This window comes from Rhodanobacter sp. A1T4 (assembly GCF_014207185.1).
GTDB lineage: Bacteria > Pseudomonadota > Gammaproteobacteria > Xanthomonadales > Rhodanobacteraceae > Rhodanobacter.
Window position 1 is genome coordinate 1 of the sequence record NZ_JACHCP010000001.1, and the last position, 55,103, is coordinate 55,103.

General features: G+C 59.9%; 58 protein-coding genes (1 of these 58 running past the window's edge). 26 read left to right on the forward strand and 32 right to left on the reverse strand.

All coding sequences use genetic code 11. The features are described from left to right. The first annotated feature begins 277 nt into the window (after nt 1-277). On the forward strand, nt 278-1,162 hold the full coding sequence (locus tag HDE80_RS00005; RefSeq protein ID WP_184666705.1) for a LysR family transcriptional regulator: 885 nt from the start codon (nt 278-280) through the stop codon (nt 1,160-1,162). Nucleotides 1,163-1,268: 106 nt separating this feature from the next. Here the strand turns inward: HDE80_RS00005 and HDE80_RS00010 are convergent, their stop codons facing one another. Then, nucleotides 1,269-1,571, reverse strand: a complete 303-nt coding sequence (locus tag HDE80_RS00010) for an antibiotic biosynthesis monooxygenase (protein WP_184605139.1) — start codon at nt 1,569-1,571, stop codon at nt 1,269-1,271. A gap of 245 nt (nt 1,572-1,816) precedes the next feature. Here HDE80_RS00010 and HDE80_RS00015 point away from each other — a divergent pair, with 245 nt between their 5' ends. Further along, nucleotides 1,817-2,566 (forward strand): glucose 1-dehydrogenase, encoded by a 750-nt coding sequence (locus tag HDE80_RS00015; RefSeq protein WP_184666707.1) that lies wholly within the window; start codon nt 1,817-1,819, stop codon nt 2,564-2,566. A gap of 211 nt (nt 2,567-2,777) precedes the next feature. Here HDE80_RS00015 and HDE80_RS00020 read toward each other — a convergent pair whose 3' ends face one another. After that, nucleotides 2,778-4,310, reverse strand: coding sequence for a GGDEF domain-containing protein (locus HDE80_RS00020; RefSeq protein ID WP_184666709.1), 1,533 nt, complete (start codon nt 4,308-4,310; stop codon nt 2,778-2,780). Between the two features lie 40 nt (nt 4,311-4,350). Here HDE80_RS00020 and HDE80_RS22075 point away from each other — a divergent pair, with 40 nt between their 5' ends. Further along, on the forward strand, nt 4,351-4,476 hold the full coding sequence (locus HDE80_RS22075; RefSeq protein WP_255483501.1) for a hypothetical protein: 126 nt from the start codon (nt 4,351-4,353) through the stop codon (nt 4,474-4,476). Between the two features lie 34 nt (nt 4,477-4,510). Here the strand turns inward: HDE80_RS22075 and HDE80_RS00025 are convergent, their stop codons facing one another. The 4 genes from HDE80_RS00025 to HDE80_RS00040 all read right to left on the reverse strand — a co-directional run bounded on the left by HDE80_RS00025 (nt 4,511) and on the right by HDE80_RS00040 (nt 7,951). After that, a complete protein-coding gene (locus HDE80_RS00025; RefSeq protein WP_184666711.1) occupies nt 4,511-6,238 on the reverse strand; it encodes a lasso peptide isopeptide bond-forming cyclase in 1,728 nt (575 codons plus the stop codon). After that, nucleotides 6,238-6,915, reverse strand: a complete 678-nt coding sequence (locus tag HDE80_RS00030) for a lasso peptide biosynthesis B2 protein (RefSeq protein WP_184666713.1) — start codon at nt 6,913-6,915, stop codon at nt 6,238-6,240. The genes HDE80_RS00025 and HDE80_RS00030 overlap by 1 nt, the downstream gene beginning before the upstream one ends. Before the next feature lie 51 nt (nt 6,916-6,966). Continuing rightward, complete coding sequence (locus tag HDE80_RS00035) at nt 6,967-7,104, reverse strand: benenodin family lasso peptide (RefSeq protein WP_184666715.1); 138 nt, start codon at nt 7,102-7,104, stop codon at nt 6,967-6,969. Between the two features lie 217 nt (nt 7,105-7,321). After that, nucleotides 7,322-7,951, reverse strand: coding sequence for a GntR family transcriptional regulator (locus HDE80_RS00040; RefSeq protein ID WP_184666717.1), 630 nt, complete (start codon nt 7,949-7,951; stop codon nt 7,322-7,324). A gap of 379 nt (nt 7,952-8,330) precedes the next feature. Here HDE80_RS00040 and bla point away from each other — a divergent pair, with 379 nt between their 5' ends. Then, a complete protein-coding gene (gene bla / locus HDE80_RS00045) occupies nt 8,331-9,338 on the forward strand; it encodes a class A beta-lactamase (protein ID WP_184666719.1) in 1,008 nt (335 codons plus the stop codon). 173 nt (nt 9,339-9,511) lie between these two features. Here bla and HDE80_RS00050 read toward each other — a convergent pair whose 3' ends face one another. Both HDE80_RS00050 and HDE80_RS00055 read right to left on the reverse strand, forming a co-directional pair. After that, entirely contained in the window at nt 9,512-9,886 is a 375-nt protein-coding gene (locus HDE80_RS00050) for a histone (protein WP_184666721.1), read from the reverse strand. 258 nt (nt 9,887-10,144) lie between these two features. Beyond that, complete coding sequence (locus HDE80_RS00055; RefSeq protein WP_184666723.1) at nt 10,145-11,560, reverse strand: PQQ-binding-like beta-propeller repeat protein; 1,416 nt, start codon at nt 11,558-11,560, stop codon at nt 10,145-10,147. Nucleotides 11,561-11,964: 404 nt separating this feature from the next. On the opposite strand from HDE80_RS00055, the gene HDE80_RS00060 reads away from it, so the two are divergent. After that, nucleotides 11,965-13,050, forward strand: coding sequence for a hypothetical protein (locus HDE80_RS00060; protein WP_184666725.1), 1,086 nt, complete (start codon nt 11,965-11,967; stop codon nt 13,048-13,050). 240 nt (nt 13,051-13,290) lie between these two features. Here the strand turns inward: HDE80_RS00060 and HDE80_RS00065 are convergent, their stop codons facing one another. Then, on the reverse strand, nt 13,291-13,932 hold the full coding sequence (locus HDE80_RS00065) for a TetR/AcrR family transcriptional regulator (RefSeq protein WP_184666727.1): 642 nt from the start codon (nt 13,930-13,932) through the stop codon (nt 13,291-13,293). An 80-nt stretch (nt 13,933-14,012) separates the two neighbouring features. Between HDE80_RS00065 and HDE80_RS00070 the strand changes: the two genes are divergently transcribed. Then, complete coding sequence (locus HDE80_RS00070; protein WP_184666729.1) at nt 14,013-14,747, forward strand: SDR family oxidoreductase; 735 nt, start codon at nt 14,013-14,015, stop codon at nt 14,745-14,747. 166 nt (nt 14,748-14,913) lie between these two features. Here HDE80_RS00070 and HDE80_RS00075 read toward each other — a convergent pair whose 3' ends face one another. Both HDE80_RS00075 and HDE80_RS00080 read right to left on the reverse strand, forming a co-directional pair. Continuing rightward, nucleotides 14,914-15,702 (reverse strand): hypothetical protein, encoded by a 789-nt coding sequence (locus HDE80_RS00075; protein ID WP_184666731.1) that lies wholly within the window; start codon nt 15,700-15,702, stop codon nt 14,914-14,916. 282 nt (nt 15,703-15,984) lie between these two features. After that, entirely contained in the window at nt 15,985-16,932 is a 948-nt protein-coding gene (locus HDE80_RS00080; RefSeq protein ID WP_184666733.1) for an AraC family transcriptional regulator, read from the reverse strand. A 105-nt stretch (nt 16,933-17,037) separates the two neighbouring features. Between HDE80_RS00080 and HDE80_RS00085 the strand changes: the two genes are divergently transcribed. Beyond that, nucleotides 17,038-17,784, forward strand: coding sequence for an SDR family oxidoreductase (locus HDE80_RS00085; protein WP_184666735.1), 747 nt, complete (start codon nt 17,038-17,040; stop codon nt 17,782-17,784). A 115-nt stretch (nt 17,785-17,899) separates the two neighbouring features. On the opposite strand, the gene HDE80_RS00090 is transcribed toward HDE80_RS00085, so the two are convergent. Further along, nucleotides 17,900-18,673: a TIGR00266 family protein gene (locus HDE80_RS00090; protein ID WP_184601712.1), complete on the reverse strand. Its 774-nt coding sequence runs from the start codon at nt 18,671-18,673 to the stop codon at nt 17,900-17,902. Between the two features lie 180 nt (nt 18,674-18,853). On the opposite strand from HDE80_RS00090, the gene HDE80_RS00095 reads away from it, so the two are divergent. Then, nucleotides 18,854-19,591, forward strand: a complete 738-nt coding sequence (locus tag HDE80_RS00095) for a hypothetical protein (protein ID WP_255483502.1) — start codon at nt 18,854-18,856, stop codon at nt 19,589-19,591. Nucleotides 19,592-19,731: 140 nt separating this feature from the next. Continuing rightward, nucleotides 19,732-20,841: a hypothetical protein gene (locus tag HDE80_RS00100; protein WP_184601714.1), complete on the forward strand. Its 1,110-nt coding sequence runs from the start codon at nt 19,732-19,734 to the stop codon at nt 20,839-20,841. Here HDE80_RS00100 and HDE80_RS00105 read toward each other — a convergent pair. From HDE80_RS00105 to HDE80_RS00125, 5 genes are all read right to left on the reverse strand, one after another. Continuing rightward, entirely contained in the window at nt 20,827-22,647 is a 1,821-nt protein-coding gene (locus HDE80_RS00105) for an XVIPCD domain-containing protein (protein ID WP_184666737.1), read from the reverse strand. The two genes, HDE80_RS00100 and HDE80_RS00105, sit on opposite strands and share 15 nt — an antisense overlap. A gap of 193 nt (nt 22,648-22,840) precedes the next feature. Beyond that, complete coding sequence (locus HDE80_RS00110; protein WP_184601716.1) at nt 22,841-23,185, reverse strand: hypothetical protein; 345 nt, start codon at nt 23,183-23,185, stop codon at nt 22,841-22,843. A 336-nt stretch (nt 23,186-23,521) separates the two neighbouring features. Beyond that, nucleotides 23,522-23,839: a putative quinol monooxygenase gene (locus HDE80_RS00115; protein WP_184601717.1), complete on the reverse strand. Its 318-nt coding sequence runs from the start codon at nt 23,837-23,839 to the stop codon at nt 23,522-23,524. A 235-nt stretch (nt 23,840-24,074) separates the two neighbouring features. Further along, on the reverse strand, nt 24,075-24,476 hold the full coding sequence (locus HDE80_RS00120; protein ID WP_221437368.1) for a VOC family protein: 402 nt from the start codon (nt 24,474-24,476) through the stop codon (nt 24,075-24,077). A gap of 161 nt (nt 24,477-24,637) precedes the next feature. Continuing rightward, nucleotides 24,638-25,249, reverse strand: coding sequence for a TetR/AcrR family transcriptional regulator (locus HDE80_RS00125; RefSeq protein WP_184666739.1), 612 nt, complete (start codon nt 25,247-25,249; stop codon nt 24,638-24,640). Between the two features lie 187 nt (nt 25,250-25,436). Here HDE80_RS00125 and HDE80_RS00130 point away from each other — a divergent pair, with 187 nt between their 5' ends. Then, nucleotides 25,437-26,375 (forward strand): M14 family metallocarboxypeptidase, encoded by a 939-nt coding sequence (locus tag HDE80_RS00130; protein WP_184666740.1) that lies wholly within the window; start codon nt 25,437-25,439, stop codon nt 26,373-26,375. A gap of 429 nt (nt 26,376-26,804) precedes the next feature. On the opposite strand, the gene HDE80_RS00135 is transcribed toward HDE80_RS00130, so the two are convergent. The 5 genes from HDE80_RS00135 to HDE80_RS00155 all read right to left on the reverse strand — a co-directional run bounded on the left by HDE80_RS00135 (nt 26,805) and on the right by HDE80_RS00155 (nt 31,175). Next, nucleotides 26,805-27,734, reverse strand: a complete 930-nt coding sequence (locus tag HDE80_RS00135) for a patatin-like phospholipase family protein (RefSeq protein WP_255483503.1) — start codon at nt 27,732-27,734, stop codon at nt 26,805-26,807. Between the two features lie 140 nt (nt 27,735-27,874). After that, nucleotides 27,875-28,720 carry a lysophospholipid acyltransferase family protein gene (locus HDE80_RS00140; RefSeq protein ID WP_184666742.1) on the reverse strand — a complete coding sequence of 282 codons (846 nt, stop codon included), beginning with the start codon at nt 28,718-28,720 and terminating at the stop codon, nt 27,875-27,877. Between the two features lie 175 nt (nt 28,721-28,895). After that, complete coding sequence (locus HDE80_RS00145) at nt 28,896-29,303, reverse strand: cupin domain-containing protein (protein ID WP_184666744.1); 408 nt, start codon at nt 29,301-29,303, stop codon at nt 28,896-28,898. 88 nt (nt 29,304-29,391) lie between these two features. Continuing rightward, a complete protein-coding gene (locus HDE80_RS00150) occupies nt 29,392-30,153 on the reverse strand; it encodes a carboxymuconolactone decarboxylase family protein (protein WP_184666746.1) in 762 nt (253 codons plus the stop codon). Between the two features lie 38 nt (nt 30,154-30,191). Beyond that, nucleotides 30,192-31,175, reverse strand: a complete 984-nt coding sequence (locus HDE80_RS00155) for an aldo/keto reductase (RefSeq protein ID WP_184666748.1) — start codon at nt 31,173-31,175, stop codon at nt 30,192-30,194. A gap of 117 nt (nt 31,176-31,292) precedes the next feature. Between HDE80_RS00155 and HDE80_RS00160 the strand changes: the two genes are divergently transcribed. From HDE80_RS00160 to HDE80_RS00170, 3 genes are all read left to right on the forward strand, one after another. Next, complete coding sequence (locus HDE80_RS00160; RefSeq protein WP_184666750.1) at nt 31,293-32,186, forward strand: LysR family transcriptional regulator; 894 nt, start codon at nt 31,293-31,295, stop codon at nt 32,184-32,186. Nucleotides 32,187-32,357: 171 nt separating this feature from the next. Next, nucleotides 32,358-32,579, forward strand: a complete 222-nt coding sequence (locus tag HDE80_RS00165; RefSeq protein ID WP_184666752.1) for a TonB-dependent receptor — start codon at nt 32,358-32,360, stop codon at nt 32,577-32,579. 266 nt (nt 32,580-32,845) lie between these two features. Then, on the forward strand, nt 32,846-33,052 hold the full coding sequence (locus HDE80_RS00170) for a hypothetical protein (protein ID WP_184601727.1): 207 nt from the start codon (nt 32,846-32,848) through the stop codon (nt 33,050-33,052). Nucleotides 33,053-33,150: 98 nt separating this feature from the next. On the opposite strand, the gene HDE80_RS00175 is transcribed toward HDE80_RS00170, so the two are convergent. Continuing rightward, nucleotides 33,151-34,050 (reverse strand): LysR family transcriptional regulator, encoded by a 900-nt coding sequence (locus HDE80_RS00175; RefSeq protein WP_184666754.1) that lies wholly within the window; start codon nt 34,048-34,050, stop codon nt 33,151-33,153. A 124-nt stretch (nt 34,051-34,174) separates the two neighbouring features. On the opposite strand from HDE80_RS00175, the gene HDE80_RS00180 reads away from it, so the two are divergent. The 5 genes from HDE80_RS00180 (at nt 34,175) to HDE80_RS00200 (ending at nt 37,752) form a co-directional block, all read left to right on the forward strand. Further along, nucleotides 34,175-34,360: a 4-oxalocrotonate tautomerase gene (locus HDE80_RS00180; protein WP_184601729.1), complete on the forward strand. Its 186-nt coding sequence runs from the start codon at nt 34,175-34,177 to the stop codon at nt 34,358-34,360. A gap of 735 nt (nt 34,361-35,095) precedes the next feature. Next, a complete protein-coding gene (locus HDE80_RS00185) occupies nt 35,096-35,932 on the forward strand; it encodes a DUF2167 domain-containing protein (RefSeq protein ID WP_184666756.1) in 837 nt (278 codons plus the stop codon). A gap of 3 nt (nt 35,933-35,935) precedes the next feature. After that, on the forward strand, nt 35,936-36,652 hold the full coding sequence (locus HDE80_RS00190; protein WP_184666758.1) for a hypothetical protein: 717 nt from the start codon (nt 35,936-35,938) through the stop codon (nt 36,650-36,652). Further along, a complete protein-coding gene (locus HDE80_RS00195; RefSeq protein WP_184601732.1) occupies nt 36,649-37,041 on the forward strand; it encodes a DnaJ domain-containing protein in 393 nt (130 codons plus the stop codon). Before HDE80_RS00190 ends, HDE80_RS00195 begins: the two co-directional genes overlap by 4 nt. A 270-nt stretch (nt 37,042-37,311) precedes the next feature. Next, nucleotides 37,312-37,752 (forward strand): BLUF domain-containing protein, encoded by a 441-nt coding sequence (locus HDE80_RS00200; protein WP_184666760.1) that lies wholly within the window; start codon nt 37,312-37,314, stop codon nt 37,750-37,752. Between the two features lie 60 nt (nt 37,753-37,812). Here HDE80_RS00200 and HDE80_RS00205 read toward each other — a convergent pair whose 3' ends face one another. From HDE80_RS00205 to HDE80_RS00220, 4 genes are all read right to left on the reverse strand, one after another. Beyond that, nucleotides 37,813-38,655 (reverse strand): helix-turn-helix transcriptional regulator, encoded by an 843-nt coding sequence (locus HDE80_RS00205; protein ID WP_184666762.1) that lies wholly within the window; start codon nt 38,653-38,655, stop codon nt 37,813-37,815. Nucleotides 38,656-38,883: 228 nt separating this feature from the next. Further along, nucleotides 38,884-39,435 (reverse strand): carboxymuconolactone decarboxylase family protein, encoded by a 552-nt coding sequence (locus HDE80_RS00210; protein WP_184666764.1) that lies wholly within the window; start codon nt 39,433-39,435, stop codon nt 38,884-38,886. Nucleotides 39,436-39,591: 156 nt separating this feature from the next. Continuing rightward, nucleotides 39,592-40,455, reverse strand: a complete 864-nt coding sequence (locus tag HDE80_RS00215) for an NmrA family NAD(P)-binding protein (protein ID WP_184666766.1) — start codon at nt 40,453-40,455, stop codon at nt 39,592-39,594. Between the two features lie 71 nt (nt 40,456-40,526). Beyond that, complete coding sequence (locus HDE80_RS00220) at nt 40,527-41,231, reverse strand: SDR family NAD(P)-dependent oxidoreductase (protein ID WP_184666768.1); 705 nt, start codon at nt 41,229-41,231, stop codon at nt 40,527-40,529. Between the two features lie 150 nt (nt 41,232-41,381). Here HDE80_RS00220 and HDE80_RS00225 point away from each other — a divergent pair, with 150 nt between their 5' ends. From HDE80_RS00225 to HDE80_RS00240, 4 genes are all read left to right on the forward strand, one after another. Beyond that, nucleotides 41,382-42,284 carry a LysR family transcriptional regulator gene (locus HDE80_RS00225; RefSeq protein ID WP_184666769.1) on the forward strand — a complete coding sequence of 301 codons (903 nt, stop codon included), beginning with the start codon at nt 41,382-41,384 and terminating at the stop codon, nt 42,282-42,284. A gap of 144 nt (nt 42,285-42,428) precedes the next feature. Beyond that, a complete protein-coding gene (locus HDE80_RS00230) occupies nt 42,429-43,775 on the forward strand; it encodes a peptide MFS transporter (RefSeq protein ID WP_184666771.1) in 1,347 nt (448 codons plus the stop codon). Nucleotides 43,776-44,024: 249 nt separating this feature from the next. Continuing rightward, entirely contained in the window at nt 44,025-44,543 is a 519-nt protein-coding gene (locus HDE80_RS00235; RefSeq protein WP_221437369.1) for a MarR family transcriptional regulator, read from the forward strand. A gap of 8 nt (nt 44,544-44,551) precedes the next feature. Then, complete coding sequence (locus tag HDE80_RS00240) at nt 44,552-46,054, forward strand: DHA2 family efflux MFS transporter permease subunit (protein WP_184666773.1); 1,503 nt, start codon at nt 44,552-44,554, stop codon at nt 46,052-46,054. A gap of 471 nt (nt 46,055-46,525) precedes the next feature. Here the strand turns inward: HDE80_RS00240 and HDE80_RS00245 are convergent, their stop codons facing one another. Continuing rightward, nucleotides 46,526-47,920: an Hsp70 family protein gene (locus HDE80_RS00245; RefSeq protein WP_184667721.1), complete on the reverse strand. Its 1,395-nt coding sequence runs from the start codon at nt 47,918-47,920 to the stop codon at nt 46,526-46,528. Nucleotides 47,921-47,980: 60 nt separating this feature from the next. Next, on the reverse strand, nt 47,981-48,889 hold the full coding sequence (locus HDE80_RS00250) for a LysR family transcriptional regulator (protein WP_184666775.1): 909 nt from the start codon (nt 48,887-48,889) through the stop codon (nt 47,981-47,983). Between the two features lie 139 nt (nt 48,890-49,028). On the opposite strand from HDE80_RS00250, the gene HDE80_RS00255 reads away from it, so the two are divergent. Further along, nucleotides 49,029-49,790: an SDR family oxidoreductase gene (locus HDE80_RS00255; protein WP_184666777.1), complete on the forward strand. Its 762-nt coding sequence runs from the start codon at nt 49,029-49,031 to the stop codon at nt 49,788-49,790. 441 nt (nt 49,791-50,231) lie between these two features. On the opposite strand, the gene HDE80_RS00260 is transcribed toward HDE80_RS00255, so the two are convergent. Next, nucleotides 50,232-51,308 carry a DUF6765 family protein gene (locus HDE80_RS00260; RefSeq protein ID WP_184666780.1) on the reverse strand — a complete coding sequence of 359 codons (1,077 nt, stop codon included), beginning with the start codon at nt 51,306-51,308 and terminating at the stop codon, nt 50,232-50,234. A 279-nt stretch (nt 51,309-51,587) separates the two neighbouring features. Here HDE80_RS00260 and HDE80_RS00265 point away from each other — a divergent pair, with 279 nt between their 5' ends. Both HDE80_RS00265 and HDE80_RS00270 read left to right on the forward strand, forming a co-directional pair. Further along, a complete protein-coding gene (locus HDE80_RS00265) occupies nt 51,588-51,809 on the forward strand; it encodes a hypothetical protein (protein WP_184666782.1) in 222 nt (73 codons plus the stop codon). A 45-nt stretch (nt 51,810-51,854) separates the two neighbouring features. Further along, nucleotides 51,855-52,067: a hypothetical protein gene (locus HDE80_RS00270; protein ID WP_184601747.1), complete on the forward strand. Its 213-nt coding sequence runs from the start codon at nt 51,855-51,857 to the stop codon at nt 52,065-52,067. Between the two features lie 15 nt (nt 52,068-52,082). On the opposite strand, the gene HDE80_RS00275 is transcribed toward HDE80_RS00270, so the two are convergent. Both HDE80_RS00275 and HDE80_RS00280 read right to left on the reverse strand, forming a co-directional pair. After that, a complete protein-coding gene (locus HDE80_RS00275) occupies nt 52,083-52,982 on the reverse strand; it encodes an endonuclease/exonuclease/phosphatase family protein (RefSeq protein WP_184666784.1) in 900 nt (299 codons plus the stop codon). 271 nt (nt 52,983-53,253) lie between these two features. Continuing rightward, nucleotides 53,254-53,997, reverse strand: coding sequence for a DUF1223 domain-containing protein (locus HDE80_RS00280; protein WP_184666786.1), 744 nt, complete (start codon nt 53,995-53,997; stop codon nt 53,254-53,256). Nucleotides 53,998-54,259: 262 nt separating this feature from the next. Between HDE80_RS00280 and HDE80_RS00285 the strand changes: the two genes are divergently transcribed. Further along, nucleotides 54,260-55,103, forward strand: partial view of a M48 family metallopeptidase gene (locus tag HDE80_RS00285; protein WP_221437370.1) — the 5' portion only. Its footprint extends 500 nt past the window's final position; only the first 844 of its 1,344 coding nucleotides appear in the window; the start codon lies at nt 54,260-54,262; its stop codon lies beyond the right edge, outside the window.

The window sequence follows — 55,103 nt, forward strand, 5'->3', positions numbered from 1 at the left end:
AACACCTTCGACGAATCGCTTCATGCCCGAATCCACTCACCAAGTCAGGTTAGGATAGCGACACCATGTGGCTAGTTGTTTTCACACAGCCTCGGTCGAAAGCGGACCTTACACTCTATGGATATCGTTTACCCCAAACGACCTCTCGCCTCCGTCGTAGTTCGCGTTATCGAGCTGCACAGCCTCATCCCAGACAGATGAGGAGCCAGGAATGGGCCTGTCCATTTACTGTGCGGCCCACTTGCTGCCGCCGCTCGGTCTAAGACACACTTCGTGAATGAACGACAAGCTGCTGGCGCTCCGACTTTTCGTGCGCGTTGCGCGCACGGGAAGCTTCTCTGCTGCGGCGCGAGAACTTGACCTTTCACAGCCGTCAGTATCGCGGATCATTGCGGCGTTGGAGGAAGACGTTGGCGCGGCCTTGGTTACCCGCACGACGCGCGCTGTCGCGCTGACTGACGTGGGCAACGACTACCTGACTCGTGTCGAAGCGATCCTGTCGTCGCTTGAAGAAGCTGATCACACTGCTCGTGGATCGCAGGAACTTCGCGGGTCATTACGTGTTGCCATGCCTGCAAGCTTTGGCGTGCGCGAAATCATCCCCCTGATGCCGGGCTTTCTTGCGCGCCATCCTTCGCTAAACGTCAGCTTATTGATGAGCGATCAACGGCAAGACACCATCAAGGAAGGTGCCGATGTCGCACTTCGACTCGGTGACTTGGACGATTCGAGTGCCACCGCACGCGTCATCGGTCGGACGCAGCGGTTAATTGCGGCGTCGCCGCGTTATCTAGAGGAGAAGGGCACGCCCGAGGCGCCCGAAAACTTGGCCGTCCATACGGCTATCGTCGGGCCTGCCGGGACGAGCTCCGGAACATGGTCCTTTCAGAAGGATGGTCAAAGCGTATCGACCCGCATCAATTGTCGCCTGACTGTTTCCTACAACGAGGCCGCAGTAGCCGCCGCTGTCGCGGGAATCGGCGTCGTGAATACATCTCTGTGGGGCTGTCGCGCCGAACTCGCCAGCGGCGCGCTGATTCGGCTGCTTCCCGACTGGAAGATCGGTGAGGTCGAAGCCCACGGCCTGTTCACCCCAGGCCGACGACCTAAGCCCTCGGCACGCGCGCTGGTCGAGTATCTGATCGCGGAGCTTGGTCGCTAGGCTTGGAGCTTACGCCGCGCACCTGTGGCGCCTCGATCGAAGCATGCCGCGAATGCGTCCATGCATCGGTTGAATGTTCGCATCGACGCGGCTCGCCGTCGGTCTGTCAGCCAGGCAATTTCGCCGCGAGCAGATCGATCTTCTCAATGTTCGGTGGGGTGCTGAGCAAGGCAGCTGCGTTGGCCATCAATGCAGCCGCGATCGGGCCTCGCAGGTGGGCTTGACGACCTTCCTCGTCCGCAAAGGCGTCGAAAACGCCAAACGTCGAAGGGCCAAACTGCAACGCAAACCAAGCGACGGTGCCCAACTCGGCATTGGCGAGCGGCAGCGCGCTGGCCAGGAAGGCGGCGACGGCGGCCTCTTGGCCTGGCTTGGCTTCGAGGCGGACAAACAGGGCAAATTTGGTCATGGAATGCTTCTCTTGAAGTGAAGGTCACGGCTCTGCGCATCCGTGGTCGTAGGGCTTGCTCCGATGTGGACGATTCGTCCCTCTATCGACGGCCCAATGTTTGACATGTTCGCTCAGTTTGAGAGCGGGGAGCCATTCATTTGACGAATAAGTCTTAGTTGTCGACGCAGCTACTCACGCGTCCATCGATCGACGACAGTCCATCCAGACGCCACTGCGGCGCCGTCAATTCAGGACACAAATCCATGACTTCACTTACTGGCAAAGTCGCCATTGTTACAGGCGCATCCAAAGGCATCGGTGCTGGAATCGCAAAGCTATTCGCCAAGTCCGGCGCCTCGGTCGTCGTGAACTACTCGACCAGCAAGGAAGCAGCGAATGCCCTGGTTGCCGAGATCAAGAGTTCCGGTGGCAAGGCTGTGGCCATCCACGCCGACTTCTCGAAGACCGCCGATATCCAGCGACTGTTTGAAGAGTCGAAGCACGCTTTTGGCGCACTCGACATCCTGGTGAACAACGCGGGCGTCTTCGCCTTCGCCCCCCTTCAGGACTCTACAGAGCAGGAATTCCACCGTGAGTTCAGCACGAACGTGCTCGGCTTAATCACCGCGACACAAGAGGCGGCGAAGTACTTCGGCCCGAACGGCGGCAGCATCATCAATATCAGTTCCATCGCCAGCGTCGGCTACATGCCCAACTCGGTGATCTACGCGGCATCCAAGAGCGCTGTCGACTCCGTCACGCGCGTGACCTCGGTCGAACTGGCGCCGAAGAAGATCCGCGTCAACAGCATCGCGCCGGGGGCCACCATCACCGAAGGCATTGCGGCTCTGGGTTGGCCGCAGGAGGTCGTCGAAGCCGTCGTTGCAACGATCCCGTTCGGTCGGCCGGGCACGCCGGAAGACATCGCTCGCGTGGCGCTGTTCCTGGCATCCGATGATTCGGCCTGGGTGACCGGCGAACGGATCACGGCTTCTGGTGGTCAGCGCGCTTGATCGGCCTCCGTTCCAACGGTTGCTGTAGGTAATCGCTGGGACGCGTCCTTTTATCGCCGCCGTTTGATCTGCCGCCAAAGACACGCTCCCGGAGGTCACGGCACGCACGCGTTAGCGAAGTAGCAGAGTAGCCATCTATATGGTCACGTCCGCTTCGTCGATAGCGGACATTCCCAACTTGCTGGGTCGGCTTCGCTGCGGCGACGGCCTCTTAGCGTTTTGTACTGATCTTCTTCGCGTGCTTTTGCTCATACATCATCGCGTCAGCGCGCGCGACAAGCTCAGCGAAAGACTCACTACCGAACACGTCGCTGCTCGCTTCGCCAACACTGAAACTGATCAAATATCGCTTACCTTCACCAGAGGAATTGATGGTCTCAGCAGCTTCGAAAATACGCGCCAACGCAATTTGCGTGCTTGCACTATCACTCGCCGTGATCACTGCAAATTCATCGCCGCCGACTCGCGCCACGATGTCGGCCCCACGAAAATTCGCGCTAAGAAGTGCCGCCACATCTCGAACAAACTGCGAGCCAACATCATGCCCCAAGCTATCATTGACGTGTTTCAGGCCGTCCAGATCGAAGAACAGCACCGTCAGTGCACTGCGGGACCGTCGCGACTCGCGGAGCGCTTGCTCGCCGAGCAGGCTGAATCCACGTTGGTTAAGAACGCCGGTAAGCTCGTCGGTGAGCGACATCTCACGAAGATCGCGCTCCAAATCATTGATGCGCCAGGCCATCACCGCCACCGTCGCAAACAGAACTATCGAAGTAACAGCTGCGATGAGGGCCGCAGCATAGGGCTCAGAGAGCCATCCTACCAAGGTTGTGTACGCACCACCGAGCACCAACAGAAACGGAAGCAGAAGCGCAAAAAGCAATACAGCCCGAGCGATCCGGCTACCGATTCCCATACCAACAAATACAGAAAAGTAGCCGTACTCAGCACGACGCCCGACCGCTACGAAGGCCAGCATGACCATGGACAGCAGCGTCTGCGGTGATGTAAGCGTGTGTGTTGACTGACCGAATAACCGCGCTGCGCCGAAGCAATAGCCAGCGAGGATGACCAATGTTAAGGCCACAAACCCCATAGTCAGGGCATCAACGACAGTAGACAACGCACTCTTGCGTGCGCGAGCAAAGACCAACGACAGGCCAAGTAGCGAGAGATACGCCGCCGTTTGCAGTGACATGCGGCCAGGCATATCTGACGCTGCATCTGATGCAAGTAACGTGTCCAGACCCGTGATTCGTCCAGTCACATGCTCGAAAAGGGCTGAGCCAGCTAAGACCACCAACACTATCGCGAGTACACGACTAAGCCACAATTGCCACTCGCTTCGTTTAGTGCGAGACAGGGCGAGGCTCCCACATCCCAAGAGCATGCAAGATGCCGTATTCACCTTCATCAAAGACCAGCCATCCGGCAACCACGCGCCTAAGCCCCTGACCAGCCAGCCACAGAATATCGTTGCAGCGATGATCGCCACTACGCCTAGGCAAATCGCTTGTATAGCGGACAGCCGCTCAATCAACTCCAAGTCTGGCTGACTCGATGAAAGCTTCAGTTGACTGTTAGCGGGCATGCCCATAGGGTGCTGTAGAAGCGCCCGTTCCAGCAAGATAAATACATAGCTGCGCTGCGTGAAACCAATTGGATGAATGCTTTGCTTTGGTTGTAACCAACCGTGATGTACCGTGATGCTGGCACGTCGTCGCCTCCGCGCCAGAACGCGCATAGCGTCGGCAACGTGCTAAACGTAGAGACTGATCGCTGAAATGTCCGTTGTGGGTCGGCTGCTGCCGGTCAGCGGCGACATACGACTGATCATGCTGGTTGGCGAGGTGATCATCGATCATCGGCCGTGTGATGCGTTCGGTGCGGCACACCCAAAGTGGGCATGACGGCGCGCGCTCCGTGATGTGGGCAATGCGCCCTTCAGGACTGATGGCGGATCCAGTTCTCGATGGCGCACAGGTCGAATATGCGCATGAACCTGTCGTCTCTGGCGGCCAGGTCGCGGTCGAAGAACTGCCGCAACGCGTTGCAGTCGAGTAGCCCGTGCGCTTCGAGGTGACCCGTCAGCAGATAATCCCGGAGTCGACTCTTGTTCCGGCGATAGAACGCGCCGGCGTAGTTCATGAAGGTTCCTTTGCTGCGGCGGTGCAGGATGTCGGGAGGCAGAATGTCCGCAAACGCGTCGCGCGCGACAGCGCGATTTCGACCCTCCGCGATCCACATCCAGCTGGGCACCTTCAGGCAGGCTTCCATCACGGGCTGGGACAGCAGCGGCATGCGCATTTGCCACTTCGCACCGCGCGCCAGTCCATCCCGGAAGACCTGGGTGCCGGCGAGATCGACGATGCGTTCACGGTCGCCACACAGCGCGTTGTCGGGCGCATCGAACCACGGGTGGGGTTCCAGCGTGGCCTGCGCGCAGGCGGCAGACAGAAACGACGTATCCGGCTTGCGCGGTGGCTTGGCTAAGGCGAGCCGTTTCCGCAGAGCCAACCTTCCGGCTTTCCAGAACGTGCATTGGTGGAGTTCGGCGAGATCGCGAATGGCATGGATGCCCGCGATCGTTCCGCACTCGCGGAAGGCGTCCGCAGCCGGTGCCGCGGTTCGGGTGTAGCAGAAGACGGTATCGCCGCCACCGCCGGAGAAGAAGCTGTTGATGCCAAGCGGCGTGCCGATCGCCTCGTTCAGTTCATTGGCTGCGTGTTGCAGAAACCAGGTGCTGGGCGCGACCGCGTGCGGCGGCGGCTGAAAATCGAGATGCGTTTCATCGAAGCCGAGTTTTTCGATGTGAAGCTCAACACCGAGCAGATCCGCCATCGACGATGCGTACCGCCGCTCGTCGGCGCCGGGCACGGGCGTGACCAGATTGCAGCACGCCACGCGCGCTTTCGCATCGCGCAGGCAAGCGGCCACGATGGAGGAGTCCAATCCGCCGGACAATTCGAGCAGAAGGGATCGATCCGTCTCTGCCCAGCGCTTCACCGTGGACGACACGGCACGCCGAACGTCGGCCTGCGCTTCGCGCCGATCGCGGTGTCTATGCGGTGGAGCGACGAAGGACCATGGCGACCATGCTTGTTCTATCGAATATTTGCTTCCGTGTATATGCAGTTCGCAACCCGGTAGCAGTTCGCGCAACCCGGAAAGACCGGTAGCACCGGCCTTATAGTGCGGGTAAACCACGTTGTTCCGGATGAAGTCCCAGTCGATCTCCCTGCGGTAAAGGCCCGATCGCGCCGCGATCGAAATGTCGGCGGTGATGAAGCGCTCGCGCAGCGAGTAGACGCAGTCGACACCACCGGACGGGTCGCGCATAGCTGTCGCAGCATCCGAATCGTGTTCCGGCGGAAGCAGCAGCAGGTATTCGCCCCAGAACCGGTCGATGAGGTACTCGACGAGATTGTGTCGGGAGCGAAGGCTGGCGAGATCCATGGTTCCACATGCAGCGCTTTGCTCGCGCGGGAAGACGTGGCCGATAAGCGCGCCGCCGGATGCCAGAGGGAGAACGGGCGTGTCCTCGGCGGTATAGAGGTCGATGTTTCCTAAAGTCAGCCGGTGCGGAAGGCCGAGCTGGCGAAGCGTTTCATCGATTTGGCCATCGCGACCGTTGCGGCCGTGTCCGTCGAGCAAGGCGATGTATCGGTACATCACACGACTCGTATCGGCGTGTGCGAGGCGACATTGCCGACGGTGTCGTTCAACACGAGGTCGTCCACCTGCACCCAGCAGTGGGCGGAGAACGAATCGAGGGCGATGCCGAAGACGATATGCGCGTGGATGCGTCGTCTAAGCAGAAATCGTGTCATCGCGATGGCGTCGAGCAGGCAGCGCATCTCGATCGGCACGTAGAGTCGCGCACGGCGAAATACGGCGGCTGCGTCGGCGCGGCGCGGCTCCGACATGTCTGCATGTGGTTCGATTTGCGCTGTTTGGAGATGTCTTTCGGCGGTAAGACTATCGAGTATGTGCTTGAGCGTAGAGAGCTTCATAGCGACGCGCGTGCGCAGCACGATGGCAAAGACCTCCATCAGTTCGACGACGCGAAGATGCCGCAGCGGCTGCGGTGCTTCCACCGCACTGCGAGCAGCGGGTTCGATGTTTGGACGGCTACGGATTGCCGTATCCGTTCGTTCGACCAATAGGGCGCGTTCGACCAATGCGTTTATCTCCGACTGCGCGCATTCGACCCCATCGAGGTAGGCGGTCAAGGCTTGCTCCAGCGAGCGGGGAAGTTGGAAGTACCGATCGCTGCCGATATCCAGAAAAACCAGTCGTTGATCGATACGGCAGTACGAGAGATCGTCACGCAGTACATAGCGGGTCATGTCCGTATTCCCATAGAAAAGGGACGCGCCCGTTGGACGCGTCCCTACGACTTAGTCTTGCGAAATGCCCGCGGTGGTGAAGCCACCGATCACCTCGTTCATCAGCGGGCCGCCTTGGGTCTCGACGCTGGCGACGCCGAGCTCGACGTCTTCCGGCGTGTCGGTGCGGATGTTCTCGTTCGTGTTCATGTCAGTCTCCTACGTTCACATCATGGCAGTTCCATGACGCGCGCAGCGTAGGTGTCGGCAATTTTCATTTGCCAATGATTATTGCGTTGTCATCCGGTGATTAACCCCGGAGTGTGACGGCGGTCGTGCTATGCCGCCTGCGCGGGCATCTTATCGGTCGACGGATGTTGCCGTTGCGCACGCAATGCGGATCGATGGCGCGTAGCCAGCGTGCGATCTAGTGGAGGTAATCGATGCGGTCGTTCAGTAAAGCCACGATGGTCGGCACGAGTTGCTTGCGGCGCTCGTGATAGTCGCGCAGTGCAGACTTCAAACTGGGGATATCGCGTGTCCGCCAATGCCGGTCCAGCTGCGAAAGCTCTTCGTCGGCGTGCTCGATCAATCCCTTTTTCGCCCGTCGTATCGGTGCCAGTCGGTCGTTGGCTCGTTTCACGGCATGGTGCAGCGACCAGTGAGTTGTCGCGCGGGCGATCGCATCGAACAGCTGCCACGTCAGCTTCACCAGATCGTCGTCGGCGGACGCGATCTCCAGCTTGGCGCTTGGCTGAAATGTCCGCGCCACACCGATATCGCAGGCCATCAACAACAGGCGCTCCATCCAGTCGTAGAGGTCGCGCAGCGCGACTTCGGTGAGCAGCGGTACATGCAATCCGCTGCGTGCGTGATCGGCAATCAGGCCTTCACCGACGAGTCGATACAGCGCGAGCCGAACCGGCGTGGGGCTGGTGTTGAACTCTGCTGCAAGCCCCGACGGATCGATCCGCTGCCCAGGTGTATAGCGTCCCGATTGCAGAGCGCGTCTGACCTCTCCATACACAAATGCGCTCTTGGAATGGATTGCATCCATAGCTGAACTCCCTGTCTGCTGATGATTGCTTCCCTGGGCCGGACAGTACGAAAGATCGTCAGGCAAGGGACCGGGTTTCCGCTGCATGCGGCGTCAGGAAAAAACGCTCGAATAGGGCGACGAAGGGCGGAACCCTGGCATACGTAAAATCTTACGGCGAAAGAATGCACTAAAACTGGTTCGGAGTCACTTTCTCGACGCGATAGCAAAAATCCGCTCTGCCCGGTTTAGAACGCAGGCCCTCGCGATGTCCTCCGATATTGGCCGAGGCGTTAGAGCCCGATCCCCTATGATCTATGTCCATTGGGCTGCTACAGCTGCGGGGTCAGGTCAGGTGGGGGGATATTGACCTGGCCGCACACCCGATCTTCGGAAATCCATGAGCAAGTACATTAGATTATTCACCTGCCGCTGGTTGAACCTGTGCCTGGCACTTTCGCTAGTCACGCCTGCCATCGCTGCCGAAGCGCCAGATGCACGCCTGCAACACGCGCTGGCGCAACTCGCCGACAAGGCGCAACCCGGTGTCCTGGGCATTACCGTTGTGGACCTGGATACGCGTGCGCGTATCCGAATCAACGCCGATCGCGCCTATCCGATGATGAGCGTGTTCAAAGCGCCGGTCGCCGCGGCGGTGCTTGCGCAGGTAGATGCGGGTCGCATTCGTTTGAGTCAGGAAGTAACGATCACCCGCGCACAAGTTGTGGATGCCACCGCCGTACCTTCCATCGGTGCGCATTTCTCGGGTGAGCAGATGCACTTCACTGCCGAGCGATTGCTGGCGGCTGCGGTGAGCGAAAGCGACAACACCGCCGTCGATGCGTTGATCCGATTGCTGGGCGGCCCGCAGGTGGTCACGGACTTCTTGCGCAAGCACGGCATCGAGGGTATGCGCGTGGACCTTGGCGAGGGCGACATCAGCCACATCTTCGACGACACGGCTAACGGACAGACCATCCCGACCAACGAAACCGATGAAGCGGCGCTGGTACGGCGGCGGCGCGGTTATCGCGCCTATCTCAATGACCCGCGCGATCGAACGACGCCGGACGCAGCAGCCGAGCTTCTTGAAAAGCTTTGGACGGGTCGGCTGCTCTCGGCGGATTCGAGCAAGCGGCTGCTCGATCTGATGTATGGCCAGACGAAGCCGGTTCGTTTGCGCGCTGGCCTGCCCGTTGGCGTGCGCTTTGCCGACAAGTGCGGCACTTCCTATTCGCTGGACGGCGAAACGGCCGCTTATAACGATATCGGCATCATCACTTGGCCCAACGGCCACACCGTCATCGTTGCCGCCTTTCTCACTGGATCGAAGGCTGACAAAAACACGCGAGACGCGCTTTTTGCTGAGATTGGCAAAGACGTGAGTGGCATGTCGGGGCCGCCGTAGGAACAAGGGTGTCAGAGACACTACCGACGGTGAGTAAGGGCTTGGATTGACAGCTCCGCGCGCTGCCTGCGGCGAGAATAGGACGTTCCAAACGATGGCAAAAAACTCAGGCTCAGAATGAGATAGCACATGCAACGTTCACTGATTCCCTGACAACCATGACAACGATGACTTCACCCGCCCGCAGAGCTACTAGCGGCTGGTGCACTGGCGGGGGGCGGAGCAGGGGTGGTGGCTTTCTTGTGTGACTTCGCGCGCGGAGGTGAAGCCGCTGCCGCCGCTGCTTTATCTTTTTTCCTCTGGGCCTTGGCGGCCTTGCTGGCCTTTTTGGCCGCCTGCTTATTGGCTTTTTCGGCTTGCTTGGCAGCCTTCTTGGCAGCCTTGTCAGCGTTCCTGGCAGCTTTATCAGTGGCTTTGGATGTCGCACTCGGCGCCGCTGCCGCTGCGGTGGCGGAAGCGGGCTGAACTTCCTGAGCCTGCGCCAGCACCGAGCCGGAGAGAGTCACGCCAGCCGCGAGCAGCACAGCGATTACACGTTTGCGAATCATGATGACGAGGCCTCGGGTTTTTGAGTTGCCGCGGACCCGGCATGCTTTGCACGCACGAGCGATGGCTCATCGAGAATGCATGGATATCGGCATACCGACGCTGAATAGTCATGGGGAAAAGGTGTCCGGGACACTACAGCTCGGGCCAACCGGGTCAGAGCCCGTTTCTGTTGTACTTTGATCTGCATCAAGTAGCTCCGACGTGCGTAACCGCGTACCGGCTCGGCACGACCAACGCTGGTAGACGCGTAACGCGCCTCAGCCACCCCCGGCGGGTAGGCTCCAGATATTCAGCACACCGCTGACAGCGTGAGCGTTGGCGTTGCCTTCGGGCAGGATGATCCGGCCCTGTAGCACGATCGGGCTGTTCCAGTGGCCGGCGCCGCAGGGCAGGGTGGTGAGGCGCCTGCCTGATGCCGCGTCATAGATATTCAGTCCGCCGGCCGGGGCGTAGACGAACAGCAGGCCGCCGGCTTCGAACGGGCTGGTGCCGCCGGTATTGTTCTTCCATTGTTGCTGCAGCTTGCCGTGCTCCAGCGTCCATGCCGCCGTGCCGCCGTTATCGGCGGCGAAGATCCAGGTCTGGTCTTGGTGGCTCCAAGTCGCTGGCTGGGAAAACAGATCGGTCCCGCTGGGGGTGGAGACGATCTGCAGCTCGTGGTCCATGTGCGGCGCAACGCCGGCCATGGCCTTGCGGCTGAGCAGGCGGATTTTGCCATCTTTGCCGCCCTGGGCGATCAGGTCGCCGCCGAGCAGCACCGGTGAGCTGGAGCCCAGGTCGGCGTCATCCGCATTGAGCGCCGCGGTATTGGCCGGGGTGTAGTTGCCCAGCATGGCGGTGGCGTCAGGATTGAGCTCGATCACCGAATCGCCCCAGGCGGTCTTGCCGTCCCACGGTGCGTTGCCGGTGGAGACAAAGATGTTGCCGCTGGCCGGCTCGATCACCGCGCCGGCGCGACCCCATATGGCCGAATCACTCTGCGGGCAGGCCGCCGGTTGGAGCAGGCCGCTGCGATCGCTGCACAGCGAGTTCCATACGTGCAGCAGCTTGCCAGAGGCGCCATCGAGAACGGCGACGTGGCCCTGATAAGGCGGCTTGTCGCCGATATAACCGGCGGTCACGGCAACCACATCGCCTTGGTAGAACTTCAGCGGCGAGTCCATCTTCTCGCGCTTGGCCAGCAAGGTGATGGCGGTGCGCCAGACGGGATGACCATCGCTGATCGTCAGCTTCTGCACATAACCGTCGGGCGAGGCGGCATAGATGAATTGGCGGTCTGGATCGGCCACCGGCGTGGTGTTGGTGATCTGCCGTGTGCCGGCTACTTGCTGATAACTGGCCGGCGTGTAGGTCCACAACACTGTGCCGTTAACTGCGTCGAGCGCCAGCGTCTTGCCGTAGGTGGTGGTGACGAAGATGGCGTCATGCGCGGCGCCATGGATGCTGACGCCATGCAAGTAGATGGCGCTGGCATCCACCGTGCCATCAATGGTTACCTGCTGCCGCACAAGCTGTCCGAGGTTGGCGGCCGTTATGCCGGTGGGCTCGGGGTTGGCGCTGGTGCTCTGCGCGTTGCCGCCGAACGTGGGCCAGTCCTGCGCAGGAAGATTCCGGGCAGCGGCCGGCAGGGTTACGCCAAGGCTGAGCAGCAGCATCACAAGTTGGTTTTTCATAGTTGAAAGTATGTCCCCAACGTTTACCGCTGTTGTTGTCGGTTCGTGATGAACAGTCGCGCGTCCCTTGGTGGACATCATCGACGGGTGAAACTAGACCGCAAGACCAAATCCTCGCTCCGCTTCGTTTAGACGAGCGACCGCTTTGAAACATCAGTGATCCGCTTCGGAACATTTGAGCAAAGCGTACGCCGCGTGGCCAATACAGTGTTCCTCCATGCTGCGTCAGGCGAGAGGAAGAACACGTGTCAAAGGTATGCAAGTACATAAGCCGGGCAACGGCGCTTTATGGGCTACGAAGCTCGCTATTTTTTGCCTCCATCATGGGGCTCTCACAACCCATTCTTGCATTCGACGTTACCCCTATTCCGATGACACCTGCGCAATGGGTGACGAACGGTGATGTGTCGTTTCAACACGATCCGACCAAACAGGATGTCCTTGTGGTCAACAAGGGTTATGCCGAGCTGAAGAACACCAATTTCAGCAATGGCACGATGGAATTCGACACAAAATTTGTAGGTGGTCGAATTACCGGCATCACCTTTCGCCAACACGATGACGTAGCCGATGCTTTGTATTTTCGACCCAGCGCGGACTGTGCTGTCTCGGAGGAATGCATCCAGTACATGCCTACGGCGCATCATGTGTTCGAATGGGATTTGTATGGGCAGTATCAAACGCACGCGCCCATCAATCCCGATGGTTGGAACCACATCAAGCTGGTGCTCTCCGGCGCACGCATGAATGTTTTCATCAACGGTGCGCGTTCGCCAACGCTGGCCGTCGGAACCTTGGTCGGCGGGTTCCCCGACGGTACGATCCGGCTGCATGGGCCGGCGTCCTACGCACACCTAAGCATCGCTCCCCATATCGTCGATGGCTTGTCTGCGGTGGCCTTCAACGACCCCGCGAAGAGTGACCTCCGAGTTGTTCGCCATTGGCTCGCTTCGACGCCGTTCGTGATGCCGAGTCGGATGGATGCCACGCTTCAGGAAAACACCGGCATCGATCCTGTTTATTCGTCGATGCCGAAAGAGACGGCGTTGTGGAAGCCGATTACGCCCGATCCGGGTGGCCTCATCAATTTAACGCGCTGGTACGGCGATGCGCAGACCGGGCAGGCCATCGCCGGCATGTGGTTGAAGACCACGATCAACACTGACCATGATCAGATCAAGCATGTAGATATTGGATGGACCAGAGAAGTCTGGATCTTCGTCAACGGCAAGCTGGCGTTCCAAAGCAAGAATCTCTACGGCGTCAAGGGCGCGAGCAAAGAGCCGGGTGGACGCCTCTCCCTGACCAATGGATCGTTCGACCTTCCGCTGCACAAGGGCGCCAATCAAGTGGCCGTGGCTATCGACGATAACTTCGCCGGCGGTCAGCAACATTGGGGATGGGGCCTGGAGATGCGCTTGGCCAATACCGGTGGCATTCGTCCGATGGGCGATGCTGGTGCGAACGCAAATGCGGCAAATGCGCTTTGAAACTGATAATGCTTATGATGGGGCCAGCTGGTGTTTATCGTGAGCAAACTGTTCAAACTGGAATAGGGCGGTGATGCAGCTATGGTCGGTGTAGGTGGGACGTCGCCTAGGACGAGGGTGCAGAAAATTGTCTGGTGATGTGTCTTTTCGATTTTCTTTCTGTTTGTCCTCTATGTGCTAACTGAGAATTGGCGGTGAGGTGAAGCTGAGCGGGTCAGCTCACTCTGACCACAGTTTCAGCTAAGCAACGCCGCCTCGCGAAGCCGCCACCAGATACGCCCGGCACATCAGCGGAACCTGCGTACGTAGCATCACCAGCGCCGCCGGGGAGGCATCGTTTTCCAGGCCGGCTCGCACGGTTCCCACCAGCAGGGCGCGCACGGCGAACGTGACGGTGGCGATGTCGGCGAAGCCGGCGTCCGGCGCACTGGCCAGCAGACGCTCGATCGCACGGTCGGTCCGCTGCAGCACATCGCTGATCAGGCTTGCTGTGTCCAGATCCGCGGCGACCGTATACAGGGCGAGTGAGCCGGGCAGATAACGCAGCTTCGCATCGAGGTATGCGCGGACCAAGCCGTCCGACATATCGCATAAACGCGCACCTTTGTAGCGTGCGCATGCCTCTTCGATGGCGACGACTACCTCGTCCAGATATTGATCCAGCACGGCATACAACAGCGCCTGCTTGTGCGGGAAATATTGATACATCGTGCCAACGGACACGCCGGCGCGTTGCGCCACGCGTGTCGTGGTAAGCCGGGCGATGCCATCGGACAGTAAAACCTGAATCGTCGCCTCGTGAATCGCCGTCACCGTTGCCGTCGAGCGCGTCTGACGTGGCGATTTACGTGGCTTGAGCGCGTCTGTTGGCACGACAGGCATATGCGAATGTAAAAGCCGAAGGATGATTCATATATCACAGTACAGCAACACCTCCACACTCACCATCCGAAGGAATCGCCATGAACACAGCAGATCGCCGTATCGCCCTGGTCACCGGCGCCAACAAGGGCATCGGCCTGGAAGTCGCGCGGCAGCTTGGCAAGGCCGGCCACCGCATACTGCTCGGTGCCCGCGACGAAGCGCGCGGCCGGGAGGCCGAGAAAACCTTGCGGAACGAAGGCATCAACGTGCGCTTTGTCGCCATCGACCTGTCCGATACCGCATCGCTTAGTGTCGCCGCTGCCGATATCGAGGCCAATGAGGGCCGCATCGATATCCTGGTCAACAACGCAGGTGTCGCGATACAGGGCGACGGGCTGCCCGGCAGCACCGACCTTGACGTCGTGCGGCGCACGTTCGAAACGAACTTTTTCGGTACCGTCGCTGTTACCCAGGCACTGTTGCCACTGGTGAAGAAATCTCGCGCCGGCCGCATCGTCAATGTATCCAGTGGCCTCGGCTCGATCGCGCTCAATGCCGACCCGAACTGGGCGTACGCCGCCGTCAAGCTCACTGGCTACAACGCCTCGAAGGCCGCGCTGAACATGTTCACCGTACTGCTCGCTGCCGAGCTCAAGGACACCGGCATCAAGGTGAACGCCGTCAACCCGGGCTACACCGCCACCGACCTCAACGGAAACAGTGGCCACCAGTCGATCGAGGAAGGCGCAGCTGAAACCGTTCGGATGGCCCAGATTTCTGACGATGGCCTGACGGGTGGATTCACCAGCACGGAGGGCGTTGAACCCTGGTAATCGATGCAAAGGGATCAGAGACACTACCGACGGTAGGTGAAGGCTTGGACCGACCTCCACCCATTTCCCCCCCCGCGCGCGATTGCCTGCGCTTGAACGGAAAGGGAGCCGCAAGCGGCTCCCTTTCAAACAGAATTAAACTGACTCGCTTAAACAGCCAGCGGCATCACTGGTCGACGCCGAAGTCGAACAGTCCGCCGCTGTAGAGGCCGTATTCGCCGGGCTTCAGATCCTTGGTTGGCGTCAGCTTCCACTGGTTGCCGTTGCCCATCGAGACGGCGTCGTAGTCGATCTGGTTGTCCTTGTCCGGAGCGCCTACATTCTTCATGCCGCCCCAGAAGCGGGCATTGCCAATCTTCAGCGAACGATCCTGGTCTCCCTTGTCCACGTCGAGCGACACGATGTAGATGCGACCTTTCGGCTGATCCGTCGAATTGACAATGAACGAGGGTCGCGTGTCGTGCGTGCGCACGCCGGCCGCCATACCCGGATAGTTGTAATGCATCAGCACCGTGACAACGGCGTTCGTCGTGCTCATGGTGCCGGATATGCCACGCAGGTGCACATTGCCGCCATCCTTCGTGACCAGGGTGACATCGGCAGGACTGCCCGGATAATTGGCCGGGCCGGAAGCAGCGGCAGTAGTGGAAGCGCCACCACCGTCGGCACGCTTGAGCATCGCGGAAATGACGTCCTGCGAAACACCGGCGTTCTTCAGCTTGACCAGATCATCGACTTCCAGCTTGAAATTGACCGTGGACGCCCCGTTGATCTTTTCCTTGATGATCTCCGAGCCGAAACCCAGCTTGGCCAACTTGACGACATCCGCATTGGTCATCGCAGCAGTACTCGAAGACTGTGCGTAAGCCGTGGAAGGCGTAAGCAATTGGACTGATACCGCACCCAACACGAGCATCAGTCCGGCAATGGCAATCCTGACGTAACGTGACTTCATTGAGCATCTCTCCTTGGTTGCAATGGGACAATCCACTTAATCGCCCCTTGAGTCTTGGCAGTATATGGCAACCAGCCTCTGTCCAGCCCTGGGGGCACCTGGAATAACCCGCATTTTCGAGGTTTGACTGATGGCAACGCCGCCACGGCCAAGCATCACCGCTGAGAGCATTCGGAACAAAAAAGGAGTCGAACAAAAAGGGGGGCAGGTTCATTAAAAATGATTCTGAGGCACCCGGCGAACAACAGAGCTAACCGGGTAAGAGGCTCTTTTCCACACCTTTTAGCTGCGTGCGCTAATGACCTGCTCCTGATCGTGATCCTGCACCGACGTGCGGACATACTCCCGCGCGTAATGCGTCGGTGGCTGGCCGACGTGGCGGGTGAAGGCGGTGCTGAAGGTGCTGGCCGAGCTGTAGCCGATGCGTTCGGCGATGGCGGCGACGCCGGTTTCGTTTTTTCGCAGCAGATGCTTGGCCAGGGCCATGCGCCAGGCGAGCAGGTAGGCCATCGGAGCGACGCCCACCGTGCGGTTGAAGCGCTCGAAGAACGCCGAGCGCGACAGCGCGGCTTCACTCGCCAGTTGCGCCACGGTCCAGTTGCGATCGGGCTGCGCGTGCATCGCGCGGATCGCGAGCGCGAGACGATCGTCGGCCAGCCCGCGCACGAGGCCCGGCGATGCCGTGGTGCCGGCGTTCGAGCGCAGCGCTTCGATCAGCAGCACTTCCAGCAGCCGTGCCAGCACCACCTCGCGTGCGGGCCGCTGCTCGCGTGACTCCTCGCCGACGAGGGTCATCAGCGTCGCCAGCCGCTGCTCGCCGCGGATATGCACCAGCCGTGGCAGCAGCGCGACGAGCAGGTCGGCATCCGGCGAATCAAAGCTGCAGTGGCCCACCAGCATCCGCAGGTCGGTCGGGCCATCCTGGTCGCCAATGCGGAAAACGCCGTTGCCCTGTGCGACGGGCAGGCTCTTGATGCCCGCAGGTGGCGGTTCCAGGCTGGACATCGCGACGCCCCAGGCGGCAGGCACCAACAGAAAGTCGCCCGACTGCAGCGTCAGCGCTGCTTGCCCGTCGACCTCGACATGGCATGCACCCTCCAGCACCACGCAGTAGAACGGCTGCCCGGCATCCGAGCGGTGGATGTGCCACGGGCCGGCGCCAATCACGACCTTCGAAAACCGGGCGCCCGGCTGCAGCAGCGACACCACCTCGGCGAGTGGATCGATCATGTCCGGACTCCTGACGATGAAACATGGACTCTGGATTGTAGTGAGTACGGTGTTAGCGGCCTATCGTGGCGTTATCCCCCCATGCACTACCGCAGGAGTTTCTCCATGAATACCGTCCTGATCACTGGCTGCTCGTCCGGCTTCGGCGTCGAGATCGCCCGTTATTTCCTCGACCGCGACTGGCAGGTCATCGCCACCATGCGCACGCCGCGCGAAGACGTGCTGCCCCGCTCCGAGCGCCTGCGTGTGCTTGCCCTCGACATCACCGATCCGGAAAGCATCCGGCAGGTTGTCGAGGCTGCGGGCCCCATCGACGTGCTCGTCAACAATGCCGGCTTCGGTGCGGCGTCGCCGGTCGAGCTGACGCCGATGACGACCGCGCGCGAACTGTTCGAGACCAACACCTTTGGCACCATGGCGATGACACAGGCCTTCGTGCCGCAGTTCCGTCAACGCGGGGCCGGCGTCATCGTGAACGTGACCTCGAGCGTGACCCTGAAAGCGCTACCGCTGGTCGGCGTATACAGCGCCAGCAAGGCGGCGGTGAACGCATTCACCGCGTCGTTGGCGGCGGAAGTCGAGCCTTTCGGCGTGCGTGTACGGCTGGTGCTGCCGGGGCGCTCGCCCGAGACCCGCTTCGGCGACAACGCTCGCGCTCATATGCACGGCATGGAGCATGAGGCCTACGCCGAACTGGTGACCAGCGTGCTCGCCCGCATGCGCGGTGACTCCGGCCCGCTCACGCACTCGTCCGACGTGGCCGAGGCGGTATGGCGCGCCGCAACCGACCCATCGACCCCGCTGCGTATTCCCGCCGGTGAGGATGCCGTGGCCTGGGCCAAGGCCGGCTGAGGCGAGGGCGGCGAGTGGAGCCAGGTCAATTAAAATGAGCGGTCAGCTTGCATGCTTCGGCAGCGTGAAGTTGACCGCTGTTTCTCATCACGATGAAAAAGTTGTCGGGGGCAACTCAGTTGTCGTTACCGTTGAGCATCGAGCCGACGATACCGCCGAGCAGGCCACCGCCCACACCTATCGAGGCCGCCCTGCCAGCGCCGCCAGAGGGCAGATACTCGGCGATCTGGTGGGCGAGGCGAGAGATGGGTAGCGTCTGCAGCCATACGGTGCCGGGGCCGGTGAGCGCCGCCAGAAAGATGCCGTCGCCGCCGAAGATCGCGTTCTTGATGCCGGGCACCGTGGTGATCTGAAAACCTACCGAGGCCTGGAACGCACCGACGTGACCCGGGTGCACCCGCAAGGTTTCACCGGGCGCCAGATTCTTCTGGATGAGTTCGCCGGAGAGTTCCAGCCACGCCGTGCCGTTGCCGCCGATTTTCTGCAACAGGAAACCATCGCCGCCGAAAATGCCGGCGCCCAGCGACTGCTGAAAGCCCACGCCTAGGGTGACTTGCGGCGTGGCGCAGAGAAAACCATGCCGATGCACGAGGTACTCGTTGGAAGGACTCACCGGCACTGGCACGATATGGCCAGGTACCTTGGTGGCAAACGCGACCTCACCAGGCCTCTGCACGGCGCGGTATTCGGTCATGAAGAAACTGCCGCCACCGACGGCACGCTTGAACATGCCCATCAGTCCGCCGCCGCCGCCCATCTGCGTGTGCGTGGTCATCTGGATCGACGCGGTCATCCACGACAGCTCGCCGCTCTCGGCGAACACGCTGTCGTTGGGATCAAGCTGCACTTCCAGCACGGGCATCACCGTGCCCTGGATACGGGTCTGCATAAGGCATTCTCCTGATGATTGGTGGTGACCGCTTGCCGCCCGGACACCGAGCGACAAGCGGCAGTTCGGCAATGGTCAGCGGATAGTACGCCGACACAAAAGCAAAACGCGCGGGCAAGATGGCACCCCTTTGAATTAGCATGCGTTCAAATCGAAGGAAGCAGCAATGATCGAAGGCGCATGCCACTGTGGCGCAGTGCGATGGCAGTTCGATGGCGCCACGGGATACAACTGCACTGGTCGTGCAGCAGAAAAGCGTCGGGAATTTTCCGTAATACCCAACCCACCGCATGCGCCATCGGCTGCTACCCTGCGATCATGATCAGAATATGGAACGTCACGACGGCTCGACGTCTCGGCGTCGCCCTTTTTGCTGTCGGCCTGCTGGCTCTCGGCGGATGCGCCACCGCGCCGCCTCGTAACAGCCAGAGCATCTGCCAGGTCTTCGAGCAGTACCCGAGCTGGTATCGCGATGCCCGCGCGGCGCAGAAACGCTGGGGCACCCCGGTCAATGTGTTGATGGCGTTCGTGCAGCGGGAATCCGACTTCCGCGAGAAGGCTCGCCCGGATCGGCCTCACTTTCTGTTTATTCCGTTGCCGCGCCGGTCCAGCGCCTATGGCTACGCGCAGGCGCAGGATCCGGTGTGGCAGGAGTATCTAAAGGCGAACGGCCGCTGGTTCAAGAGCCGTAAGGACATGAACAACTCGCTCGATTTTCTTGGCTGGTACACCGACCGCATCCATCGCGAGTTGGGTATCTCCAAGTGGGACCCGAAGCAGTTGTACCTGGCTTACCACGAAGGTATCGGCGGCTACCGTAGCGGCCAGTGGCGACACGATCGCCATCTGTTGCAGACCGCCGATGTCGTCGATAACCTCGCTCGCGAGTACGGCGTACAGCTGCAGCACTGCAGGTAGTGAAAACAGGGGTCAGCCATACGTATTTGAACTGTAGGTCAGTAAGTGCGGCTAGTTGTATCCATTGCCCTCCAGTCCTCGGCATCTTGCATTGACCAAAATGCAGACAAAACCTATTGGGTCTAAACCGTATGTCTGAAATGAAACGAACCAGTATCCCGGTCGTTCCATGCATTCTGGTGGCTCTTTCGTTGCTATCGAGTCCGGTACTCGCTCAAAAAGTTTCGGCGATTGGTATCGATCGTTCCGGATTGAGTAGGGAGGACGAAGCCACACGGAAAAAGACACTGGAAGATATTCGTACGCTTCATGCCGCTTGGTTTCGTGACGGACCGACTTCCGGATCGGCGCAGGGCGTTGCCAACTTCGTCGACGAGGTTCGACTGGCAAAACAACAAAATCTGAAAGTGCTGATAAACATCCTTCAGATGGACGAAGACTACGATGACGCACTGCCGATGAATGACCACGGCTGGAGGGCGAAGAAATTAAGCCAGATCGACTTGAAGAAGTTTTCTCAGCGATTCCGTCATCTGCTTGGGGCTTTGAAGGAAGCTAATCTTTCGATCGATGCCGTCGAATTCGGCAATGAAGACGATAGCTACTACTACGACGCGGATGTGCCGAACGGACACAGTGCCAGTCAGACTGAGCTTCACACTTGGCTCCACGGATATGGGGAGTTCCTGAAGACCGGTGCAGAGATCCTGCACGAACCCAACGACTATCCGCAGTCGCAGATCATCACGTTTGGTATGGCGCATGGATACACCGCGCCAGGCCATCCATCACACAACCTCTCCAATCCGGCGCAGGTAGTCGCGATGCTGAAGAGTGTCGATGGCTTTAACTATCTCGACAACGCCAGCTATCACGTGACCGCTTACGGGACTCACGTTTATGCATCGCCAGCCAATGCAGGCCAAAGCGCGACCGCCTTATTGCGCCAGGATATTTGGGCATTGGGTCGAAATAAGCCGTTGTGGATTACAGAGTGGGGCTTTACCGACGCTACCAAGTTTCCAAACGCGAAGGGGCAGACGGCCAGTCAGGGAATGAAGGAGATGCTCGATGCGTTCGATGATCTGGGGCAACGGATACCGATCGGACCCATGTTCTTCTACTCGTACAATTCCGGACTTCAGGATGCGGAGGGAAAAGAGAGTGGGTTAGTGGATAAAAAGGGGAGCTTTGTGCCTGCGGCAAGCGTGCTGTCTGCGCGCGCAGCGCAGCCCTTACAACCGCGATAACGGCGTAGCGCTTTTTTGCTGCTGCACTTCCTGCGGGTTCTGCACGGGAGTCGGTGCCTGCGCATGCGCGTGCTGCTTCTGCGTCGCCTGTTCCATCGCCGCACTGCTTTGTGCGATGGACGTTTGAACCGCCTGCGCTGTCTCCACCGGTTGTGCGATGTGTTTAGTGGTCGATCGCAGATCGCCTTGCACGGCAAAGGCCTTGCGGCCATCGTCGCTCATTACGACGTGATCGATCTGTTTCAAGCCACTGCTGCGCGCCGCTACGGCGACGGCGGCGGATAGGTTGTCGCTGCGTTGGTCCGGAATGCGGCCGATCTGTGCGTCGACTTTGTGCACGGCGCCCCGCGCCTGCTGATAGAGCAGGTGATCGGGATGCGCCGGATCGTCAAGGCGCACCGGCGCGGCAATAGGCGAACTGGTGGTGGCATGCGCTGCTTGTGCTTGCCGCGTGGCGTTGAGTTCGTCGCGCACGTTGCCGTTGGCGGCATTCGTGCCATAGAGCATGCCGGGCGTGTTCCACTGCCCATCAGCCGCCCGCGTGTAGGTATGGCCGTCCGAAGCCTGCACGATGTTGTCGGGTGCCTTCAATGCATGGGTCACCGCCTCGGGCATGGCGCCGTACTGGTGCCAGCCGTACTGCGTATAAGCGGCCTGATAGCGTTGGGCCATGCCCTGTGGTGAGGCCGCGACATTCTCGGCAATGGTTTGCCGTGCCGCCTGATTGAGTTGTGTGGCACGTGCGGGGTTGGCGGTCTCCTGGTGCGTGCTGACCATGCCGTGTTCGAGTATTTGGTCGGTGACCTCGCGCGACCATGTATGCGTCTGCGCATCACGTGTCCAGGGGGCATCCCTCATGCTCGGTGTGTCACCCGCAGCAGACGCTTGCGTATAGGGACTTTTCGGCGTGCCAGGGTTCGCCAAGGCCAGTTGCACCGCGGTGCTCGACGCCTGGAAATTCAGCTGATTGGAAAGTGTCGCATCGGCGGTCAGGGTGTGGTGTTCGTCCCGGCGTGTCCAGCCTTGCGAAGGCTGTTGCGGATCAAAGCGCCAGCTGTTCCCTTGGCTATCGGATTGGTTGTAGATGCGGTGGTGATCGATGGCATCGGCGATTTTATTGCCGCCGATCGCGCCCGCGATGCCACCGATGGCACCGGTAGCAAGCAGGCCGGGGCCAGACTCCACGCCAAGTGCTGCACCTGCAGTGGCGCCCAGCTCCGCGCCGGCCAGCATGCCTAGATTGCGGCCGCCAAAATGCAGGATTTCGGATTGACCACCTATGCGGTTACCCGCGTGGAGAAGGTCGGCGGTGCGTTGTCCGGTGGTGGCGGCGTCGTAGGCAATGGCCGCGGCGCCTAATGCACCCAACCCTTTGCTGGCCGCGTCGGCTGACAGGCCGGTGCCGACGCTGCGCTCGGTTTGCACGGCGAGGCTGTTGTCCAGACTCTTCAGGTAGGTGGGTTCGGTATACAGGCCGCGATGCGGCACCAGATATTGTTCGGCGCCACCGGGCTTGGTTACCAGGCCACCCAGCTCGGAGGTCGGGGCGACATGATTGACGAAAACTTCGGTAGGGGCCTTGGGCTGAATTTGATAGACGTCGTAGCGCGTTGCTTCGCTCTGGATCGGCAGGCCGAAACGGTCCGAGAGGTTGTGACCCTGGTGCAGCGCGTCTTCGAACGCGGACTGCTTGGCGAAAAACGGCGAATACGGCGAGACCTTGCTGCCGGTCGGCACGATCTTCACCAGCGGGTCGCTGTTTAGCTCCATGCGGGGAAGTTCGCGGCCGGAGATGATTTGATCCATGGCTCGGTCGGCTATTTTCGATGCCGAACTGCTCGGATCAGCTTGCACAAGCCGCTGCAAATATAAGTTGCCCTCCGGCGTCTTCAAATAACTCTTTGCCGCTTGCTCACTCACACCATGAGTAACGAAAGTTTCGCTTCGGCTGATTTCGGCGGCATGTTGCTGCTTTAGTTCCTCGGGAGTCAGGCCTTGATCAGTCACGGGCTTTCGCTCCATCGATCATGGCCTGAACGCTCGCAATGATCTCGTTCTCTTCCTCGTCACGCCCCCCTCGCATTTCGGCCGAGAATTCGGAATAGGCCTCGTCTACGTCTGGGTCTCTATAAGGTGTGTAAACGCCATCGCCGAAGTTATAGGCGCCTGGAATATCTCGTCGTCCCACAGGTTCCAGCACTCTCCCTGCCTTTGCCGCTTCGATAAGCGGTAACAAAGCGCGCAACAGGCTCTGCACATCCTCACTATCGGGATATTGCTTGAGCACCCACTCCAAATGCTCGGCACTCGCTTTGAGCTTTACGGGATCAATGGACTGCGTCATAGCTTGGTTTCCTAAGTGAACGGAATCGACGGGTGAATAGCCTCAGTCGTCGTAAGTCGCGCCGTAATTTTCCGCAGGACTTCAAGGGATTGATCGGTTGGCAATGGGCGCATTGGCGCAGATCTATCGGCCAACTCGACGAAGTCAGTCAAGCCCGTGGAGGAATCACTCGGGGCAAAGGCAAAGCTCATGAACCAGCCCTCCGTGCGGTCAAAGCGAAATTTAACTTAGCACCGGCTATATCGATCGCGCAAACTGAAACAAAGATGTCAGAGATATTTTTAAGCAGCCCACGCGCAATGTATGGGCTGCTTCGTACCCTTGGCGCAAGACTGGCTAAGCCGCCGCGTCCCGCATCACGTGCAGCACCCGGTTGGCGATCAGATCGCGGACATCCTCGCCGTACTTGCGCATATGGTCGGTTGCGCTATGCGCGTCGAGCGCCTTTACGCTCGCCCATTTCTCGATAACGATAAATGTGTCGGATCCTGCCGGCTCGCGTGCGTCATCGAGGCCGGCGTCGTTGTCGATAATGGGGCGGTATTCGATGCAACCATCCTCCGTGTGCACGATCCGCATCACGGCGAGAAAGCGCTCAAGCAGTTCGGCACGTCGGCCGGGCTTGGCGGTCAGTATGGCGACAACATGGATCATCTCGGGTCACTCCTTTGTGGGTGCTCCAAGCTAGCAAAATCGTCATTGAAATAGGGTGAGTTTATTGGCAGGCATCATGCCGGCCATGTTTGAGCTTTTGGTTCACGCGTGACGCTCGAGAGGTTGCTAAGGCGGAACCGGGATCACTCATTCCGATGGAGCAAGTGATTCTGATTCCGGGTTTTTACGTTGAGCGCCAGGAGTTGGCTCTGAAGATCGTCACGCGTGCACTGGTTCAGTTGAAGGTGCCGCGATACGCAGGCGCAGCGTCGGCGCGAGTGTTGAGCTCGAACATCACGCCGCCGGGCGCGCGGCAGAAGAAGCGCGAGCCGCGCTCGTGGTCGATGACGCCAGTCTCCATGATCACGCCATCCGCCACCATTTGTGCGTGGAGTGACTCGACCTCGGTGCGCGATGGCAGCTCGAAGCCGACGTGGAAGGTACTCGGCCAATGCGGTGTGTCGGCGTCAATATCTTCGATGACTACGTCGAAGCCGGGACGCTTCAGGATCCAGTGCCCCGCAGCTGGCGCGATGGTGAACCCGAGGTAGGTTTCGAAGAACGCCGCCGTGCTGGCCGGATCGTCGGAGGGAAAGCTGAGATGGTTGAGTTTCATGGGGAAAAGCGCGTTGGACATGGGATTTCCAGAAGTGGGCGGATCGAGCGATTCGCGGGACTTCATGATGTCGGCAGCTCTTGCGTCAGCCAACTCGCATGCGCTGCTTTACGCCTTAGCCTGCGCCGTATCAGTCGCTTCGACCGCACGGCTTTGCAGCCAATAACCGCTTTGCTCACATTTCAGGGTCTAGTTGACGCGCCGAGGTAGCCCAAAAGCGCGCCCAGCACACGTCGTTCAAGTTGCTCTGCATTGGATTCACCACGCACGCCAGCGGCATCCACCAGCATGCGCACCAACGAGGCGAGGTCATCGGTGGCGATCTCAGGGTTTGGTTGCGGCGGCAGATCCGATCGGTCGAGTATGGTGCGCAGCAGGCCGCGGTAGTTGCTTGCGTTCTCGACTTCTTGCTGTGCTTCCGGCCGCGTTTCCTCGACATCGAGCAGCCGTGCCAGCTCCGGACGACCGAGCTGGTGACGGACGGCAGCAGCTACCAGATGCGCCAACGCGGCGTGACCGTCGGGCGCGGCCAGCGCGGCCAGCGCATCTTCGCCGAGGCGCTCCTTTTCGCGTCGCATCAGTGCGATCAACAGCGCGTCCTTCCCGGGAAAATACTGGTAAAGCGAACCGATGCTCACCCCGGCCCGCTCGGCCACGAGGTTGGTGTTGAAAGCACCAATCCCTTGTCCCTCGAGGATCTGCGCCGCCGCCTCCAGAATCCAGGCATAGGTTTCGACTGCGCGCGGTTGCACGGGTTTCTTGCGAGGGCGCAGCGATGGTAGTGGACGACGCATGGTGTGCTGGATTCTAGGGAAAAATGGCACCAGATTCATTGCCTCGCAATTTCCGTTGACCTATCCGAGGTGACCGTCGCATGTGCTTTTTGACGTGGTCCTCTTGGCAACCGGACTCCTGCAGTCCTTGCAGACCAGTGCTAAGGTGCCTCGCTTTCCTTGATACAACGACAAAGCGAGCGACATGATGACTAACGATGCACCGTATCCCATCGGTACACCCGGACATCCCTGGGGCGATGCGGAAGTGGCGACCTGGTTGTCCCGGCAAACCGTGCAGCGCAGCTATGCAGCGGACGTGCTGAGCGTGATCGAAACCTTTCGCTCGCGCTTCGACGTGTCGGAGTACGGACGCTTGGAATACACGCCCGACAGTTATGCGCTGTTCGCGATCAAGAGTCGCGACTGGCGCGACGAGCTTCCCATCGTGTTGGTGACGGGCGGTGTGCATGGTTATGAAACCAGTGGCGTGCACGGCGCGCTGCAGTTCATCGATCAGCAGATGTCGCGCTATGCCGGTCGCGTGAATATCATCGTCGCGCCGTGCGTCAGCCCATGGGCCTACGAGCGCATTCACCGCTGGAACGCGAAGGCGCTCGATCCGAACCGCTCGTTTCGCGATGACAGTCCGGCGCAGGAATCGGCAGCATTGATGCACCTGGTCGCGCCGATCCGCGATCGCGTATTGATGCATATCGACCTACATGAAACCACCGATACCGACGAGTCCGAGTTCCGCCCGGCACTGGCCGCGCGCGATGGCATCGCGTACGAGCCGGACGAAATCCCCGACGGCTTTTATCTGGTCGACGACAGCGAGAATCCGCAGCCCGAATTCCAGCAGGCGGTGATCGCTGAGGTGGCCAAAGTCACCCACATTGCCCCGGCCGATAGCCGCGGCGAGATCATCGGCTCACCCACGGTCGCACCCGGTGTTATCGAGTACGCGCTCAAGCAGCTCGGTCTCTGCGCCAGCATCACCCATGCCCGCTACACCACCACCACCGAGGTCTACCCCGACAGCCCTCGCGCCACGCCCGAGCAATGTAATGCGGCGCAGGTGGCGGCGGTGTGTGCAGCGATTGATTTTGCGCTGGCGAAGGGTGCGGGGGCTTCAGTCCAATAGGTATATCCGGATCATCTGAAAATCAAAAAAAGCCTCTCGGTCACCCAGAGGCTTTTTTGATTGATGAATCCATCAACCTAACGTGTGAGCGGTTTGTCGCGGCGTTTCGGTAAAGTCAGTGCGCTGCTTCTATCCACATGACTAGCGCCGTAAGCTGGATGGAGACTGGAAGCGCATTGGCCAAGCATATATCGTCCTGAATTTCGCACTCGTTGGCACTACGTCCGTTTGCTACACATTCTCGGTAGGCCTGCGCACAGTTTCGTTGGCATAGCGACAATATCCGCGCTGTAGCAACGTTGCTCGAGCCCGTCATGACACGTAACGCTATTGCCGAAACAATAAGTGACTGCGCATATGAACTCCCTTGCATATAGCCATGTCGACGACGATTTGAGAGGCGCCATCCCATTTTTGGCAGTCGCCCACTCAGTGCCGATGTTCGTGCAGTTGCATGGGGATGTCGTCGCGATCGAGGCCGCCTTCTTCAAGCCAGTGGTGGGTATTTTCCCTGGAACGGGAGATGAGGTTTGCCGCAGCGGAATAGTCATATGGCGACCGCTCCAGCGGACACAGGCTCGGTACGATGCGCAGCTGCACCGCGCCGCCGACTAGACGCTCGGCGTCCTGCACCAACTGGCGTGATACCAGCAGGCTCAGCGCGTGCATGGCGCGGGCAATGGCACCGCTGGGGATCTGCGTCAGCGCACAAGCGAAGCCGGTCGGCAGCACGATGACGCGCGTGGCACCCAGGCGTACCGCTGTGGAGATGGGCGTGTTGTTGGCGACACCACCGTCCACAAGCCACCGCCCATCGATACGCACCGGCGGAAACACACCGGGGATGGCCGTGCTGGCAAGCACGGCATCGATGACGGGGCCGGATGATAAACGCACTTCGTCGCCGGTCAGCATGTCCGATGCGACCACATGCATCGGCAGGACGGCGTCCTCCAGTTGCCCGTATGGCAAATGACTTTCCAGCAGACGTCGCAAGTACGTCGATGCCACTAGATGATCGCGTCGGCGTAACAGCCCGATTACGCTGGCCAGATTGATGGGAAATACGTCACGGCGTCGCAGTCCGCACCACAATTGCTCCAGCCGTTGCGCACCGGCCAGGGTCGGATCGGCGGCGAAATACGCGCCGTTGATTGCGCCTGCCGACGCGCCGACCACAAATGCCGGTTTCTCGCCCCAGGCTAGCAGCGCTTGCAACATGCCTACCTCGACGGCACCGAGACTGCCGCCACCCGCCATGACAAACGCGGTGCGCCGTGCACCACCCGCGTGATTCAATGCTGTCTGTACCATGGCGTCCACCCGATGGCCGAAAAGTTTCGGCCTCTCTGATTTCATTCGCCCGGCACCTGCTTTTGGTTGCAGTGGCAGGAAGGTTGGCCCCACTTCTTGCAGGCCACTCAGGGCAGCAATTCGGGTAACTGATTCGGTGAGCCTGATCCGTTTGATTCCTTTGGCGACGCCAGGTCTTGCGAATGCTAGCTGTGTGCGCCGGCGACAGAGCGAAGTGAGGCATGATTGCAAGAAAGCCCCGACTCCACGATGTCATGTACTTGCGCTGCCAATGCCTTGCGATCAGTGCCGGGTGGAATCGCGATCGGTGGGTGGAAGGTCACGCGCACCAGCGCGCCCGACATGCGAAAGAATCGGCTGACGTGTGGGCCGGCTTCCATGCCACCATGGAAGGCGTAGCCGTCGCGATCGCCGCCGACTGACAAAGCGCGGCCGTCGACGGACACGATGTCCAGAGTAAACGGCTGTAGCTGCCAGGCTTGCACTGCAGCCTGTGGACCAAGGAATGGCGCAAGCAGGCTCGACTTGAATGGCGCGACTTGTTCGCCCGATGACGTGGTGCCTTCGGCGAACAGCACCACGTCGTGATCGGGTCGCATCTGCGCGGCGATGCCAGCGGCCACGCTGGCCGTATCTTGCCGGCGTCGGCTGATGAATAGCGTTTGCCCCAGGCCACCGATAAAGCGCACACCGGGCCAGCTTTCCATTTCGTCCTTGGCGATAAAGCGCGCACGCAGAATGCTTCCCAGCAGCACGATGTCGTAATGCGAAATGTGGTTGCCGACGAACAGCGTGCCGCCGCTGTCGCGCGGTGTGCCGACGATCTCAAACCGAAGTCCCATCGCCCGACGCAGGCAGGCAAACCAGAATCGCGGCAGAACGAAGGATGCCCGCCCGCGGGTAAAGCGCATAAACAGCCACTGCGGTGGCATCAGCACCACGCTTGCCAGCAGGATCGCTGCAACCTTGATGCTGGCGCGCAGCGAGGCGAAGGCGGAGCCAGGGACCTTGCGTGATGGATCGATGTTCATGCGGGAGATACGTGTCGTCGAGTGGTGGTGGATGCAGGCAAAGGGCTGCCTGGATGATCATGCATTGTCCACTGAAGCGGCCGCTCAAAACGAAAAGGCCGTGTTCACTTCATCCGGCGAAGTGAACACGGCCCGCTCGTTGCTTTATTCGTTTATCGACAGAGCACGGCGATGATTACTGGGGCGGCCCCGCGAGGTATTCCTCGTCGGTGACTTTCTGCAGCCAGTCGACGGCCTTGCCGTCCAGTGCTTCCTGCACGGCGATATGCGTCATCGAGGTGGTGGGCGTGGCGCCGTGCCAGTGCTTGTGACCGGGCGGGCAGATGATGATGTCGCCGGCGTTGATCTCGACGATCGGCTCCCCCTCGCACTGCGTCCAGCCCTTGCCCGAGGTGACGATCAATACCTGTCCGAGCGGATGCGTGTGCCATGCACTACGCGCACCGGGCTCGAAGGTGACGATGCCGCCGGAAATCTTCGCGTCGCCCGAGCCCTTGAACGGCATGTCGATGCGCACGGTGCCGGTGAAGAATTCCTCCGGCCCTTTGACCGAGGGCTGTGAGCCGTTGCGGATAAGTTGCATGGTCGGGGTTCCTTTGGAAAGGGTGAAGGCGTTGGCGATGTGGCGAGCGCGCGATTACTCGAGATAAGTGCGCTGGCAAGGCGCGCGTTCACTGCCCGTGATCTTGCGTCGCCTCGTTGATGAGTCGCAGCGCATTCAACGAGCGCGGATAACCGATGAACGGCAGCAGTTGAGTGACGGTGCCGATGAGCACTTGACGGTCGTTGCCAACGGCGAGGTTGCCGGCTATGTGGCCGGCAAGCTGCGGCTCGCAGCCGCCCAGCGCGGAGAGCATGGCAAAGGTCAGCAATTCGCGCGTTTTCAGATCCAGTCCGTTGCGCGTGTAGTAGTCGCCGAAGCAGTTGGCCGAAAGGAAGGTCTGGATGTGGATCTGATCCTTCGGTGACTTTTCATACATCGCATCGATCTGTGCGCCGAAGATCTGCTTCTGGACGGCCAGACCTTTATCGAAGCGCGTTTCCTCCGAGGTGGTGGATTGGCCTTCCAGTGGTAGGGTGATGCCACGGCTCAGCAATACCTCGTTTGTGGCGCCGAGAAAATCGAACAGGCGAGCCATGCCGAGATAGGGCAGCGCTTGGTAGACGATTTCCTTCACCTCGATCGGAGTGACGCCGACGTTGAGTGCAGCGCCGAGCATGGCGCGGTACTCGTTGACTGCCTGGCAGGCAATGATGGCGGCGAGCTGAAGCATCAATCGCGTGCGGATCTCGGGGCCGTCTTCGGCCAGCACATCGTCGAAGGCCCAGTTGTCGAAGATCTCGATCAGCTCAGGATCGGTGACCGCCAGCTTCGATACGTCGTTGGGGAAAAGTTTGTCGTGGTTGCGTTGCGCGGTGTCGGTGATGTTCATCGATCGGGGCTCTGTGGATTGTCGTGCACTGACGGCGCTCACTTGCCGGTCAGTGCGGCGAGATGCGCGGGGTAACGATCGCCTTGCACGGTGACGTGGCTCAGTGCTTCTTCGATCTGACGCAGGTCGTTGCCGTCCAGTGTGATGTCCGCGGCGCCGACGTTTTCCTCCAGTCGATGCAGCTTGGTGGTTCCCGGTATCGGTACGATCCATGGCTTGCGGTCCAGCAACCAGGCAAGAGCGATCTGAGCTGGTGTGGCCTGCTTGCTCGACGCGATGTGACCAAGCAGATCGACCAGTGACTGGTTCGCCTTGCGCGCTTCCGCCGAGAACCTGGGCACGATGCTGCGGAAGTCGTCCTTGCCAAATGTCGTTGCGGCGTCGATGGTGCCGGTCAGGAAACCCTTGCCGAGCGGGCTGAAGGACACAAAGCCGATGCCCAGTTCTTCGCAGGTTGGCAGCACGTCATCTTCGGGCTCACGCCACCAGAGCGAATACTCACTTTGCAGCGCGGCGACCGGCTGCACGGCGTGCGCGCGACGGATCGATGCCACACCGGCTTCGGACAAGCCAAAGTGTTTGACCTTGCCTTCGGCGATCAGCTCCTTCACGGTGCCGGCGACATCTTCCATCGGCACGTTCGGATCGACGCGGTGCTGGTAAAGCAGATCGATTCGATCGGTTTTCAGCCGCTTCAGCGACGCCTCGGCAACGGTGCGGATGCGCTCCGGTCGGCTGTCGACACCGGTGGCTGCGTTGCCGTCCTTGAAACCGAACTTGGTCGCGATCACCACCTGATCGCGGATCGGCGCCAGCGCCTCGCCGACCAGTTCCTCGTTGGTGAACGGTCCATAGGCCTCCGCGGTGTCGAAGAAGGTCACGCCATTTTCGAAAGCGTCGCGGAGGAGCGCTATCGCGTCGCGTTTGCCGAGCCCGGGACCATAGGCAAAGTTGAGCCCCATGCAGCCGAAGCCGAGGGCCGAGACTTTAAGTCCGCTATGGCCGAGAGTGCGCTGTTGCATGGTGTTCTCCTGCCGAGATGATTGGATGGGCTTAGTTTGCCGGTCTCGTTTTCATATGATTAGACGGATAAAAGCGAATGCACTTATGATCTAATTTCATTAATCGGTAACTAGCTTATGGCTCGCGAGAACTACAACGATCTCATCGCGTTTCTCGCCGTCGCCCGCGAGCGCAGCTTCACGCGCGCAGCGGCGCAGCTTGGGGTGTCGCAATCGGCGCTCAGCCACACCATGCGCGCGCTCGAGGCGCGGATCGGTTTGCGTTTGTTGACGCGTACGACGCGCAGCGTTTCGCCCACCGAAGCGGGGGAGCGTCTATTCCGTTCGCTGGAACCGAACTTCGACAATATCGACGTCGCCATCGCCGCCTTGGGCGAGCTGCGCGACAAGCCCGCCGGCACCTTGCGCATCACCACCAGCGAGCATGCGGCGACCACGATCCTGTGGCCGGTAGTCGCCGAGCTGCTGGTGGACTACCCGGATATCAAAGTCGAAGTCATCACCGATTCGAGCCTTGTCGATATCGCAGCCGAGCGCTTCGATGCTGGCATCCGACTCGGCGAGCAGGTGGCGCAAGACATGGTGGCCGTGCCGATCGGCCCACCGATGCGCATGGCCGTTGTCGGCACGCCGGCTTACCTTTCATCACGGCCAGCAGTCAAGACGCCGCGAGACCTGACCGGACACGACTGCATCAACTTGCGCCTGATGACCCGTGGTGGTCTGTACGCTTGGGAATTCGAGAAGGGTCGGCGCGTTTTGAATGTGCGCGTCGAAGGGCGGCTCACTTTCAATAGCGCCCGTCAGGCGCTCGAAGCCGTGCGGGCCGGCTTCGGCCTCGCGTGTGTCCCGGAGGATATGGTCTCCACGCATATCCACGACGGCAGCTTGCAGCGCGTATTGGGTGACTGGTGCCCGCCCTTCCCAGGCTTCCACCTCTACTACCCCAGCCGTCGCCAACCATCACCGGCGTTTTCGCTGCTGGTGGACGCACTGCGAAGGCGGGCATGACGCTGGCATAGGCGTATCGCGCGCGCTGCTGAATCAATCATTGCGCAAGGTGTTGATTGGGTTCGAGGATTCGAGGCGGTATCAGCAGCGCAGGCACTCTTTTGCAAACAGGCGCTATTGCGTCAGCAAAGGCCTATGCTGAGGGGGCGATCACGCCAAGAGGGTTCAGCCATGGTCAATGTCTCCGGCAAGACCAGCAATGGATGCACCTATGAAGGGGATTACCGGCCCGCGAGTGCCGGTCGTGTGAATTGGTCAGCGACCTTCCGCCATAACGGCGATTACGCCGGCATGCGGCATGGCTGCGTCCATGACATGCTCGGCGTTGACCCGATAGGCATCGATGATGCGGTCAAGGTCGACATCGAGTCGACTTGGACGCAAGCCACTTGAGGCGGGATTGAGGGAGGGTCGCCCGACATAGAGCTCGCTGTATTTTCTTGCGATTGCGCCGGATGCCGGCCGTACTGCACCAGCAGCGGGAATCGCCGGCCGGGAGACCATGCAGGGTACGGTTTGGCTTCATTCGTGTAGTGATTTCGGTTTGATCAGGCGTGCTTCGCTTTGGACGTTTTGGCGCAGGTGTTTGCGTCAATATTCATCTCGCATTATCAGGAGCGATACGATGCTCTTTCACTCCAATCAGCGCGGAGGTCGTTATGGGAATCCTAGATGCCGTTGGTGAAATTGCAGGTGCAGTAGCAGCTGTCGAGGGCGCAGAAAAGCTCGACCCGAATGCAGGCCTTCTGACAAAAGGCATTGCGGCTGTTGCTGGTTTCAAGGGAGCTGGTGCGCTCGAGTCGCTCGTCGGAAAGAAGGAAGACGAGGCTGATTCCAGCGAAGCTGATCCGCAACCGCAAGCCTGATCTTCCTGATCGATCAATCCGGGCCAGCCACCTTTCAGGGGCTGGCCCTTTTGTTTTCCATCAACTGGCTCAGTGCCCGCGATGGTTAAGCTGGGTCGTCAGTCGATTGTGGCCGCTGCACTGAAGCGGCTCAGCAGAAAGTCGATCATGCTGCGCAGCTTGGCGGTCGGTCGGCGATCCGGTGCGTACAGCAAGTGCATCGGTATCGCCGGTGGTGCCCAGTCGGGCAGCACTTGCACCAGGTGGCCACTGGACAGATCGTCTGCAAGCAGTACCTCCGGCTGCAAAACGATACCGGCATCGTGCAGCGCAGCGATGCGCAGGGCATCGCCGTTGTCCGTGGTGAGCCGACCGCGCACGGCAATGTCCTGTTCGCCATCCGGGCCGAGCAGATGCCAGTGATCGCGGTGACGCCAGTTGGACAAGCCCAGGCAGGTGTGCGCGGATAGTTCGTCGGGCCGTGTCGGCGTGCCATGCCGGGCCAGATAGACTGGCGATGCCGCCATCAGCATGCGATAGGGCCGTAGTGGACGCGCTACCAGTGCGTGGTCGCCGATCGCACCGATGCGTATCGCCAGTTCATAACCTTCCTCGACCATGTCGAAGACCCGGTTGTTCAGCGACAGGTCGACGCTGACCAGCGGATGCTGGGACAGATAATCGGAGAGCGCCGGCACCAGCCGGCGACTGCCGAAACTGAGTGGCGATGCGATGCGTAGCAGACCCCGAGGCGTGGCCTGCAATTCGTTGGCACTGGCGTCGGCGAGTTCCACGTCGGCGAGCACCTGCTTGCAGCGTTCGTAATAGAGCCGGCCCACTTCGGTCAGTTGCTGGCGCCGGGTGGTTCGATGCAACAGTCTGGCCCCCAGCCGCTCTTCGATGGTACGTACATGCTTGCCGGCCATCGTCGGCGAGACGCCAGCGATTTCAGCGGCAGCGCTGAAACTGCCGCTTTCGACGACGCGAATAAACATCGCCATGCTGGATAGCTTGTCCATATCTAAAACCTATAGGTTTGGAATGCATCAATGAATTGCATGTTTATCAAATGCAGGCGCGCAATGAAACTGCTGCTCACCGAGTGATCTCATCCCTGAGACGTCGTGAACCTGGAGATATCCCATGCCAACCCTGCACCTTGAAATGCACCCCGGCCGCACGCTCGATCAAAAACGTGCCTTTGTCCGCGAAGTGACCAAAACGACCTGCGAAACGCTGGGCTGCCCGGTCGAAAGCGTGGAAATCCTGATCAGCGAAGTTTCCCGTGAGCTATGGGCCAGCGGTGGCCAGTTGAAATCGGATCAGTAAGCTGTTCGCGATGGCTTGCATAACGGCGGCACGCTGCGCAACGGCGCGCCGCAAATAACTGGGGCAGCGCAGAGATAGTTGATCCTTGCGCTCGACGGCTTTGAAGAGCGGATATCGGGCTGCGCTTATTCGCGGCGCCTTTGTTTCATCCAGCAGCTCGACACTTGCCATTGCGTACGGCAGCAGATACCTCAGCGAACTCACTCGCTGGGGTATCGAAACCACGATCCTCGTGCGATCACCTTCACCAAGGCACCCGCCATTACGCGTATTCCGGCTCGCAGGCCGATGTAGCACGTGCAGCTGAATACGACACGGCTCATATGCCGATCCCTTGAGCAGAGTCTGAAAGAGCTGGCCACGCTCGAGCCCGCCGAGGCGGATGTGGGCGAGGTAGCCTGCGCGATCAGCAACGTGATCGATGCGCCATTAGCTATGCGGCCCGTTCGCGGCACATCGACTCGTCCAGCGATAGGGTGGAAATCGTCAACACATGGCCGATTTCATCGGCGCAGAAATGTCCCGCCGCATCGGTTTGAAGTTCGAGCAATGGCCAATCCTTGTCGGTGCAAAACTTGCCAGCTATGGATCACTTGTCGGGCGCCAGCTATTGTTGCGCGGGGTACGGTTTGTACTCGTGGTAGATGGAACGTGGTTTCGGTCAGTTAGTGACTTACGGACAAGCGAGGCGCGTCTCACGCGCCGAGAACTATCAGCAAGTATCAGGGGATGGAAATGAAGAAGCTATTTTCAGTGTTGATCGCACTGCTGTTGGTGTGCGTGGGGATGTCTGCAGTGGCTCAGGGCAGCCCGATTTCCAAGTTGCCGTGGCAGAAGGGCCCCATCACCGTGAAGCTTGGTAGTAATGCCTCGCTGCAGGTGCCCGAGGGCTACATGTTTCTGGATGCCAGTGGTGCCCGGGCGTTCAACGAGATTACGCAGAACCCCAATGGCGACAAGGATGAGTACATCTTCGCGAACCGCACCGAAGGGTGGGTGGCCTATTTTTCGTACGAGGACACCGGGTACATCAAGGACGATGAAAAGATCGATGCCGACGCCATCCTGGCGAACATCCGTACTGGCACTGAAGCGGCCAACAAGGAGCGACGCTCGCGCGGCTGGGGTGAGATGAACATCCTTGGCTGGAGTGCCAAGCCTGAATACGACACACAGCTGAAGTCGCTGACGTGGTCGATTCTGGGCGAGAACGAAAGCACACACGATAAGGTGGCGAACTACAACGCTCGGTTGCTAGGGCGTCATGGCGTGATGGACGTAGTCTTGGCCACCTCGCCGGACAAGCTCGACATGGCCATCGAAGACTTCAAGCGAAGGGTGTCGGGTTTTCAGTTTGCACCCGGTGAAACCTATGCCGAATATCAGCCTGGCGATCACGTTGCGGCGTATGGCCTGGCAGCACTGATTACCGGTGGTGCTGTTGCGGTTGCCGCGAAGAAAGGCTTGTTCACCGTCATCGGTGGTTTCCTGGTGGCCGCATGGAAATTTGTGCTGGCTGGTTTGGTCGCGGCGAGCGCCTGGTTCAAATCCCTTTTCAAGAAAAAGAACTAGCGAATGACGCTGCACGATCATTGGCTGTTGATGGCTGGCATTGCGGTGCTGTACCTGTATGACTCTGCGCTGCTGCTGTTCCACAACGAGATCGTGCTGGAGACGAGGCGAACCGGTTACCTCGTCTCCGGTGGTTCGGTCATGGAATTTCGCGGCAGACATTTGTTTTTGCCGAACCCGCTGTGTCCGCATCGCGCACTTGTTCGCCTGAGCTGGGCGGCTGACGAACCGATGACTAGCGGTGCGCTACGCACGAGGGGCAGGCGCGTCAGGCTCGCGCTGGCAGTCATCGCACCGTGGACCTGTGCGCTGCTGGGTTTGTTCTTCGTGGCCCTTCCATGCGCGCTATGGGTTGGCACGGATGTGTTGCTGCTGGGTTGGCTGATACTTACCTATCTGACGATCGCGGCGATGCTTTGGCAAGTCTGGCGCGCTCGCAAGGCATTGAGCCTGTCGGGCAAAGCCGTGGTGGCGTTGGCGTTCGACGCACTGCTCTGCGCGCCGTTCGCAATCAACATGGTCAGAAAGATCAATCTGCGGCAGGAGCTGCCCAGCTTGCGCAGCGTGGCGTTGTCGAGGCTATCCCCGGCAGAGAACGTCGTGCTGTCCGGGATACTGCGCCAACGTATCGAGGCAAGTCTGGGGTTTCTGGAACCCGGCACCGAGGCCAGTAACGCGCTGCTCGCTTATCTCAAACGTTTCGAGGACGGCATGTCGTGACCATTACCCAGATCGTTATCATCGTTGCCGGATTGGTGGCTGGCTACAAGCTCATGAGCTTGATGCTCTCGCCGGGCAACGGGGACAAGAACAAACAGTCGCCTCGGTCATCCAATGACGATCCTGGCACGAATGATCAGCGTGATCGTTCGTACGACTCGGCCTGGAGTAGCGCACCGTCCTCTTCATCCGCACCCGCGTGGTATCAGACATTGGGTGTCGCCGAATCCGCCAGCCTGGAAGAAATCGACCACGCCTACAGGGTTCAGATCAGTCAATACCATCCTGACAAGGTGGCCAAGCTCGGCGACGATATTCGCCAGCTGGCCGAGGCGCGCTCGAAAGAAATCAATAGCGCCTACGACATCGCGGTGAGGCTTCGCCGCTAGAGAGCTTTTGGACGGATCAGCGCCAAACGATGGGGCCAATACCGGATTCGATCGACGGACATATTTACCCTCGAATGATCGCAGACGAGAGGAGCACTCGGCAGATTATTGCGTTCTGGCTGGCTTGGGCAGCCAGTAGATTTCCAGACATAGTCACCGTGATCGCGTGTTTTGGATGTGGCAGCAAGAGTCCCGAGACAACGGCTGGAGCGTCTGCACTGAAACAGACCCACTGCGGTTGGTGCCGAACCAAAGTGTTAGGGTGCGTGAATGGGCGATCTAGCAGCTGTTGCATATTCAAGTAAAACAACTCGTCCTATGAGTTCCCGAGACCTTGAAAGCTTGCTTATCGAAGCACGCGCTTTCAACGAAAAAGTGCAGGTCACCGGCGTGCTGCTTAAGCATGAGGGTGCGTTTTTTCAATATTTCGAGGGGCCTCCTTCCGCCGTAGCCATCGTTTACGAGCGGATCAAGAAGTCTCCCCTGCATCATCATCTGGTCGAGCTGCTGAACCAGCCGGTGGACACCCGGCAATTTACGCGCTGGCACATGGCGTTTACCAAAGCTCCCCTGACCACCTTGCAAGCTCTCAGCAATGAAATTTGGGAGATGGCATTGCCTACGCTGCACTCGCAGCAAGCCCGGTCAGCTGGCCTGGCACTGCTGCTCAAGTTCTGGGAATCCGCCCAGCTTGGCGGCACTTCGGCCTGAAACGGGTAGGGCCGTCAGTTCGCGACTAGGGTTTGATATGAGAAGAACTGTTTCCCTTTGTCACTTATCACAGCACTGATTTTCCATCAATTGTGCATACCGTTCTTCGGTCTCATCGTCGGCAGGGAACAAGCATTCAATGCGCAGCTCCTGCGCGGCCACCGTTTGCGGTGTGCCGACTGTGGTGACCATGGAGAAGAAGCTGAGCACCTGGCCGTTGCTGACAAAGTTGATCGGGATCACGGGGAGCGCCGGTGTGATGCTGTTTGCACCGGCATTTTTCCATTTGGCATCAATGCCCGGATAAGCGAGCAGATCGTTCAATAGCCTGTCGGTCTCGCTGTCCACGACATGTCCGACGGACTCGCGATGAACGCGCTGGATCAGGCTGCGCGCAACACTTTCCCAGTTGGCGATGAAGGGCCGCAGGCCATCGGGATCAAACATCATGTGCAGCATGTTGCGCGGCTGTGGGCGCGAGGCGATGTCAATGAAGTGTCCGAAGAATTGCGGCGAAGCCGTGTTGGTCATCGGCACGTTCCAATACCGATCCATCACCATGGCCGGATAGGGCTCGTGCTGGCGCAGCATGCGCTCGAGCGCCCGTTTCACGCTCCGCATCTCTGCGGCGTCCCATGGCGCTTCTGAATACAGTGGTGCATAGCCTGAGGCGAGCAGCAGTGCGTTGCGATCACGTAGCGGCACATCCAGCGCCTCGGCTAGATCCATCAAGGCCTGTCGGCTGGGAACGCTGCGGCCGCTTTCGATAAAGCTCAGATGCCGCTGTGATATGCCGGTATCCAGCGATAGATCGAGCTGACTCCTGCCGCGCACGTCACGCCAGTAGCGCAGAAGATCGCCGGGCCCGGTTCCGTTTTCGTTCTTGGTGCGTGTCTGAGGCATGGCGGGGGTGCCTGAATAGTTGAATCGATTAGAACGCCGGACTGGCGGGATGTTCTCGTGCTGATTCGATCCTATGGACGTCCATTTATTTTGATGACGCCGATGGCATAGATGCTGGCTCGCCGATTATTTGAGGTGAGCTTACGCGGGTTGGCGCCGTTCGTGATTGCGAGGCCGAAACGCCCCACGTCGTAGGACGTGGGGCGATCGGTAGAGCTCGGCGGACTATCAGGCAGCCGATGGGACCTGAGCCATGAAGTGATCCTCGATCGGCGTTCGGGCCAGGTTAGTGGTGGCGGCAGTCATGGTGGACAGGCCGACACTCAGAATCACTTCGAAGACCTGTTCCTTCACAAACCCGGCGGCGGTAAAGGCAGTGATTTCTCTGTCGCTGATCACACCGTGTTTTTCAAGGATGAGCCGGGCCAGCCGCGAGAGCGCCGCATAGCGAGGATTGGCGGGCAGCCGGCCCGCGCGCAGGTCGTCGACTTCCTGCACGGTTAAGCCGTCTTCGAGCGCAAAGGTGGAGTGTGCGGCAATCGTCCATGGACACCGCAGTGTCACGGCATTCGTCAGCAGCAGCACCTGCCGCTCGCATTCATCAAAACCGCCGCCATGGTAGGCACCGAATGCGCCGGCGAAGCCATTGAGCAGCACCGGGTTGGCGCCCATCGTTGCCAGCACGTTGGGCAGAAAGCCGAAGTTCTCCCTCAGCGCCTGCATCGTGGGGCGCGAGGCTTCCGGGGCGGTATCGATCGTGGGAAGAGTGAACAGGGACATGGGTATCTCCTTGATTGGGGTGATGACCATGCTAGCCACGCCAGGAATCTGCTCAATTACCTCCGAGGTAATAACGGCGTGTGGTCGACGTTGAGGCGATAGATAGATGGAGTGACTTTTGCCTTGACTCTCTACTGATGCTGACGAAGCGGTGAATCAGTGGCGAGCGACCAGCTCAGCGATCACGGTATCGAGTGAGGTCGAGCCTTTGCGTACGTGCGCGTCATCGGATTCGAAGCGGATCCAGCCTTCATTGAAGCCGTCGATCATCTGTGCGCGCGGCGTGGGGTTCTTCATGCCCTGGTGCTTGAACAGGTCGATCCAGGTGTCGCGCGGAACGATTTCAGCTTTCACCGCATGACCGAGTGCCTTGGTGAAGGCTGCGGCCAGTGCGTTGGGCGTGATCCGCCGCTGGCCTTCCAGTTCGACGATACGCGTGCCACTCCATGTTTCCTGAAGCAGTTCGGCGGCGATGGCACCGATGTCCTTCGTGGCGATCATCGGGAATGGTTTGTCGAGTGGCTGCAGGAAGCTGCGCAGCACGCCTTCGTCGCGTGCAGCCGGCACATCCCACAATGCGTTTTCCATAAACCAGCCAGCGCGTAGAAAGGTCACCGGCGACGGCAACTCGGCAAGACACGTTTCCATGATGCCAAGCAGGTTGAGCAGGTTGGGTTGGGTGGCCTGGGCGCCGATGGTGGAAAGGCAAACGATGCGTGGCGGATGGGCTGCTGCGAGTGCGCCATGCAGTGATGCCAATATAGCCTTGGCTTCGGGAAAGCCGGGGCTGGGATCGAACACGGGTGGCATCAGCACGAACACGCCGTCTACATCGTGAAAGGCATGAGTGAGTGCGGCGACATCGTTGACGTCAGCGAGGGCTATCTCGCAGCCGCGCGCTTTCCACGTTTCGGCCTTTTCCGGATTGCGCACGACGGCGCGTACCTGGTGTCCCTGGGCAAGCAAGTTGTCGGCGACAGCGCTACCGACCTGGCCGGTGATTCCCGTGATGGCGTACATGATGATATTCCTTGTGATGAAGAGTTAAGAGCGGATGGTGTAAACCCGGTTGCTTTGCGTACGAAGGCGACCTACCAGTGCACGGTGTGGCCGCGGTAATCCAGATAGCGCAGCCCCGGTGTGCCGGTGGCGTTGGTGATGGTGTCGACCACGCATGGAATGCTCTCGTCGATGGAGAGGTCGGCTTCGCTGCCGCCCATGTCAGTGCGCACCCAGCCGGGGCAGATCAGCAGCATTGCGCGTGGATCACCGGCGCGTGCGGCCGCAAAGCTGCGCATCAGCTGATTGAGCGCGGCCTTGCTGGAGCGATAGATCGACCAGCCGCCGTGCTCGTTGTCCGCCACGCTGCCAAGTCCGGAGGACATCACACCCAGCGCGCCGGTGTTCGGCACCAGACTTTCAAAAGCCTCCAGCACGCGCAACGGTGCCAGCACGTTGGTAGTCATTACCTGGATAAACTCCGCGTCGGAAACGTCCAGCGCGCTGACTTCCGTATCGCGTGTGGCGACGCCGGCGTTGACGAACAACAGATCGATGTGGCGCTCGGAAAGACGCTGACGCAGAGCGGTGATCTGCTTCGGGTCGGTGATCTCCATGCGTTCGATTTCGATAAGTCCGTGCGCATGCTTGGCCAGGTCGTGCAAAGGCGTACTCGCTTCGCCACGTACCGTGGCGATCACCTGCCAGCCGCGGCTGGCGTATTCCGCGACCATGGCCAGGCCGAGACCGCGCGAGGCGCCAACGATAAGGGCGACAGGCTTGGTTGGTGTGTTCATGCATGGCTTCTCATTGATGGATTTCAGTGGCGACAAACGAGCCGTTCAGGCCGGTCTCTCGGATGCGGACTCAAGGTTAGCCATCTTGGTGGGTTGACTGAAGATCATTTTTTTCAGATCTTTGATGACTCAAAGTCATGAGTGAACGCAATGGCCTTCGATGGAAAAATGCTCGCCAACCTGAGCGTGCTGGCGGCGGTGGTGGAGTCGGGTAACTTTGCCCGTGCAGCGGATGCCCTGGGTCTCACGGCGTCGGGCGTGAGCCGAGCGATCAGTCGGATGGAGGCACGCCTGGGCATTCGTTTGCTGCATCGAACGACGCGCTCAATCACGCTTACCGACGAGGGTGAACGTTTCTACGCGGAAGTGCGGCCGCTGCTGGTGGGCATTGAGGAGGCGGCATCGCATGCTGGCGGTGCCTCGCTATCGGTGCGTGGCCGTTTGCGGGTCAACGTGGATCCGCTTTTTTCGCGCCATGTGCTGGCGCCGAGGCTGCCCGAGTTCATGGCGCGCCATCCGGATCTGGAGATTGAGCTGATCACACGCGACGATCTGGGCGACATGATTGGCGAAGGCGTTGATGTAGCGGTGCGTTTTGGTTTTCCGTCATCTTCCTCGTTGGTGGCGAGACAGCTGCTGGAGACGCGCATCATCACGGTGGCGTCGCCGGCGTATCTGAAAAAGCACGGTCACCCCAGCACGCCTGCGGATATTGCCAGCCATACTTGCATCCAGTTTCGCGACTCGCAGACGCGCCGGCCATTCGACTGGGAGTTTCACAAGGGCCGCAAGGTAGTGCCGGTGACCACGCATGGTCCGCTGCTGGTGAGCGATGCGGGAACCTTGATGAGCGTCTGCATCGCCGGCGGCGGCCTGGCGCAAATGATGGCGATCGGTGTGGTGCAGGATCACCTGGCCAGGAAAAAGCTGGTACAGGTGCTGCCGGACTGGGCTGACGAGCGTTTTCCGCTGTACGCGTTCTATCCATCGCGACACCATCCGGCAGCCAAGGTCCGCAGCTTTATTGATTTCTGCCTGGAGATTCTGGCCTGATAGATGGTTGAAGCAAGCATTCAGGAGGGACGTGTCGGGTCTCTCAATGCGTCGGTTTTACCTGCCAGCGGAAATAAAAGGGCGACGACGTCAGCGGCTTGTGCAAATAATCGCTTTATCTCGATCTGTTTTATCAAGGGCTTCATGAATACAAAGACCGCTGCTTCCCCGCGCACCTTCTTCGGCGAGCCGATGGCGCTGGCTTTTCTCAGTTTTACCGAAGCATGGGAGCGCTTTTCGTATTACGGCATGACGTCGATCTTGGTGCTCTACATGAGCCAGGCTTTGTTGTTGCCGGGACATGTGGAGGGTATTGCCGGCTTTTTAGCTTTTCGTGCGGGGATGGAGTCGGTATTCGGCCCCATGACAACGCTGGGTTTAGCCTCGCAGATCATGGGGTTGTACACCGGCTTTGTGTATTTCACGCCGGTACTGGGTGGCTGGGTGGCCGATCGCTGGCTCGGTCGACGGGCAGCAGTGATGATCGGCGCAATGATGATGAGTGCAGGCCAGCTGGCGATGGCATTCGATGTGTCGTTCTTGCTGGCGTTGCTGTTGCTCATCGTTGGCTGCGGTTTGCTCAAAGGCAACATCTCGACTCAGGTTGGCGAGCTGTATGCCGAAACCGATGGTGAAGGGCGCACGCGTGCGTTTGCGATTTTCTCTATCGGCATCAATGTCGGCGCAGTCGTCGGGCCGTTGCTTTGTGGATTGTTGGCGCAGCTTTACGGTTGGCATGCAGGCTTCGGACTGGCTGGCATGCTCATGCTGATCGGCTTGTTCACCTATATCGCCGGCTTCCGCTATTTACCGAAGGATCGGCCGCGCGCCGGAGCGCGTGCAAAAACCAAGTTGACCGGCCACGAATGGCGGACGGTCGGCGCGCTGGCAGCGGTGGCGGCCATTACCATTTTTCAGTCCGTGAGCTACTACCAAAACACCAATCTGGCGCTGGTATGGATTAGCCGTAGCGTCGATCTGAATTTTCTCGGCTTCCATGTGCCTGTCGCCTGGTTCAACTCGATCGATCCACTGGCCAGCATAGTTTTCGTGCCGGTGTTGTTCGCGCTGTGGCGTTATCAAGCCGCGCGCGGCAGCGAGCCAGATGACTTGGGGAAAATCGCGACTGGTGCGTGGCTGGCGACGGCGGCAAATGCGCTGCTGGCGGTGTCATGCGTGCTTAGCGTGCGTACGCCAGTGTTGGTACCGGTGATCTACGACGCCTTGCTTGGCATCAGTTTTCTCTACTACTGGCCAACCCTGCTGGCGCTGGTATCGCGTGCTGCGCCCGCAACGATCAAGGCGACCTTGATGGGCGCCGTTTTTCTTACACTGTTCATCAGCAATTTCATCATCGGATGGCTGGGTGGTTTTTACGAGCGCATGACACCTGCCGGTTTCTGGACCATGCACGCCAGCATCGCGGCGGTAGGTGGCGTGCTCGCCATTGCGCTGAGTCGTCCGTTGAAGCGTGTGCTGGCGGTTGATTGAATAGACGTCCAGACTCCTTGTGATTAACCGAGCTCCTTCAATACCTCGATAAACGCCTTCAACCCCGGCGGTACGTGGCGGGGGATGGCTTAGCGAGAAAGGTAGGCCGTAAACGGAGTCAGCGCGAGCTGGCCCTTTGGCTTTTCTCGCGGCATTTCTGTCTTTCCCGCAAGCGCATGGCCACCGTAGGCTGAGCGTGGATATATTTGCGTCTATGCAACTATTGCGTTTCAGGATATAGTTGTGTTTATGCGTATATTAAAATCCACCGACGATTCCCTTGCTCATCGTCTTATCGCCGCCATCATGCCGCTGATCAAGGGCAGTCAGGTCGAAGTGATGTCGGCAACGGCCGACTTCGAGTTCACGATGACCCAGCTGCGGATGTTGTTCGTGCTTGAGCATGCCGGGTGCGACATGGCCGTCAATGAGTTGGCCGAACACGTGGGGCTATCCATGGCCGCCACTGGGCGTGCAGTGGACATCGTGGTTCGTACTGGCCTGCTGTCGCGGCGCGAGGACGAGAGCGACCGACGCATCAAGCGCATCGGGTTGACCGAGTCCGGGCGCAAAGCGATCGTGCAGATCGGCCAGGCGCGTCGCCGCGCGGTCGAGTCGTTCGTGGCCAAGCTCGATGGCGCCGAGCGCGCCGCGCTCGATGCTGCTGTCGCCACGCTGGGCGCGCTTACCTCCCTGCACCTTCCTCTCCCTGGCGGAATTCACGCAGCTCCATCGTGCGCCGTCACGCCTTCCAAAGTATCGAAGTGAGTTCTCCCATGTCCCCATCAAAAGCCCCTGTCGAGGCCACGCTCGATCCGCGCCTGCTGCGTATTGCGGCGGTGGTCATTCTCGGCACCTTCATGTCGATCCTCGATACGACGATCGTCAATGTCGCCATCAAGGAATTGTCGAAAAGCTTCACTGCGCCGCTGGCGACGATGCAGTGGATTTCGACCGGCTACATGCTCGCGCTGGCCACGGTGATTCCGCTCACCGGCTGGGCAGCCGATCGCTTTGGCACCAAGCGCCTGTACATGGCCTCGATCGGCATGTTCCTGCTGGGCTCGGCGCTGTCCGGCGCGGCCTGGTCGGCCGGCTCGCTGATCGTTTTCCGCGTGCTGCAGGGCCTGGGTGGCGGCATGATCATGCCCGCCGGCATGACGATATTGACCCACGCCGCCGGCCCGAAGCGGATGGGTCGAGTCATGGGCATCGTCGGTGTGCCGATGCTGCTGGCGCCGATCATCGGACCGATTCTCGGCGGTTGGTTAGTGGACGATGTGTCTTGGCGCTGGATCTTTTTCGTCAACCTGCCGATCGGTGCGATTGCGCTGTTCGCCGCGCAGCGTGTGTTCGAGCGCGACGAGCCCAAGCCGCATCATTCGCTGGATTGGCCCGGGCTGCTGATGCTGTCGCCGGGTCTGGCGATCTTCGTTTACGGGTTGGCGGAGACCGCTGCCGGTGCGGGCCTGGATTCCGTGGGCGGTGGTGGTGCGGTGCTGCTCGGGCTGGCGCTGGTGATCGCCTTCGTGCTGCATGCGCGTGTCCGGAACGGTGCGCTGATCGACGTGAAGATGTTCGCGCAACGGGCTGTTGGTGCGCCGGCGCTCACGGTCTTTCTGTTCTGTACGGCGTTCTTCGGTGTGGCGCTGTTGATGCCGCTGTATTTTCAGGTGGTGCGCGGCGACTCGGCGCTGCATGCGGGTCTGCTGCTGGCCGCGCAAGGTATTGGCGCGATGATCTCGATGCCGATTGCCTCGCGTCTGACCGACAAGCTCGGTGCCCGTCGCATCGTAGTGGTGGGTCTGTCGCTGGTGGCGCTGGGCATGTTGAGCCTCAGCCAGATCTCGGACACCACGACCTTGTTGCAGGTCGAGCTGACACTGTTTGTGATGGGCCTGGGCATGGGTTCCACCATGATGCCGGCGATGAGTGCCGCGCTCTCCTCGATCGAGCGGCATGCGGTGGCGCGTGTCACCGCTGGGCTCAATGTGCTGCAGCGGGTCGGCGGATCGATCGGCACCGCGCTGCTGGCAGTGGTGCTGTCGCATCAGCTGGCTGTGGCCATGCCGGCAGGTCAAAGTGCGACCTTGCATGTTGGTCACGGCGTTCCCGCAGGCGCGCCTGGCCAGGTGGTTCCGGCGCTGGGCGCCGCGTTCGGTCACACGTTCATGTGGTCGTTCGCGCTGGTCATCTGTGCGTTGATTGTTGCGCTGTTTATCCGCCGGAGCCACGTGGATACGGCGGCGGCCAGTGCAGCCCATGTGATCGTCGAATAGCTTGAAGCCCGCATAGCCTTTGAGGCGCAACGCCGATTTGCGCGCCATAAATTCCCGATCCGTCGTTTCCAGGCCAGTCACCTGACAGTGGCTGGCCTTTTCACGTTTGCAGATCGAGGTTTTCCGTCACCTGGCCGGCGATATCGCTTGCTGCGTCAAGCAAACCGTGATGTCCGCTACGCCTGTCCTTCCGTAAGGCACTGTATTACGAACATAAAAAAACCCGCAGAGGGGAGTCTGCGGGTTCGGGGGGTTCCATCTAGTTGCGTGGCAGAGGAGGGGAGCCTTAGCCACGCGGTGGGAGCGATGTCTCACGACATGGGGTTAATGTACTCGATGGTTCGTTAATGGAGCGTGAGCGAAAGTAAGAAAATTCGCCGGTCTGATATGTTTCGGCGGAACTTATGGCCTGCGTAGTCATCGCGTACGGTTTCCTGAGTGGCAAAACCACGCCAAGCGCAGCAACCTTGTTCAACGATCAGCCTCATCCGCTGCCACCGCCAGCCCCGATACCACACCCAGTGAGGGGTCGCCCTGTACCAGCGGTATCTCTGGAAAGCAGGCTTGCACGCGTTCGCGGATCTGTGGTGAGCGCGACGTGCCCCCAGTGATGAAGACACTGGCAGGGAGTTCATCGAGATTGCTGCGTACGGTGTCCAGCGTGCGTTCCATCTGGTTGAGGAAGGTATCGATGGCGGCATGGAAATCCGCGTTGCGGAGTTCCACCGCCAGGCCGGGTTCGATGAAATCCAGTTCGGCGCGATAGTGTGGAGATGCGCTCAGAGTGATCTTGCTGCGCTCGGCGACCTGGTTGAGTCGTGTGGTGGCACCGGCCTCCTGCAGCGCGCGCAGGCGTGAACCGTAGGGCTCGTCGACAAGGCGATAGTCCTGCTGGCGAAACTCGCGCTGCTTGGGCAGGTTGTGCACACTGGCGGCGTCGACGTAGCGGTGCGCCGGCATGCTGATGATGTCCTTGCCCAGTTGCGGCATGAAGCTGTGCAGGCTCACGTTGACGTCGAGATCGGTGCCGCCCTTGGGCAGGCCCCAGCTGCGCGCGATGTGCGGCGCTTCGCCGCCGCCTAGTTGCGCATGCGCCACGTCGGTGGTGCCGCCGCCGATATCGACCACCAGCGCGTACTGCCGATCCGCCAGACTCTTGTGATAATGCATCGCTGCGGCCGCGGGTTCTTCCAGAAAGCTCACGCTGTCGAAGCCGGCGGCCGCCGCCGCTTCGCGCAGAATCTCGATCGCCTGCAGTGAACCTTGGGCGCCCATCGAGCTACGAAATTCCACTGGTCGTCCGATGACTGCACCGCGCACGGGCGTGCCGAATTGTTGGCTGGCGGTGAGGCGAATGTGTTCGATGATGTGCGTGGCGATATGCACAATGACCTTGCGCACCTGTGGGTCGAGCCTGTAACCGAACATCGACTTGGGCGATTCGATCAGGTTGCCGCCGCCGCTCTCCAGATAGCCTTCCACCGCGGCCTCACCGAACAGCGCATGCTGAAAGCTGGCGACCGATGCGGTGGCGTTGCGCGTCTGCTCTTCCATCCATTGTCGACGCACCACGCGCAGCGCTTCACTGCGCAGTTCGCTCTCGCTGCGCGACACCGGTGCCTGTCCGCGTGCGCTGGTCGCGGCGGTGAGCTGACGTTGCTGTTGTCTGGCCAGACGCAATTGATTTTCTACCTGCGCGTCGAGCGCCGGCGTCAGCGTGAAGTCGCTGGGGTCGGGAACCAGTTCCGGGAAAAATACCGCGGTACGAAACTGCTCGGCGTTGCCGAAGCGTACAAGCTTCAGTTCGCCGTCGATGATGGCGGCGGCAGCCGAGTAGCTGGTGCCGAAATCGATACCGATATGCATAGGGTCACGAGATCGCTGCATGGCATCCCGTCATTATGCCGGCTGCGTCGGCAATGTTCGCTATGCCACCGGATCCAGGTGCGGCGTCAACACCTGCGTTATCCAGGTCATGAACGCCTGCACGCGTCGGGGCAGGTTGCGGCGGTTGGCATAAAGCAGCGATACCGACATCGGTTCGGCGCGGCAATCCGGCATGACTTCCACCAGCTGACCGGCGTCGATCAGAGGCTGCAGGCCGGCCGCGGGGCCCTGGATCAGCCCCAGCCCCGCAACGCATGCGGCGGTATAGGAGTCGCTGTTATTGACGGTGATGCTGCCGGTCATCGGCAGGCTGGCATAGCCTGTACCGTCGGGATATTCCCAGCCTGGAGAGCGCGCACCCAGGGTGGATACGTAGTGGATAAGCTGATGTCTCGCCAGATCGTCGAGCGTCTTCGGCGTGCCGTGGCGTTTGAGGTAGGCCGGGCTGGCGCAGTTGATGATCCGGAATACGCCAAGTGTTCGTGCGACCAGGCTGCTGTCGACCAATGGGCCGACGCGCAAAACACAGTCGAAGCCTTCGCGTACCAGATCCACCAGTCGATCCGTACTGCTCAGCTCCAGCTCGATCAGCGGATGCGCCTGAATGAATTCCGGTAGCCGCGGCAGAACGAAAATCCGCGCGACGCCGCTGGACATGTCCACACGTAGCCGTCCGCGCAACGATTGCTCGCCTTGCTGAAACATCGCCTGCAATTCATCGATGTCGGTGAGCAGATCCTTGCTGCGCTCGTAGAACGCCTGACCATCGTGCGTCATCTGCACCTTGCGGGTGGTCCGATGCAGCAGCCGCGCACCGAGCGTGGCCTCCAACTGCTGCACAGCGGTCGATGCGCTGGCTTTTGGAATGCCGAGGCTATCGGCGGCGCGGGTAAAGCTGGCCAGTTCGGCTACCCGAATGAAGATCTGCATGGCATCGAGCTGGTTCATGGTGGTGCGGTCCGGTCTGGCGAGCGGCTAATTGGTCGATTTTTATGAACATACAAATCATATATCGACGATTTATCCATCACTAGTCGACCAATAGAGTGGGTCTGCCGAATCAGTCCCACCATTCAAGGAGCCATTCATGAGCAATCCATCCATCGCCATCATTACCGGCGGCAGCCGCGGCCTGGGCCAGAACACCGCGATGAAGCTGGCCGAGCAGGGTACGGACGTCATCCTGACCTATCGCAGCGGTCAGAAAGAAGCAGCGGCCGTGGTGGCCGCTATCGAAAAGCTGGGCCGCAGGGCCGTGGCCCTGCCGCTGGACGTGGGCAAGAGCGCCAGCTTTGACGACTTTGCCGCGCAGGTTCGCGAGGCGTTGAGCAAAACCTGGCGGCGCGACAGCTTCGATTTTCTGGTCAACAACGCGGGCACAGGGCTGCACGCCAGCATCGCCGAAACCACCGAGGCGGAGTTTGACGAGTTGGTGAACGTCCACTTCAAGGGCGTGTTCTTTCTTACCCAGAAGCTGCTGCCGCTGATCGCCGATGGCGGCCGCATCGTCAATATCTCCAGCGGGCTGGCGCGCTTCACCTTGCCAGGCTCGTCGGCATACGCTGCGGTGAAGGGTGCTGTCGAGGTGCTCACGCGCTATCAGGCCAAGGAACTGGGTGCGCGCTGGATAGCCGTGAATACCGTGGCACCGGGCGCGATCGAGACCGACTTCAGAGACGGTGCCGTTCGCGACAATCCCGAAATCAAAAAGATGATCGCATCGCAGACGGCGCTTGGCCGTACCGGCTTGCCGGATGACATCGGCGGCTTGATCGCCTTGCTGTTGCTTCCAGCCAATGGCTGGATCAATGCCCAGCGCATCGAAGCTTCGGGTGGCATGTTTATCTAAGCAAGCTTGTTCGAAGACGGTGCCAGCGGACGACCCCCGAATGGCCGTCTATTCAACGTCGTCGGAGCGCGCTGTTGGGATTCGCGTGCCGCTCGTCCCAACCTACGATGGCATCGCGATGTCCGATGGTGAAATCTGCGGCGATGCATGATGAGGCGCAATCGCCAGGCAAAGTTGCTTTGTGACGGCGTTAGCCCGCGAGTTGATGGTCTGCTGGCATCCCGGTCGTTGCATCGCCGCGTTGGAATGGCTGTGCAAAAGAACAGTAATGCGTAGGTTGGGATGAGCATCAGCGAATCCCAACGCTGTCGGAGCGTGATGTTGGGATTCGCGTGCCGCTCATCCCAACCTACGATGGCATCGTCGATGTCCAGCGGGTGAGGAACCGGTGGATGTACCGTGACATGCAAGCACCATGTGAAGCGTCTGACAAAAGGTGCTTCAAGCCAGCCGCACTCCATGCTTCGGCAGGATGATCTGCGTCACCACGAAGCGATGTTCCTTGATGGCGTCGTGGAATTTTCGATAGTCGGATTGCTCGAAAGCTTCTGACCACACGGGCTTTTTGTCGCCATCGGCGTTGCCGTCGATGATGCCGGTGGCTTTGTCCTTCCAGGAATCAGGGCCCTTGCCGATATACGGTTTAACCGTTTCGGCGAAGCCCGGTACCTGGCCGCTGGTCAGTGCCTTGATCAGCGCATCCAGTCGCACGCTGGGATCATCGTTGCGATTGGATGCAAGCAGTGACGCGAGCGCAGCCTTGGTTTCTTCCGGCAATCCTTCCTCCTGCGCAAACGCGGTATTGCCGTGGCGAAATCCCTTGATGGCGCGATACGCCATATCCGCCGCCTCCATGAAGATGGGCAGATTGTCACGCTGGAAGGTCAGGCCATGGCCGTTCTCGTACTGCCACTTGGCCCATGGCTGGTCAGGAAAGTGCAGCGCGGCGCCGTGGCCAAGCTTGACCACGAAATCGAGAAAATTCGATTGCGTGGTGTGCACGATATCGTCGACGAACTGCCGCAGTTTTCCAAGCCAGGTTTCATGCGAGTAGTCGTCGCTGGTGAGCGACTTCACTACGTTGTGGTCGCTGATGGTGCCGGTGAAATTCTGGTGCGCCCATGTATCAACGTAGACGTGCAGGGTCACACCCAATCGATGCAGGGCGTTCTCCGCTTGGCGATTTTCGATGGCGTGCGCGACCATGTCGCGTGCGATCGCACTGTCGGGTTTGCAGATGGACTTGTCTTCCAGCGTGCTGCCTTCGCCAGCCGGCAGGAAGTGAAACGGCGCCCAGATCCGCTTGTCGCTGGTGTCGCTGATATTCATGTAATCGAACATCTTGTGCGCGCTGGCAAAGCGTTCGTAGCTCTCGCCGCCGACGAACTCCAGCATGCCGGTGACCGTCGCGTCATCCACGTACTGGCAACAATGCGCGACGGTTTCGGCATCCGGCTTCTCGAGCCCGGCGAGTCGACTGACGAGATAGATCACACCGTAGTGGAAATCGATATTCATCGAATGGCCTTTTCCCGGGGTTTGCGTGACGTTGGCAATGTGTTGGTACCGCGTGATTCCTGCTGACGCAGTCTCGACCGCAGCGCCTCAATAAAGGCTGAAAGCGCCGCGGAGTCTGTCGGCGGCTGGGGTGATAGAGGTAGTAATCGGGCAAGGTGGAGCACCAGGGCTCGATTACCCGCACCAGCCGGCCTTCGGCGATGTGCCCGGCGTGGACTGTCATGCGTTCTTCACTTGACCGAGGCCACTTTAGCTATCCCTTTGGCCAAGGTATTTCCCATGACAGGTTCCACGCCCCAGACGCACGAACGGATTGTGGACGGCATCGCATATACCGTGGAAACCTCCCTGCACGAGCGTGGTATCTCGATCGTCGTTACCGTACCTGGCATCGGGCCGGAGGAGGAAAATGATCGCACCTATGCTTCAGAGGACGAGGCGCTTGCCGCTGGTGACGAGATCGCACGCTTGCTGATTCATCGGCAGGGCCCCAAAAGATAAGTTGGTGTAACACGACTTGATGCAACACGACGCAAGAGGCATCCGATGAGCAACGCATCCGGTTACAAGATTTTTCCTTCATGTCAGCGCGAGTCATCCAAGGATGGCCGGCTCGTCTACGAAGCTACTTATATCATCCAGGACGACCAAGGCCTGCGCGGTGAACCCATCACGGTCGCGGGCCAGTTCGAGTCCGCCGAGGAGGCGCTTGCCGCTGCCCAGGCAGCGGGCGAAAAACTGCTGTCGCAAATGCACTGAGCCTCATGGTGCTGCTCAAGGCGTAGCCGGCAGTGACGTCGACGCAGGTTTTTCGCTGACGCGTACCTTCTGCCGGGCAGGCCATGCCAGCACGGCCACAACCGGAAAATGATCGGACGGATAGCGATCATCCTGCTGCGTGGTGACCGTCTGCGCGGTCAGCGCGCGAAAGTCACGGTAGAGAATCCAGTCGATGCGGCGATCCGGAATGCCGGTGAAATTGTGGAAGGTCTTTTCCGGTCCGCCATGGCTGCCCGCACTGATCCATGCATCGTCCAGCAGTGAGGTGAGTACCGCATGGTCGGGTTTGTCGGGCGCGCTGTTGAAGTCGCCCGTCATGACGATGGGTAGGTCGGTCGGTAACGCATTCAGGCGTGAGAGAATTTCCTGCGCCGAGCGCGTGCGCGCCAGCTCATCCTGATCGCGATACGGAAAGTGCGTGTTGCAGTAGTAGAAATGCCGGTCATCGGCTTTGCGCTCGAACAGCGCCCACGTGACCATGCGCGGATATGGGTTGCCACAGGTGATGCTGCCGGGTTTGTCGGGTGTGTCGGACAACCAGTAATTGCCGGAGTCGATCACGCGCAGGCGGTCGCTGCGATAGAACACACCCATATGCTCGTCGCCATCATCGCCGCGGCGACCGATACCGAACCAGACGTATTGCGGCAGTTTGCTGACGATGTAATCGCCCTGGAATTTGTTCAGCTCCTGCGTGCCGAGCACATCCGGATGCTGCTCGCGGATCGTGCGCACCATGATGTCGCGTCGGTGGTTCCAGTCGTTCGGGCCATCGTTGGCGATGCCTGTGCGTACATTGAACGTCATCACACGCAGCGTCTGCGCACGGAGCCTGGCGCTGGTCAGACCAAGCGACACAAGCAGAACGGCAATCAGCAGCTTGAAAAAACGCATGGCGAATGCTCCGTTGAATGCGGGAACCAGCGATCGCCGCGAACGTACCACAGCCACGCGATGGCGCAGTCACGATCACACCGAATTACCGGTATCGAAGAGACAGTGCATCGGTAATGGCGAGCGTCGTCATGATGTGGTCGACAATCATGCTGATGTTGCAAAGCAGTGACCACGTATGCCTACGTAAAGAAGAAAAGCCGGATCCGAGTACCATTCCGTATCCGGCTTTTATCGGCAGTGCTTGATCTGCTCCAACGGAGTGAATCGATTAGCGAGGAACAGTACTCATTGGCACGCCGGTGTCCTTCGAGGCACCAAGAATTGCGCCGCCGGCCTTGATCTGCACCAGTGCGGCGGTGGACAGGTCAGTCAATTTCGCTGCCGGTATGTTGAACGTCTTGGGGCTTCCATCCCACGTGCCGAGGTTGACGAGTTCGCGCACCACGTTGCGATGGGGAAGAGTGCGACCGCCGTTTTCGCCGGCGCGAATAGCGACGTTGATCGTGCGCGGGTCGTAGCGCACCAGCCAGACATCAGCCCGTGCAGCAGGCTTGCCGGAACCCACCCGCAGTTGGCCGTTCTCCCATGACAGGGAAGGTCCTTGCGTATGCGCCTGTGCGATCACCTGATTGAGTTGTGCGCGGTCCGTGCCGACGAGATCTTGTTGTCCATTCACCACGACCTGCGGGGTGTAGACGCCATTCTGTTTCTGGTAGTGCGAGTAGTCGTATTGCCGGTCGGTAAACGCTTCGCTGGCGAAGGTGTCTTTCCAACCGAGGTTGTCCCAATAAGTGACAGCAAACGATAGCGCGAGAATGTTTGCTTGCCCCGCGATGGCGTTGAGGTTGGCTTCGGCCGGTGGGCACGACGAACAGCCCTGGCTCTGGAATAGTTCAACCACCACAAGCGGTGCGGGCGCGGGATGATCCTGTGCGTAGCCGATTTCGTTGAAGGCAATCAGCGCAAACACGCCGAGCAGGAGTTTGGCGGGTAATTGAATGAATGTGTTCATGGCGGACTCCAGCCGACACGGCGGATAGGATGAGTGCAGTGATGCGTGTCGTTACCTTTGTTCTTCGTCGGTGCACGGGGAAAGTTACCTTTCGTAGTGCTAAAGCTGACGCCCTTGGTCTTACGCCAGCGTTGAGATTCCCTCACGGCAGCAAGTCCAGTCAATGCCGCATTAGCTGGCAGGCAGCCCAAGCCTTGGTAGCGCTGGCGCACTTCGGGTGCTTCCAGTACGTTTGTGAGACTTCAGGCGCGGGGAGTCGTCCATGAAATCTTTTCTAGCGATGCTGTTGGCAGTTGTCCTGGTATTTGGCGTCACTTCTGTCTTTTCGGCACCGGCCGCTGACAGCACGCCGGTGACCGCAACAACGTCAGCGCTTGCCACCTCACCGCATTTCGATGTCGACGAAGCTACCAACACTTACATGTCGCAGCTATCGCCGGAGGCGCGGGCGAATTCCGATGCGTATTTCGAGGGCGGCTACTGGTTGGTGCTGTGGGATTGCCTGTGGGCGTTGGGTGTGGCGTGGTTGTTGCTGGGTACGCAGTTATCGGTGCGCATGCGCAACCTGGCCGAGCGCATCACGCGCTTTCGCTGGCTGCAGACGGCCATCTATGCAATCCAGTACATCGTGCTGACGAGCCTGCTGACGCTGCCATGGAATTTCTACGAAGACTACGTGCGTGAACACAAGTACGGCCTGTCTACCCAGGATTTTGCGCAGTGGTCTGGCGATCAGGTGAAGGGTCTGATCGTGGCGCTGATTCTCGGTACGGTGGCGCTGGTGATCGTTTACGCGGTGATCCGCAAGGCAACGCGCACATGGTGGCTTTGGGGTTCGCTGGTGGCCATCGTGTTCATGATGTTTGTCGGCACCATCGCGCCGGTGTACATCGCGCCCGTGTTCAACACCTACACATCGTTGCCGGATAGCCAGCTCAAATCACAGATTCTGTCGATGGCCCGCGCCAACGGCATTCCAGCCACCAACGTCTACGAGTTCGATGCGTCGAAGCAAAGCAAGCGCATCAGTGCCAATGTCAGCGGCATGTTCGGGACCACCCGTATCAGTCTCAACGACAACCTGATGAACCGCAGCACGCCGGCGG

Excerpts from the sequence above, each read along its gene's own strand:
- HDE80_RS00005 (WP_184666705.1), top strand. The coding sequence starts at position 278 with ATGAACGACAAGCTGCTGGCGCTCCGACTTTTCGTGCGCGTTGCGCGC.
- HDE80_RS00010 (WP_184605139.1), bottom strand. The coding sequence starts at position 1,571 with ATGACCAAATTTGCCCTGTTTGTCCGCCTCGAAGCCAAGCCAGGCCAA.
- HDE80_RS00015 (WP_184666707.1), top strand. The coding sequence starts at position 1,817 with ATGACTTCACTTACTGGCAAAGTCGCCATTGTTACAGGCGCATCCAAA.
- HDE80_RS00020 (WP_184666709.1), bottom strand. The coding sequence starts at position 4,310 with ATGCGCGTTCTGGCGCGGAGGCGACGACGTGCCAGCATCACGGTACAT.
- HDE80_RS22075 (WP_255483501.1), top strand. The coding sequence starts at position 4,351 with ATGTCCGTTGTGGGTCGGCTGCTGCCGGTCAGCGGCGACATACGACTG.
- HDE80_RS00025 (WP_184666711.1), bottom strand. The coding sequence starts at position 6,238 with ATGTACCGATACATCGCCTTGCTCGACGGACACGGCCGCAACGGTCGC.
- HDE80_RS00030 (WP_184666713.1), bottom strand. The coding sequence starts at position 6,915 with ATGACCCGCTATGTACTGCGTGACGATCTCTCGTACTGCCGTATCGAT.
- HDE80_RS00035 (WP_184666715.1), bottom strand. The coding sequence starts at position 7,104 with ATGAACACGAACGAGAACATCCGCACCGACACGCCGGAAGACGTCGAG.
- HDE80_RS00040 (WP_184666717.1), bottom strand. The coding sequence starts at position 7,951 with ATGGATGCAATCCATTCCAAGAGCGCATTTGTGTATGGAGAGGTCAGA.
- bla (WP_184666719.1), top strand. The coding sequence starts at position 8,331 with ATGAGCAAGTACATTAGATTATTCACCTGCCGCTGGTTGAACCTGTGC.
- HDE80_RS00050 (WP_184666721.1), bottom strand. The coding sequence starts at position 9,886 with ATGATTCGCAAACGTGTAATCGCTGTGCTGCTCGCGGCTGGCGTGACT.
- HDE80_RS00055 (WP_184666723.1), bottom strand. The coding sequence starts at position 11,560 with ATGAAAAACCAACTTGTGATGCTGCTGCTCAGCCTTGGCGTAACCCTG.
- HDE80_RS00065 (WP_184666727.1), bottom strand. The coding sequence starts at position 13,932 with ATGCCTGTCGTGCCAACAGACGCGCTCAAGCCACGTAAATCGCCACGT.
- HDE80_RS00070 (WP_184666729.1), top strand. The coding sequence starts at position 14,013 with ATGAACACAGCAGATCGCCGTATCGCCCTGGTCACCGGCGCCAACAAG.
- HDE80_RS00075 (WP_184666731.1), bottom strand. The coding sequence starts at position 15,702 with ATGAAGTCACGTTACGTCAGGATTGCCATTGCCGGACTGATGCTCGTG.
- HDE80_RS00080 (WP_184666733.1), bottom strand. The coding sequence starts at position 16,932 with ATGATCGATCCACTCGCCGAGGTGGTGTCGCTGCTGCAGCCGGGCGCC.
- HDE80_RS00085 (WP_184666735.1), top strand. The coding sequence starts at position 17,038 with ATGAATACCGTCCTGATCACTGGCTGCTCGTCCGGCTTCGGCGTCGAG.
- HDE80_RS00090 (WP_184601712.1), bottom strand. The coding sequence starts at position 18,673 with ATGCAGACCCGTATCCAGGGCACGGTGATGCCCGTGCTGGAAGTGCAG.
- HDE80_RS00095 (WP_255483502.1), top strand. The coding sequence starts at position 18,854 with ATGCCACTGTGGCGCAGTGCGATGGCAGTTCGATGGCGCCACGGGATA.
- HDE80_RS00100 (WP_184601714.1), top strand. The coding sequence starts at position 19,732 with ATGAAACGAACCAGTATCCCGGTCGTTCCATGCATTCTGGTGGCTCTT.
- HDE80_RS00105 (WP_184666737.1), bottom strand. The coding sequence starts at position 22,647 with ATGGATCAAATCATCTCCGGCCGCGAACTTCCCCGCATGGAGCTAAAC.
- HDE80_RS00110 (WP_184601716.1), bottom strand. The coding sequence starts at position 23,185 with ATGACGCAGTCCATTGATCCCGTAAAGCTCAAAGCGAGTGCCGAGCAT.
- HDE80_RS00115 (WP_184601717.1), bottom strand. The coding sequence starts at position 23,839 with ATGATCCATGTTGTCGCCATACTGACCGCCAAGCCCGGCCGACGTGCC.
- HDE80_RS00120 (WP_221437368.1), bottom strand. The coding sequence starts at position 24,476 with ATGTCCAACGCGCTTTTCCCCATGAAACTCAACCATCTCAGCTTTCCC.
- HDE80_RS00125 (WP_184666739.1), bottom strand. The coding sequence starts at position 25,249 with ATGCGTCGTCCACTACCATCGCTGCGCCCTCGCAAGAAACCCGTGCAA.
- HDE80_RS00130 (WP_184666740.1), top strand. The coding sequence starts at position 25,437 with ATGACTAACGATGCACCGTATCCCATCGGTACACCCGGACATCCCTGG.
- HDE80_RS00135 (WP_255483503.1), bottom strand. The coding sequence starts at position 27,734 with ATGAAATCAGAGAGGCCGAAACTTTTCGGCCATCGGGTGGACGCCATG.
- HDE80_RS00140 (WP_184666742.1), bottom strand. The coding sequence starts at position 28,720 with ATGAACATCGATCCATCACGCAAGGTCCCTGGCTCCGCCTTCGCCTCG.
- HDE80_RS00145 (WP_184666744.1), bottom strand. The coding sequence starts at position 29,303 with ATGCAACTTATCCGCAACGGCTCACAGCCCTCGGTCAAAGGGCCGGAG.
- HDE80_RS00150 (WP_184666746.1), bottom strand. The coding sequence starts at position 30,153 with ATGAACATCACCGACACCGCGCAACGCAACCACGACAAACTTTTCCCC.
- HDE80_RS00155 (WP_184666748.1), bottom strand. The coding sequence starts at position 31,175 with ATGCAACAGCGCACTCTCGGCCATAGCGGACTTAAAGTCTCGGCCCTC.
- HDE80_RS00160 (WP_184666750.1), top strand. The coding sequence starts at position 31,293 with ATGGCTCGCGAGAACTACAACGATCTCATCGCGTTTCTCGCCGTCGCC.
- HDE80_RS00165 (WP_184666752.1), top strand. The coding sequence starts at position 32,358 with ATGGTCAATGTCTCCGGCAAGACCAGCAATGGATGCACCTATGAAGGG.
- HDE80_RS00170 (WP_184601727.1), top strand. The coding sequence starts at position 32,846 with ATGGGAATCCTAGATGCCGTTGGTGAAATTGCAGGTGCAGTAGCAGCT.
- HDE80_RS00175 (WP_184666754.1), bottom strand. The coding sequence starts at position 34,050 with ATGGACAAGCTATCCAGCATGGCGATGTTTATTCGCGTCGTCGAAAGC.
- HDE80_RS00180 (WP_184601729.1), top strand. The coding sequence starts at position 34,175 with ATGCCAACCCTGCACCTTGAAATGCACCCCGGCCGCACGCTCGATCAA.
- HDE80_RS00185 (WP_184666756.1), top strand. The coding sequence starts at position 35,096 with ATGAAGAAGCTATTTTCAGTGTTGATCGCACTGCTGTTGGTGTGCGTG.
- HDE80_RS00190 (WP_184666758.1), top strand. The coding sequence starts at position 35,936 with ATGACGCTGCACGATCATTGGCTGTTGATGGCTGGCATTGCGGTGCTG.
- HDE80_RS00200 (WP_184666760.1), top strand. The coding sequence starts at position 37,312 with ATGGGCGATCTAGCAGCTGTTGCATATTCAAGTAAAACAACTCGTCCT.
- HDE80_RS00205 (WP_184666762.1), bottom strand. The coding sequence starts at position 38,655 with ATGCCTCAGACACGCACCAAGAACGAAAACGGAACCGGGCCCGGCGAT.
- HDE80_RS00210 (WP_184666764.1), bottom strand. The coding sequence starts at position 39,435 with ATGTCCCTGTTCACTCTTCCCACGATCGATACCGCCCCGGAAGCCTCG.
- HDE80_RS00215 (WP_184666766.1), bottom strand. The coding sequence starts at position 40,455 with ATGTACGCCATCACGGGAATCACCGGCCAGGTCGGTAGCGCTGTCGCC.
- HDE80_RS00220 (WP_184666768.1), bottom strand. The coding sequence starts at position 41,231 with ATGAACACACCAACCAAGCCTGTCGCCCTTATCGTTGGCGCCTCGCGC.
- HDE80_RS00225 (WP_184666769.1), top strand. The coding sequence starts at position 41,382 with ATGGCCTTCGATGGAAAAATGCTCGCCAACCTGAGCGTGCTGGCGGCG.
- HDE80_RS00230 (WP_184666771.1), top strand. The coding sequence starts at position 42,429 with ATGAATACAAAGACCGCTGCTTCCCCGCGCACCTTCTTCGGCGAGCCG.
- HDE80_RS00235 (WP_221437369.1), top strand. The coding sequence starts at position 44,025 with ATGCGTATATTAAAATCCACCGACGATTCCCTTGCTCATCGTCTTATC.
- HDE80_RS00240 (WP_184666773.1), top strand. The coding sequence starts at position 44,552 with ATGTCCCCATCAAAAGCCCCTGTCGAGGCCACGCTCGATCCGCGCCTG.
- HDE80_RS00245 (WP_184667721.1), bottom strand. The coding sequence starts at position 47,920 with ATGCATATCGGTATCGATTTCGGCACCAGCTACTCGGCTGCCGCCGCC.
- HDE80_RS00250 (WP_184666775.1), bottom strand. The coding sequence starts at position 48,889 with ATGAACCAGCTCGATGCCATGCAGATCTTCATTCGGGTAGCCGAACTG.
- HDE80_RS00255 (WP_184666777.1), top strand. The coding sequence starts at position 49,029 with ATGAGCAATCCATCCATCGCCATCATTACCGGCGGCAGCCGCGGCCTG.
- HDE80_RS00260 (WP_184666780.1), bottom strand. The coding sequence starts at position 51,308 with ATGAATATCGATTTCCACTACGGTGTGATCTATCTCGTCAGTCGACTC.
- HDE80_RS00265 (WP_184666782.1), top strand. The coding sequence starts at position 51,588 with ATGACAGGTTCCACGCCCCAGACGCACGAACGGATTGTGGACGGCATC.
- HDE80_RS00270 (WP_184601747.1), top strand. The coding sequence starts at position 51,855 with ATGAGCAACGCATCCGGTTACAAGATTTTTCCTTCATGTCAGCGCGAG.
- HDE80_RS00275 (WP_184666784.1), bottom strand. The coding sequence starts at position 52,982 with ATGCGTTTTTTCAAGCTGCTGATTGCCGTTCTGCTTGTGTCGCTTGGT.
- HDE80_RS00280 (WP_184666786.1), bottom strand. The coding sequence starts at position 53,997 with ATGAACACATTCATTCAATTACCCGCCAAACTCCTGCTCGGCGTGTTT.